This window comes from Paenibacillus brasilensis, assembly GCF_009363115.1.
Lineage (GTDB): Bacteria > Bacillota > Bacilli > Paenibacillales > Paenibacillaceae > Paenibacillus > Paenibacillus brasilensis.
Genome location: NZ_CP045298.1, coordinates 2,585,343 through 2,643,013 on the forward strand (window position 1 = coordinate 2,585,343; position 57,671 = coordinate 2,643,013).

A 57,671-nucleotide genomic window follows, 5' to 3' on the forward strand; every position below is an offset into this window, starting at 1 on the left:
GGAAATAACTATCTCAAATTTATTAAATTTCCTAATACGTGTAACTTTTTGGTATAATATACGTCTGAATATACACAATACTATTAAGGAGACTAAAATTATGAATACATTTACCAAAGCGGCTCTAGCATCTGCAATATCTTTTAGCATGCTTGCCAGCGGTGTTTCTGGGGTTTCTGCGGCAGCTTCCAAGTCAATTATTGTGCAAGTGAATAACAAGCCTGTGTCAGGGGATGTAGAGCCATATATTGAAAATGGTTCCACATTGGTGGCATTGAATATGTTAAGATCGCTCCCTAGTGTAACGATCAACTGGAACAACACTTCTAAAACAGTAACTGTAGATAATAACGGAATAAAATCAACACTGGCAGCTGGTAAAAAGGAGGCGATGGTAAGTGGTAAAAAAGTAACGCTGTCTACCTCTTCTGTAATGAAAAATGGTCGTGTTATGGTACCGTTGCGTTTCATTGCAGATGCATCTGGATCTGAAGTGTACTGGAATGCTCCAGATCGTACGGTTTATGTAGCTAAACCGACAGAAAATATGCTGAAAGAAATCCAATCCAGCGATATTTCTGTAGCTCGTCATGGTGCATATGATCTTCCACGTATTGCGAAAGTTGTTGTACTGCAAGGTGAAGAAGGGGATAGTATGGATTACATTCGCTACTTCCCAAAAAAACAATCCAGCGAATTTTTCGAACAACATATGGACATTGTGAATTACTATCGTATCATTGATACACATGTAGAACTGCTCTGGTCTGCAAGAATGAATCTGCAACAGGAAGCTAAAAATGCAAGTCTGCCGTTCATCACCAACAAAATTATTGAACAAAACGGCAAAATGCCAACGATCCCAAAAGGCGTTGTTTATTATAACTATAGCGTTCCGGGCGGCACCACGTACGGGACTATTGATAAAGCCGGTAAAAAAACTCGTCTGGGTGAAGCGACTGAAGATCAAGCTAAGGAAATGTTTTTCTCTATTCCAGAAGAAGAACAACTATAAAAGAGAAATGTCAGAAAAACTCACAATATGAGTTTTCAATGAGTTCTCAGATTGCCGAGAAACCCACTTTCTTCGAGATGTGGGTTTCTCTTAGCCTCAACCTAACTTCAGCCACGTAAGAGGGGTTTCTTCTGATGGGTCGTAGTGCGGCTTGACCAAGAGGATTAGTTGGTTCGTTCGCATCCTTTTCTTACTGTCTCCCAAAATTTCATGTCGCCGCCTTCCAGTAGTTTGGAGAGTGGGTACATGGGGACGGATAAGGTATGAAGCTTACTGGTATTAACCCTGTAATTGGCCGTTCGGCTTGGCAAAGAAAAATACTGTGAATAGCCCTATTGCGGGACGTCCCTTTATTTTGCATGTGGATTCAAAACCATAAGCAACGGCTTTTAATTAGTGAATTACGAATTAGTTGGAGGTTAGTTAGGTATGAAAAAAATCTTTCTTTCATCTATGCTTACTTTAGGTATGCTCTTAACATTTGCTATTCCGCTTTCTGCTGCACCGTCGATTCAATTAGTTATCAATAGCGAGGTGGTACATTCAGATGCTCCACCCGTTTCTGTCGCAGGGAGAACTATGGTTTCTTTAGCTTCTTTGAAGCCGCTTAAGCTTAATTTAGTCTGGAATGCTGGCCAGAAGACGGTGACTGTCAATGCTCCTGGGGTGAAAGAAAAGCTTGTACTTACGATCGGTCAAAAAGAAGCTTCTTATGGAGAAAAAACGCTTACTTTGGATGTGCCTGCTCAATTGAACAAGAATCGCGTTGTTGTGCCTTTGCGCTTTATCAGCGAAGCCTTTAAAGCAGAGGTGGAGTGGAAAGCGGACAAAAATACTGTCATTATCCGGAGTGCTGATCAAGTAGAAACATATAAGAAGCTGTATCAAGGTACGGATTTGGTGGCGGCACGTAAAATCGCTGTAGACCTTCCTTCGAATGATGAAAATACGCTTAATAATACCGAGGAGGGTGTTTATTATCAGTATATCTTTCCTGAAGGAGAAGCATTGAGATATTATTATGTTGTTGGGAATTTATATACTTACTATGAAATTAAGGATGATGTTAAACATCTAGTTTGGGAAGGTGTAGAAGAAGATTCGAGGAAGAAAATGAAAGAAAAAGGAAAGCGTCCACCGGAAGACAAAACACAATATTATTTTTTACAAGAACGTGTGGATCATAGCGTCACATATGGTAAGGTTGGGGGCGGGAAGCCAGTAACGCAAGCTTTACCTAAAAATAGTACGGGATTATCAGCTATTATTGTACCTATCTCCGGTGAAGTAAGGAAAGATCAAATGAAATAGATTATTCACTTCAATTTGGACGTCCTGAGCAATAGGGACGTCCTTTATTTATGTTTTCCTATTAAGTTTTCTGATCCGTAAGCTTCAGGAGTCGAAAGGCTGAAGAACAAACAGGACAAGAGCGGGGAAACAGGCTCATGCTACTGGCTCTAAGGCGGCAAGAGCGGCCACCTAAGAGCCAGTACGCACCGCTGGGCCGCTACTCACGCCGATAACTAGAGCGCCTACGCCGGGAGAAAGCGCCCGGCCAAGGCGCTCTACGTTCCTGTCGTTCCTTTCACGCAGCCCACGGAGCGAAGGACTTTGAGATCAGGGAGGGCAAAAAAACGGCACGAGGGCTGTTTTTCGCTGCTTCCGCATATGCTAGATTATGTATTAAAATTACATAAAAAGGATTTTATATGGTAAAATATATAAATGGGTCCAATACAATTCTATTTTAGACAGAAAGGAAAGAGGTGACTGATTTTAAAGTAGATTACTTGATTATGTGTTCGATGATTAGTGCTTCACCTTTATTAGATTACGTATCCAGGGGAACGTAGGGATAACGGCACGCTGTATATTAAGGAGGAAATTATGAAATTCGTGAAGATTATGACTGTAGGTGCGATAGTAGCGTTGGCGATTTCAGGGTGTAGTGGTAAGGCAAGTTCAAATCAACAACTGCCTCAGAACGAAGTGAATAATATTGGGGTAAACAACACAAAGGAAGGTGTAAAAAAAGTAGACGGAAAAGCAACTATAGAAACATCTAAAGCAACTGACAAAAAGGTGAATTCCGTAGATTATTCACAGTATTATAATAACCAAGACAAATCTAAGGTTGTAGTTTTGGGAAAACAGATTGTATGGAAAAATAAAGACGTTACTTTTACCGCAAAATTAACCAAGGCTAAGGGGAAAGAAACCGCCGAAGCCAATGAAGTTGTGGATTCCATGAAAATAAAAAGTAAGCGCGGAGAGCAACTCGTTAAGCTCAACCCACGACCTTTGAGAGTTAACTCACTTTCTTTATCCAAAAGCAACCAGGTAGCTCTTGATGTGAGCGATCATGAGGGGAGTAGACTTGTTCTAATTAATTTATCCGATGGGACTCAAACTATTGTAAATATGTTTGAGATGAATAGTGACGGAGCGGGGAGTGAAAAGATTGATGCATATAACTGGTCACCAGATGGGAAAAAGATTGCGTTTGGAATCGGTGATCTAGGTTCAAGTTATATCGGAGTATACGATGTTGAGCATAAGAGCTATACGCATGTGTCCGATAAGGATTTTACACTGATCTCCTCTATAGTTTGGCATAAAGATGGGAAAAGCTTTGACTTTGTGAGTAAAGGTGACGATTCTCCACAAGCAGTACTCTATACTTACTCAGAAATAAAAAAATCTATTTTAAGGAAGGGTTCTTTATCTAAGAATGATGAACAGAAGCTATCTCAATTAACACCGAAATTTTGATTGGGCATACAAGGGAGGGCCTCCCAGGCTTCCCTCTTCGTTTTGCATTATATTTTAGACACATATCCTGTCAAGGAGAAAAAATTTTATCTATAAATGATATTGGGGATATCGCGTCTCTGCTTTCTACATATGATGATAGGGAACAATTTGTAAGCGTTTCAATTCAGGGTGACATATAACTATGTGAGGCTACAGGAGGCGATAGAGATGGACAATTACATGAGCTGGATAAAAATTGGTTTTTTTCTCAGCGTTCTGTTTTTACTTGCAGCAGCATGCAGTAGCTCTCCCAAGCTGGAGAACACGGAAGGTAAAAAAGTGCGGCTGACCATGCAGGTCTGGGGGAATCCGGCGGAGGTGAAGGTGTACCAGCGGGCACTGGACGCATTTGAAAAGGAGAATCCGAATATTGAGGTGAAGCTGGTACCTGTACCGGGAGACCAATATGAGCAAAAGCTGCTGACACAGCTTCAAGGAAGTCGCGGACCGGATGTGTTTTATTCGTATGAACCAACGATTGCACGTTTGACTGGGGCGAAGCAGGTACAGCCTTTGGGTGGATTTTTAAAAAGTGATGCCAGTGATGTAAAAGCCGAGGATTTTCCGGAAGGATTATGGGGCCCGGCCAAGCGTGATGGGGAAATCTACGGGGTCACTCCTGACTCGAATCCGATGGTGATGTATTACAACAAAAAAGTCTTTAAAGAAGCAGGTGTGAAAACACCGCAGGAATATTATGACGAAGGCAAGTGGAACTGGGATGCGTTTGAGGAAGTCACATCAAAGCTGAAGGCTGCCGGAAAGCAAGGCTATATTGCTGAAAACTGGTGGGCTCACTGGTATTCATGGGTGTGGTCGAATGGCGGCCGGATTTTTGATGAACAAGGCAAGTACGTACTGGATCACAATGAAAAGGGCCAGGAAGCCTTCCGCTTCATGTACGATATGGTTCACAAGGGAAATGCGGTATACCTCGGTTCGCTTCCCAAGGGGCAAGGGGCAGATGCGATGTTCATGTCCAATCAGGTCGGTATGCTGGCGGCGGGAAGATGGCTGGAGCCCTTGTTCAGTCAAAATAAAAGCCTCGACTTCGATTATATTTACTGGCCTTCCAACACAGGCAAAAATGAGCCTGTCGCCATTCCGGTTGCCTATGTAGCTGTAAACAAAAATAGCCCGAATGTGCAAGAGGCCATGAAGCTGGCAGCATTCTACGTCTCTGTGAAGGGACAGGAGGCTCGACTCGTTGAAGGCGGGAATGCCATGGGGACGCTTGCCGCCGCAGATGAGAGCATTATGAAAAAGGCGACGATTGAGCATTCCAACTATTTGACCGAAGGACGCAACAAAGGGCATGCGCATGGCTCTGCTCTGGCCTATGATGCCCAGGTACCGGGATTAAACTCGGATATCACAGAAGCGATGGATCTGATGCTCCTCGGGAAGCAAGATGCTGACGCCACGATTGAGAAGCTGAATCAGATCATATCCAAGGCGGTCAAGTAAGCACGGGATACAGCCGTGACCGGGGAGGAAGGTGACCAGATGCAGAAAAAGCATCAAGCGCTGTGGGGCTATCTATTCATTGGCCCCCAGTTTCTGGGTCTGATATGTTTTTCACTGCTGCCCTTGCTGTATGCGTTTTACTTAAGCTTTGTGAATTGGGATGGCTTTGGCGTGCCTGTATTTGTCGGTTTGGATAATTTCAGAGGCCAATTAGCTGATCCTGATTTCTGGAAGGCACTGATTAATACAGTGTACTATATGGTGCTGGTTATCCCGGCGGGGATAGCGCTGGCCCTGCTCGTAGCCATTGTGCTCAATAAAGTGAAGGGCAAAGAGATCTACCGTTTGTTCTTTTTTATGCCTGTGGTAACCAGCTCCGTATCGGTCGGGGTCATCTGGATGTGGATACTGAACGGCGAGTTTGGTATTTTCAATCATCTGCTGCGAGCCATTGGCATTATAGGCCCCATGTGGCTTACCGATACGCATTGGGTGATCCCGTCGATTGCTCTACTTAGAATTTGGTTGGGGCTGGGGTATAATATGGTCATTTTTCTGGCAGGACTCCAGGGCATCTCCAAAAGCTATTACGAGGCAGCAGAGATTGACGGAGCCAGCAAGCTTCAGCAGTTAAGGTACATTACACTGCCGTTATTGTCACCGACCACCTTTTTTGTCACCATCATGATGGTGATTAGCTCCTTTCAGGTGTTCGATCAGGCGTTTGTCATGACGAACGGAGGACCAGCGAAGGCCAGCTATACGCTTGTGTATCACATTTACGATCAGGCTTTTATTGATTTCACGATGGGAGAAAGTGCGGCTGCGGCGATGATTTTGTTCATCATCATTTTTGTATTTACCCTGCTGCAATTTAAGATGCAGAAGAGGTGGGTGCACTATGGAGATTAGTTACAGAGGCAGGGTGATCCTGCGCCATATGTTGCTCGCTGTCGGCTCTCTGATCATGTTTTTTCCATTCCTGTGGACCGTCCTCAGTTCCTTAAAGGATATTTCTCAAATTTTTGTCGTCCCGCCCCAATGGATTCCCGATCCGTTTGTCTGGAGCAATTATCCGGCTTCGCTGGAGGCTATGCCCTTCGTGCAGGCGTACATGAACAGCTTTTATATTACGGTCATTATCGTGACAGCAACGCTGATTAGTGCATCTATGGCGGCATATGCTTTTGCCAAAATCCGTTTTCCGGGTTCCAATATACTGTTTATCTTGTTCCTCGCTACGATGATGGTGCCGAAGCAGGTGACGATGATTCCGCTGTACTTGGTGATGGATCGAATTGGATGGCTGGATACGCATTGGTCGCTGATCGTACCTGGAGCCATGTTTAATGCATTTGCGGTGTTTCTGCTGCGCCAGTTCGTGATGGGGATTCCACGCGATCTGGAGGAAGCAGCGGTCATGGACGGGGCGGGGTATATCCGTATTTATTGGAGCGTCATTCTGCCACTGATTCGTCCGGCATTGGCGGCGATCGGAATTATCACCTTTTTGGGGGCCTGGAACAGCTTCCTCGATCCGCTCATTTATCTCAATACACCGGAGAAATTTACAGTTCCGCTTTTGCTTAACAATTTCAAAGGGCTGTATACGGCAGACTGGTCACTGATGATGGCGGGGACTACCATTTCCGTCGTTCCGGTGCTGATCGTCTATATCATCGCCCAAAAGCAAATTATTGAAGGCATTACCTTAACTGGAATCAAGGGGTAGGGGCGTTTCCCTGCTCCTTTTTGTGTTTTTTTCGATACTGTAACGGGGGATGTCCGGTGAATTGCTTGAATACACGACCAAAGTGAGCGATGCTGTCAAAACCCGTTTTTTCAGCAATGGAAGTCACTTTCCAGTTTGTTTCTCTCAAATACGCACGAGCCTGCTGGACCCGCACATCCTGAAGATATTCTACTAAGGTAAAACCTGTTGTCTGCTTGAAAATACGGCACAAATACGTGCTGCTAATATAAAAATGCCCTGCCAGCTGATCCAGCGACAGTCTCTCGGCATAGTGGGCATGCAGGTATTCAATGATCGAATATACGCGCTGCTGCTTCTCACTGCATTCCGGTGCAATGGTATCGACAGTGGCCGATTGTATGCGCCGGATGCGGATAAGGAGCTGGATTAGCAAGCTCTGGAGATATAGTTGGCGATAGGCATGTTCTTGGTGATATTCATCCAGCATCTGCCGGAACAGATGCTCCAGCTCGCGCTGTTCTTCCGCAGACGAGCGAAGCAAAAAGCTTTTTTCAGGCAAAAGTAGGTGGCTCTGATCGCCGGATGGAGTGACAGACGTGGACGAGGCTACAAACGCTTCACCAAAATTGATCAAAATCCGTTCATGGCTGCCGTTCCCCTTGTTACTCGTACGGTGAAAATCATGTTTGCTGATCCAGACCAGATCGCCCTTCTGTAGCGCGTATACCCGCTGATTAATGTAGTAGTATCGCTCTCCTGCCAGCAGATAGTAGATTTCATGCGCTTGGTGGACATGGTCGGCAGACATGCTAAACGGCATCGTCCGTAGCGCTTGCTCGATGGCAAAACGGGGTGTGGCAATCATATCGACAGTCTCCTTTAATAAAAGAATGCACGAGGATAATATATGTATACTTTACGAGAAAATTAACAATAAACGCAGAGATTTTGCTCTTTCTTATACTATAAAATAAAAGCAATTCATGTAAAGGATGTGAACCTATTGGCTAAAATCAAATATGCACTTGTAGGCACCGGAGGTCGGGCCGAATTTTTCTACGGTGAAGTTGTTACCGTTTTCAAAGATACCTCAGAGTTGATCGCGTTCTGTGACGTCAATCAGACGAGAATGGATTATGCCAATCAGCTGTTGCAGAAGAAATACGAGCATGAGTCGATTCCGACTTATAAAGCTCACGAGTTTGATCGGATGATCGCGGAGACGAAGCCGGATATCGTGATCGTCACGACCATTGACCGGGTACATCATCGGTATATTATCCGGGCGATGGAGCTGGGCTGCGATGTCATTTCCGAGAAGCCGATGACGGTGGACGAGGACAAATGCCAGGATATTCTGGACGCTATAGACCGCACGGGACGGAAGCTGCGCGTCACTTTTAACTACCGTTATGCGCCGCATAATACGAAAATCCGCGAGATTATTATGGACGGGACACTCGGTGATATCTTGTCGGTCAATTTTGAATGGCTGCTGAACACACAGCATGGTGCGGATTATTTCCGCCGGTGGCACCGGGATAAGCGCAATAGCGGTGGTCTGTTGGTGCATAAATCGACGCATCATTTTGACCTGATGAACTTCTGGCTCGGCTCCAAGCCAGAGACGGTATATGCGATGGGCGACCTGAAATTTTACGGCCGGGAAAATGCCGAGCAGCGTGGCGTGACGGAGTTCTACCAACGAGCTTACGGCAGCAAGGCGGCGGAAAATGACCCTTTTGCGTTGCATCTGGACCGCAACGAGCATCTGAAAAGCATGTATCTGGATGCCGAGCATGAGGATGGCTATCTGCGTGATCAAAGCGTATTTGGCGACAATATCAGCATCGAGGATACGCTCAGTGTCATGGTGAAGTACAAGAACAAGGCGGTGATGAACTACTCGCTGAATGCTTACATGCCTTGGGAGGGCTTTATCATCGTGTTTAACGGCACCAAGGGACGAATGGAGGTTCGGGTATCCGAGCAATCCTACGTTAATTCCGGTGGCAGCAAGGCAGACGAGGGGGCGTTAAAAGAGAAGACCATCACGATTTATCCTCACTTTGCAGCATCTTATGAGGTCGAAGTAGAGGAAGGCGTAGGGGGGCATGGCGGAGGTGATCCGGTCATGCTGCGCGATATTTTTGATAAGCCGGCAGAAGATCGTTTTCAACGTGCAGCTTCACATATTGACGGCGCATGGTCCATTTTAACAGGTATTGCCGCCAACCGTTCTATCCGTACAGGTCAGCCGGTGAAGGTGGAAGAGTTGGTGCGCTTGAGTGAGGCAGCAACTTTAATGATCAAGGAGACCCCTCTGTATTTGCAGATCAACAGAGGGGTCTTCTTTTTATTATTTATCCGTAGTCAGTTTACGGGCACCCAGTTGTTGCACAGGGCGATGGTTATCGGGAAAGAGGGCAGCGAACTGACTGATTTGGTCCGCCGACATTTCAATAGGCTGCTCCAGCACGGTCCAGTTCACATGCTCTGTGCATGGCGGGGTGGTCAGGGATCCGTTGTAGCGGACCGAGTGCAGATCCTTCGGCAGAAGAGTAGCGAGATTCAGTTCTCCCTCCAGAGCTTCTTCCTGGGAAACATCTTTTGGCAGCTTGGACCAAATACGGCTGAAAGCTTTATTTTCCTTGCCGCCTTGAATGAGTACGCCTAAGACGGCGGTGCTGCCGTTGTCGCTCTGATGAACAAAATGAAGCTCCATATCGGCATTTTTACCATCTATTTGGTGTTCACTGGGATGATGAAAGTGAAACTGCTTTAAAGTGAACTTGGTACCGTCCAGTACTATATAATTGCTGGGGCTGGCTGCATTGATTTGAACGGTATGCCCATTATTCAGAATGGATACCTTCGTATTGGCATAGTGAACCTGTATCGGTTGCTGCGTTTGCGAAGCTTCCATACGAGTGTGTTCTATGTTGACAGGGGATTGCTCGTGGCCGTTACCACAAGCGGCAAAATCCTTTTCCAGCTCTCCCCAATGTTCGGGTCCCTCATCTCCCTCATAGGACCAGTGCGGAGTTTTCTGAACAACCGCATGTACATTGTTAGCTGCCGGAGTTGGGGTGCTGGTGGAACTAGAAGTCGCGGGCTGAGGATTGCATCCTGTTACCCACACGACTAAGAAAATCGCGAGCGTGCTGGATAAGCACCCTTTCCAGTTTTTTTTCATGGTTCTTTGTCCTTCTTCCAGATAGATTATGTGAAACTTCTTACATTGTAAATTATTGTACAAAGCTCCTACAAGGGTACAAGGACTTAGGAAGGAGATTTTTTCGATTAAATACCTTTGAGTGAAATATGTGTTTGTTATCTTTGGGCAAAAATTACTATAATAATGAAGTGTATATTACAAAAAATACTTCCATATAGCCAAAGGAGAGATCACATGAAAGCAGCAGTTGTTACAAAAGACAAGAGAGTAAGTATTGAAGAGAAACCTTTGCGCCCCCTGAAGCATGGAGAAGCATTAGTCCAAGTGGAATATTGCGGGGTTTGCCACACAGATTTACATGTGAAAAATGCAGATTTCGGTGATGTCACAGGCAGAGTTTTGGGGCACGAAGGCATTGGAAAAGTTATTGAATTAGGTGAAGGAGTAACCAGTCTTAAAATGGGTGATCGCGTTAGTATTGCCTGGATGTTCGAAAGCTGCGGTCACTGCGAATATTGCCTGACCGGGCGGGAAACGCTGTGCCGTGAAGTTAAAAATGCCGGATACACAGTAGACGGTGCAATGGCAGAACAATGTATTGTCACAGCTGACTACGCGGTCAAAGTACCTGATAATCTTGACCCTGCGGCTGCAAGCAGTGTAACTTGCGCAGGCGTTACAACCTATAAAGCAGTAAAAGTAAGTGATATCAGACCAGGGCAATGGATCGGTATCTTCGGCATTGGCGGCTTGGGTAACCTGGCTGTACAATACGCAAAAAATGTATTTAATGCTAAAGTTGTAGCCTTTGACATCAGTGATGAAAAACTTGGGCTGGCCAAAAAAATCGGTGCCGACTATGTCGTTAACAGTCTGAAAGAAGATCCGGTCGCCCGGGCCAAGGAGTTAACGGACGGCGCTGGTCTGGATGCAACTGTGGTTACTGCTGTTGCCAAAACACCTTTCAACCAGGCAATCGACGTTGTGAAGGCTGGCGCGCGCGTGGTAGCTGTAGGCCTTCCAACCGATAAGATGGATCTGGACATTCCGCGTCTGGTTCTGGACGGCATTCAAGTGATCGGCTCCTTGGTCGGCACTCGTGAAGACCTTAAAGAAGCGTTCCAATTCGCTGCAGAAGGTAAAGTCGTCCCTCTTGTACAAAAACGCCCGATTGAAGATATTAATCATATCTTCGAGGAGATGGAGAATGGCAAAATCCAAGGACGTATGGTCATTGATTTCACGAAATAAAATGATGTCAATCATAGCTCCGTAAATACAGATTGGAATGGAGCGTTCCAAGAGCGTAAGCACCTGCTGGTTTATTGTAGGTGCTTTTTTCTATGAACCACTCTTTTATACTTTACAGCTTGTTCAGAATGTTATCCTCCAATACAGCGGATTTATCCCCGTATTCTTTAATAATATGCTTCTCTCCCCAGGCACACAGAGCATCCAAAATGCTTGTCAGACTACACCCGTATTCGCTCAGCTCGTACTCCACTTTAGGAGGGACCTGATTGTAGCTGATTCGATTGACAATGCCGTCCTGTTCCAGCTCCCGAAGCTGCTGAGTCAGCATTTTTTGTGTAATGGAAGGCATCAGCCGCTTCAATTCACTTGTCCGCATTTTTCCATGTGTCAAATGACACAAAATCACGCACTTCCATTTTCCGCCGATCACTTCTAACGTTGCCTCAACTGAGATATTGTATTTTTTCTGTCCCAATGCCGATCCCTCCGTGTACTTCACTCGTGTTATACATAGGGTACTTTTTGGTACCTATATTACTAAAAAGTACGTACTGTTCATACTTGCTTGAGTAATTCATAATAACATCTGCTGGTCGAAGATTTCTATAGATAGGGGTGAAAAACATGTCGTCAGATCAAAAACGAAGTATTTGGCCGCTGCTGGCTTTAGCCATAAGCGCCTTTGCGATAGGAACAACCGAGTTCATCAGCGTGGGACTGCTTCCCCTGATCGCTGAGGACTTGCATATATCCGTAACCATGTCTGCGCTCACTGTAACGCTGTACGCATTGGGGGTGACGATTGGCGCGCCTGTCCTGACCTCACTAACATCAAGTGTTCCCCGGAAAACGCTGCTGCTGTGGATCATGATTGTATTTGTAATAGGCAACAGCCTTGCTGCCGTCTCCAGTGGAATTATCTTGCTGCTGGTTGCACGCGTCATCTCGGCATTTTCTCACGGGGTGTTCATGTCCATCGGCTCCACCATCGCAGCCGACCTTGTGCCGGATGATCGGCGGGCCAGTGCTATTTCTATCATGTTTTCCGGGCTGACCGTAGCCACGGTCACGGGTGTCCCTTTGGGTACCTATGTTGGGCAGCAATGGGGCTGGAGGGCGGCCTTCATGGCGATTGTAGTCGTGGGCATAGTGGCACTTGTCGCCAATCTGATTCTGCTGCCGTCTACTCTGCGCAAAGGGAACAAGACTCCTTTCCGTGAGCAGGTCAAACTGGTTACCAACGGTCGCCTGCTGCTCGCATTTATCATTACAGCCTTGGGGTATGGAGGCACGTTTGTCGTGTTTACTTATTTATCTCCATTACTTCACGACATAACCGGCTTTAAGCCCAATACCGTAACATTTATTCTTTTGCTGTATGGAATTGCGATTGCCATCGGGAATGTTATGGGTGGAAAAGCTGCAAACCGCAAGCCGCTTTCAGCTTTATTTTACATGTTCCTGATTCAGGCTGTTGTCCTGTTCCTTCTGCTGTTTACTGTACCTTTTAAAGCAGCAGGACTGATTACAATTTTTTTTATGGGTTTACTAGCATTTATGAACGTGCCTGGTCTACAGGTATATGTAGTCATGTTGGCCGAACGTTTTGCGCCCAAGGCTGTAGATGTTGCCTCCGCCGTCAATATTGCTGCCTTTAACGCAGGGATTGCGATGGGAGCATATGTAGGCGGACTTGTGACTGACTCGCTGGGTCTCATTCATACGACCTGGATCGGCGCCATTATGGTTTTCATGGCCGTTCTGCTCACAGGCTGGAGTCGGATACTTGAAAAAAGGGATACAACCGCCTTGACAGGCTAAAACTTTTTAAAAATAGAGAGGAAGATATAGAATGACTCAAAACTTGCAAAGCACAACAACCTTGCACAACGGAGTTCATATGCCTTGGTTTGGCATCGGAGTATTTAAAGTAGAGGAAGGCTCGGAGCTGGTCGACGCTATAAAGGCTGCTGTAAAGCATGGCTACCGCAGTATAGATACAGCTGCAATCTATGCGAATGAAAGAAGTGTAGGACAGGCCATTCAGGAATCCCTTCAGGAGAATAGCCTGTCGAGAGAAGAGTTGTTTGTCACATCCAAAGTGTGGAATGCCGATCTGGGCTATGAGGAGACACGGGCGGCCTATGAGGCAAGCCTGGATAAGCTGGGTTTGGATTATCTGGATCTTTATCTGATTCATTGGCCGGTCCAAGGGAAGTATAAGGAGGCCTGGAGAGCTTTGGAGTCCTTGTATAAGGAAGGACGGATCAAGGCGATCGGAGTCAGCAACTTCCAGATTCATCATTTGGAGGACCTTATGAAGGATTCCGAAATAAAGCCTATGGTCAACCAGGTGGAATTCCACCCACAATTAACACAAGCCGAGCTGCTGCAATTCTGTCAAAAAAACAACATTCAAATGGAAGCCTGGTCCCCGCTCATGCAAGGACAACTGCTTGATCATCCGGTGCTGCAAGACATAGCAGGCAAGTATGGCAAATCGGTGGCACAAGTGATTTTACGCTGGGATGTACAGCAGGGAGTTGTCACCATTCCCAAGTCTACCAAGGCACATCGGATTATTGAAAATGCCGACATCTTTGATTTTGAATTAACAAATGAGGATATGGATCGAATTCAGGCGTTAAATGCCAATCTTCGGGTAGGTCCTGATCCAGATAACTTCGACTTTTAAATTCAGTTTTGATAAGACGCCGTTTCTTTCTTCGTTGAAAGGAGCGGCGTTTTTGTCCATGATGAGCATGGAGCCACAGCATTCCAACCCCGCCATATGCTATGATAGGGTTATGGAAAAAGAGACGGTTTGGAAGCTTATGAAAATGAAAACACTCCGGAGGGCCTCATGAATAAGACAATTGCAGATATAGCCCACATGGCCGGTGTGGCCAAAAGCACGGTATCCCGTTATTTGAATGGCGGGTCTGTCAGTGTGGATACGAAGCGTAAAATTGAACAGGTAGTCAAGGCCACGGGTTATGTGCCCAATACCTTTGCCCAGAGCCTGAAGGCGAAGCGGACCAACATCATCGGAACCGTTGTGCCACGCCTGGATTCCTTTGCGACATCTCATACGCTGATGGGGATTGATGAGGAGCTGCGTTCCCGGCATTATCAGATGCTGATCTCCAATACGAGCCAGGATGTAAAGCGTGAAATAGAAGCGCTCTATGACCTGGGGCGACAAAAGATTTCCGGCATCATTTTGCTGGCTGCTCAAATTACGGACGACCATCTGACCGCGATTCGCGACATTCGTATTCCGGTTTTGCTGGTGGGCCAGCAGCACGAGCAGATTCATAGCCTGATCCATGATGACTACCATGCAGGATATGATATCGGTGCTTATGTTCTTTCGCAGGGACACCGTGAAATTGCCTATGTCGGTGTTACGGAAAAGGATGCTGCAGTTGGCGTACAGCGCAAAGAAGGTTTTAAGCAGGCTGTTCGGGATGCATTGCCTGAGGGGTCTCATACGGACGATGCGCTGCAGGCTGCCGGGTATGATATCAGATACTATGAAACCGGATTTAAAATGTCCGATGCACGGATTGCTGCTTCTGCTATTTTAGATCAGTTCAAGCCTTCGTTAATGGTGTGTGCGACGGATAATATTGCGCTTGGCGTGATCAATGCGGCTTACTCCAGAGGGATTGCCATCCCGTCGGATTTATCGGTGACCGGCTTTGGGGGGTACGATATTACGGCGGTCATTCACCCTGCGCTGACAACCGTTCAATATCCGTATATGGAGGCTGGACGTGTAGCGGCACAAAATATTATGCGGCTGGTAGAGCATAAACCGGTAGAGCTAGTGACGGTCATGAATTATTCTCTTATTGAAAGAGAAAGCGTTGACAAACGCTGAATAAGTGGATTATAATTTCTACGAAACCGGTTCCATGATACTCGGGTACAAATGGAATCGGTTGCAAATCCATGGATAAGTTATTTTTTTAATTGAAATGGAACCGGTTTCCTATATATATTTTTCATCATACTGGAACCGGTTCCTGTTACGCAAGTTTCTAATAAGAATGAGGTACATCTATGAAAATGACAAACGAACAGAAGTATCGGCTTATTGAACAGGCAGAACCAGGTGAGATAGCCAGCCTGGAGGAGAAAGTCAAGCAGTGCCATTGGAGGCAAACATTTCACATTCAGCCACCGACAGGCCTGCTCAATGACCCCAATGGCTTTTCCTATTACAAGGGTGAATACCATTTGTTCTATCAGTGGTTCCCTTTGGGAACCGATCATGGAATGAAATACTGGTATCACTTGAAGTCCAAAGATCTGGTTGCATGGGACAGTGCGGGAGTCGGTATTACACCAGGGGATACCTTTGATTCACACGGGGCTTACTCAGGCAGCGCGCTGGAGCATGATGGCAAGTTGTATATGATGTATACGGGAAATACACGGGATGAAAACTGGATCAGACATCCTTATCAATGCATGGCTGTTATGGATGAGAACGGTCTCATTACTAAATGGGAGCAGCCTGTCATTTCAAGTGTACCAGAAGGGTACACAGACCATTATCGTGATCCTAAGCTATGGAAGGATGGCGATAGCTTTTACTGTGTAATTGGTGCCCAGAGAACGAATTCAACAGGCTGCATCGTCCTTTATAGATCAACAGATCTTCACTCGTGGCAGTTTGAGGGAGAGCTCCGCACAGGGCTGGAGTCGTTTGGCTACATGTGGGAATGCCCGGATTATTTTGAACTGGATGGCTCGGGTGTACTGGTCTTTTCTCCTCAAGGCCTGGAGCCTTCCGGGGATGAGTACCACAATATTTATCAATCGGGGTACGTCATCGGCAAGCCGTTGAATATCGAGACAAGGGCATTGGAGCATGGGACGTTCCACGAGCTTGATAGAGGCTTTGACTTCTATGCGCCGCAAACGATGGTTGATCCGCAGGGACGGCGTATTATGGTGGCATGGATGGGAATGCCGGATATTGACTATCCGACAGACCCGAACGGATGGGCTCATTGCCTGACACTGCCGAGGGAGCTTATCCTTCATGAGGGTAAACTGTTGCAGAAGCCGATCCCCGAGCTGACTTCGCTGCGTAGAAAGCGTGAGGATCGGGTAGCAGATACACTATCGTCAGAGAAAAAGACCTATGAGGGCTTCACGGGCACGTCCTACGAGCTGATTTGTGAGGTTGACCTTTTGAGCGCCAAGACGTTTGGTATTGAATTCCGTGCGAGTGCGACTGAGAGAACGGTAATTAAATATGATGCCGTCAGCCGTAAGCTTGTACTGGACCGTTCGCAATCGGGTGAGCCTGTTGCGGCTTCGTATGGTGAGGTACGGCAGTGTGCATGGGATAAAGACCATATCAAGCTTCATTTGTTTGTAGATACGTCTTCGGTTGAGATTTTCGTCAATGATGGGGAAGAGGTGTTCACCAGTCGTATTTTTCCGCACCCAGAGAGTGACGAAATACACTTTTTTGCCGACAAGGGAGAGGCACTCTTCCAAGCGGTGAAATGGGATATTACAGAGTAGGCTAGTCATCAAGTGGATCGTTAATCAGCAATAACATAACGGAATAAACGAGAGGATGAACATCATGGCGGAAAACCGGGAAATTGCCAAAGAAGTGATTCAAGCGATTGGTGGGGAGGAAAATATTGCGTCCTTTGCTCACTGTGCGACACGTCTGCGGATTATGGTGCATGACAAGGATAAGATTGATCAGAAGAAGGTTGAGGAGATCGACAAGGTCAAGGGTGCTTACTTTAATTCAGGTCAATATCAGATTATTTTTGGTACGGGTACGGTCAATCGGATTTTTGAAGAGGTTGAAAAGCTTGGCATGTCTGGATCTTCCAAAGAAGAGGTGAAAAGTCAGGCGACAAAAGAAGGAAACGTCTTCCAACGCTCCATTCGTACCTTTGGCGACGTGTTTGTACCGATTATTCCTGTGCTGGTCGCTACAGGGCTGTTCATGGGACTGCGTGGCTTGCTCACACAGCCGCAAATTCTCGCTCTGCTGGGCATGACCCCACAGGACATTTCACCCAATTTTCTATTGTATACTCAGGTATTAACGGATACAGCCTTTGCTTTTCTGCCTGCGCTGGTCGCCTGGTCAGCCTTTAGAGTATTCGGCGGCAGCCCGGTGCTGGGGATCATTCTCGGTCTGATGCTGGTGAACCCAGCCCTGCCCAACGCTTATAGTGTTGCCGACGGCTCAGCTAAAGCCTTGACGATGTTCGGATTCATTCCTGTGGTAGGCTATCAGGGCTCGGTATTGCCGGCCTTCTTCGTGGGCTTGATCGGAGCCAAGCTGGAGCGGGCACTGCGCAAACGGGTGCCTGAAGCGCTGGATCTGATTCTTACACCATTTTTAACACTGTTGATCATGATTACACTCGGGCTGTTTGCCATCGGTCCGATTTTCCATTCTTTGGAACAATGGGTGCTGCACGGAACAACGTTTGTGCTTGATTTGCCTTTCGGTATTGCAGGGATCGTCATCGGCTTCTTGCATCAAATTATCGTCGTTACGGGTGTGCATCATATATTTAATTTTCTGGAAATTCAACTGCTCGAAAAGAATGGCGTGAACGCATTCAATGCGATCATTACCTGCGCCATGGCTGCCCAAGGTGCGGCTTGTCTGGCAGTTGGACTGAAAACGAAGAATGCCAAGCTCAAAGCGTTGGCACTTCCTTCCTCGCTGTCTGCTTTTCTGGGAATCACTGAGCCGGCTATTTTCGGTGTTAACCTGAGATATATGAAGCCTTTTATTATGGGACTAGTCGGTGGGGCTGTTGGCGGTTTCATCGCCTCTATCTTCCATTTGGCGGCAACAGGTATGGCCATTACGGTCATTCCGGGCACGTTACTCTACATGAACCATCAGCTTCCGCTTTACATTTTGGCGAACCTGGTTGCTATGGCTGTAGCGTTTGTCCTGACCTGGATGTTTGGCTACAACGATAAAATGCTGGAGGAAGTCAAAACAGCAGATTCCTCCAGCTAACACCAACTAGGTGCAGAAATAAGAACGCATACGCGTATGAATGAACTGTAACGGTCGCCCTACTTTGGAGCACTCTTCGGTCCTTGTTGTAAAAGGGCTGCTAGAGAAGGCTTCTCAGGTAGGGTGACCGTTTTTTATGATATATTTGCTCTGTTCCAGTGGTTATTGGGCTAGATGATCGAAGAGCGTTCATCCAGAAATTCGGACGGGCAGCAGCCTGTTAGCCGTTTGAAGATTCGATGAAAATAGGAAACATCACTATAACCGACATACTCTGAAATTTCACGAATCGTCAGCCGGGACTCAGTCAGCATGTAGATGGCCGTTTTAATGCGTTGTGTATGTACATGCTCGCTGATGGTTTGGCGTGTAACCTCACGAAGCAGTGTGGCAGCATAGTTGGGTGTTTTGCGGATGACGTCGCCAAGTTCCTCTTTCGTCACTTTTTCCCGATAATGATTTTGGATATACTGCTTCATATACTCCACAAGCCGTTCTTTATCGCTGGAAATGACGCCTTTATCCCATTCCTGATTGATATAAATCATCGCCTCGGTCAACAGGCAGTCAGCCATCAGCGCATAGTAGCTTGGGCGCTCAGTCCATTGGTAATACACCGACTTGACCCGTTCATGCAGCATATCGTAGCATCCGAGCTTGATCGACAGCGGCTTGTTCGTGTTCAGTATGGGAAGTACGTCATCCGTACATGTTTTGCGGCAGTGTATCACATACTTGGTATGAAAAAGCGTAGGAATACTTTTGCCATAGTAAGGCAGATGTCCGGGCAGAATCAGAGCCTCACCCTTGCCGAGAATAATCTTGCAATCGTTCACCCAATATACACATTTTCCAAAGGTGACCAAAATGAACATGTAGTCCACATTATCGTTATCTGGACCAGCCTTCTCGTACCAGTCCACACCATGGTCCTGTCGCACGTTCGTGATTGTAATCATGAAGTCACTCTCCATGTCTTAAAGATTCACTGTACTGTACTATAATACAGTCATCATACTATAGTTCATAGTCTTGTCGCACCGATATAGATAAAATAAAGTCATAAAAGTTTAAATAGATAGAGCAGCAAAGAGGAGTGGAATAGAACCATACTGGAATTACTACCAAAAAGTAAAGACATTCAGGAGGATGACATTTCTATGCTTAAAACGAAAATTATTTGTACTATGGGACCTGCCTGTGACTCCATTCAGTTATTAAAAGAAATGATTCAGGCCGGTATGACAGTAGCTCGCTTGAACATGGCTCACGGGGAGCTCGAAGATCACGTTAAACGTATTGAAAATGTGCGACAGGCTGCCAAGGAACTGGGAACCTTTATTCCTGTCATGATGGATATCAAGGGACCTGAAATTCGGATCGGCAAGCTGAAAGAAGCATCCTGTCTGCTGAAACCAGGCAGCCAGCTGATTCTGACAACAGAAGAGATTTTGGGGGATGAGCACCGTATTTCGGTGAATTACCCTGATATGCCAAAGGACATCAAACCAGGCGATCGTATTTTGATTGACGACGGTTTGGTTGATCTGACTGTAACTTCTGTTGAGGGTACTGAAATGATTTGTAATATTGTAAGCGGCGGTGTTTTGAAGCCGAGAAAAGGTGTGAATCTGCCAGGGATTCATACGACTCTTCCAGGCGTAACGGAGCGCGATGTGAAGCACATCCAATTTGGGGTGGAGCAGCGTATCGAGCTGATTGCGGCTTCTTTTGTGCGTAAGGGCGACGATATCCGTGAAATCCGTGAGATTTTGAAAGGACATCAAGCTGAGCATGTGCAAATTTATTCCAAGATTGAAAATGCCGAAGGCATGGAAAACCTGGATGATATTATCGAAGCTTCGGATGGTATTATGGTAGCCCGTGGCGATTTGGGTGTAGAAGTGCCGATTCAAGACGTGCCTGTGATGCAAAAAGAAATGATCGACAAGTGTAATCTGGTCGGCAAGCCGGTCATCGTAGCTACACACATGCTGGAATCCATGCAGGTTAACCCGCGTCCGACGAGAGCCGAAGTCAGTGACGTATTTAATGCGGTAATGCAAGGAGCCGATGTAGTGATGCTGTCGGGCGAATCTGCCGCAGGTAAATACCCTGTCGAGTCCGTTCGCACGATGGCTGCGGTAGCTGCCAGAGCGGAATCACAGTTTGATTACCAGGAGCAGTTCGATAAGCGTAGAGCACGCCAAAGCACGAACATCACCGAAGTGATCAGTCAGGGCGCGGTTAGCTCCTCTCTTGAGCTGGATGCCAAGGCGATCATTACCTCGACTGCCAGCGGATTCACGGCGCGAATGGTGTCCAAATATCGTCCGAAGGCTCCGATTATTGCGGTTACCCCGAACAGTACGGTATTCGCCAAAATTTGTCTGTTGTCCGGGGTATTCCCGGTCAAAGGGGATAAAGTAGCGACGACGGATGAAATGTTCGAATCCTCGATCCGCAATGCCCTGAACGCAGGGTATATCCAAAAAGGGGATACCATCGTACTGTCAGCGGGCGTTCCTGTTGCAGAGGTTGGTGCGACGAACCTGATCAGAGTACATCAAGTATAGGCTAAATAGATCACAAAAAGGCGCTGATTCCCCTTGGGTTCAGCGCCTTTTTTTATATCCTGTCGTGTCCCAGACTTCTTACAGCCCGAACACACTTTTAGCAACGACCTGTGTTAATTCTGCCTTATGAGCTTGGTATTGCTCAAGCGTAATGCTCTTATTGGCCAGTCGTTGATCGAGCTGCTCCGTTAGCTGAGCTACCTGCAAGTCAACGACAGCCTGAGCGTCCCGTTGATGGCTCGAGGCAATATCCGCCAAGGTTTGACCGTTATATAGTGCATCATACAGTTGCTCATCCGAGGATAAACCCAGGGTATCCAGCAGTTCGTCATCCTTGGATGCTTCACTATCCTGTACCTGCAGGGCTCTCTCCGGAGCCAATGCAGCAGCATTAGCCCGACTTCCCCATGTAGAGGACTGCCCAATCGACAACGCCAGCAACAGTGTGCAGATGACCATCATTCGTTTTCGATTCATAAGTGTAGATCTCCTTTTGTTCATTAAATTCTGACAGGGTGTGAATGGTATATGGATATCCAACGGGAATCATGTTTATGCCTGTAGACCATCCGGCTTATGTAGTTACCAGATCGGTTAAATACATCATACACGCCCAATCTTAGCGCCAGCTTAATACTCGTTTAAAATAAACTAAATGAGGACGTTATAAACAGGTAACGTCAAAAAAATTCACAGATGACGTATGAAGGGTGCACTTTACTCTTTGGATCCTGTTTTTTCCTTTGACCACATTTTTCGTATTCCATGTATACAGAGCAGTAGCACAGGCAAAAGAAGGCCTACAGATAAGACATAAGTTGTCCATATTTTCGCATCCCAGGATTGCTGGTAAGGTACATTTGGGTATATGATCACTGACATGACGACCAGGATCACCCCGAGAGGGGAAATCAGCGGACGATAGTCTTTCAAATTAAAGATTTGGGTAATGGCTATCATAATGGAGTATAGGTACAGGACTAGCCTGAAAAAGAGGGAAATAAACCACAGGGCGGCCATAACTGCTTCAATACGCTGAAGGAAGTTCCCAATATTGATTTTTTTGGCTAATAAATAGCTCGGGTAAATATTTCTTGCCGTAAATCCAGGGCCAAAAACCAGAATTGCCAATGTAACGAGCACAACCAGAATCAATCCGCCAATCAGGCTTCCTATTAGAAAGGCCTTGCGTGCTTGATCGGGGTGATCTACAAAAGGAAAAATCATTAATAAAACTACATGAGACAGAAATGCAATACTTATGAAGGATAAGACAGCAGGCCAGATGGGCCCCCATCCCATCTCCAGCATGGGTTGAGCGTTCTCCAGCTTAATATTAGATACTACCAAAACGACAAAAGCCGTATAAAGCAGGATGAATAAGGGAAACAACAGCTCGGCCGAACGGGCTAGCGTTTCAAGTCCAAGACGCACCCCCATCAATACAATGAGCGCAAAAAGGATATTGACCGCTTGAACCGGCGTTTCCGGTATCATTTGAGTCGTCAGAAAACTCCCCGAATCATACAACACCGCAGCAGGCCCACTCAGAAAAAATGTAATGACAAACAGAAGAGCAACGGACTTCCCTAACCACTTGCCGAGCAGAGTTTCCATGATTTCAATCAGGGTCATTTGTGGATACAGGATGGTAATTGTATTGTACAGCCATATCAAAAGCAGCCCCGCCCCTACACCGACGAATGACGCTATCCATGCATCCTGTTTGGCTGTGGCAGCCATAACGGAAGGAATGACGAGGATTGCACTGCCGATTGTAAATAAAATCGTTAAGATCAACAATTGACGTGGAGAAATTTTGACTGAATTAGGCATCATCTTCACCTACCTCACTTTTATTGGTCTGACACTGAATTCTTGGCCCACAGCTTTTTTAGATAACCACATGGTAGCCATGATCGCTTCAATACGCTGTAGAAAATGGCCAATACTGATTTTTTTGGCTAACGCGTAGCCTGGATATATGTTTCTTGCTGTTATGTCAGGGCCTAGCACCAACATTATCTCCGCAGAACGGGCCAGCACCTCCAATCCCAGACGAACAGCCATCATTATAATAAGCGCAAAAAGGAAAGCCCGGACCCAACCCCGACAAGCGTGGCAATCCATGCATCCTGTTTGGCTACAAGCGCCATGCCTGAAGGGATGATGAGAATTGTACTTCCTATTGTAAATAGAATTGTTAAGATCAACAGCTGACGTGCAGAGATTTTGATCTGTCCAGGCACCGCTTTCACCTCGTTTTATTTAATTAATCCAATATGGATTAAGAAATCGCTGAATGGTTTATATATGACTGTGATCCAGTCCAAAGGAGTGGGGACTGTCCAGACTAATATCTTGACGCTGCTGATCCCGATTCCAAGTAGAAGGAGGATGGAAAACAACCACAACTCTTTTTTTAACCCCTTTTTCCACATGTAGGGGACCTCTAACAAGCAGATCACAGCAGCAACCAGCAATATTCCCAGCACGCTTACCATACGAGACAGCATTACTCAGCACCTTCTTTTCCGTGATAGTAGTATAGGGGCAGATCCCCGCGCGGGAATCTACTCCTTAACATCATTCAGAAATGAGCTGCCAATTGTACCCAAGCGCCGAAGCTTGAAATCGACCTTGATATTTACGGGCAAATCTGCAAAATGCTCACTGCTCCAATTTTTTTTCAGTGTATTCCACGCCTTTGGGTCAGCACGGTGAATGGCTTCACCGAATCCGAAAATGTCAGCTTTGTACGATTTTTGAGCTTTTCTGATGGCTGATTTCATAGCCTCTTCTATCTTTTCTTCCTCTTTCTTCTCAATGTCATAAATCGTGCTCACATTGGTCAGATCCAGATGAGGACACTCGACTTCTCCCACGTTGGCTTCAACCCGCATTTTAATATTGATTTGGGGCTCTCCCCTGTATACTCTCCCTTCTACAGTAGTTTGGGTCCGAATAATCTCTGAGATAACCTTGCCGCCTTGAGGACAGGCTACAAAACCAACGGAGCTTTTTACTTTACCGGTAATAAAGTTGTAGCCTTTACTTTCATCTTCGTTTAACCAGCCAATTAATTTGTCTTTTTTGAACACAGCCAGTCCTGAATACTCTAATCGGGTGTGGGGGGCGATCTTTTCGACATTGTCTTTTCTCTCCCCCGCTTCTTTATTGCCAATGATCCGAAGTCCTGTCATGACAGGCTCTGTTCCTTCACTGGTAAGAGCCGCAATCAATTCATCCAAGGTTACGGTCATACTGGGTGACCAGTTTTTTTCAGATATATCCAAGGAGGAGAACAAGTCATTCGCCGGGATCGGGTCCAAAGGCGTCAAGATTTTCAGTATATCCTCTGCACTTGCGTCCTTTGACAATACTAAGTAGAAGTCGGTGCGGAAATGATGATCTCTTGACAGAAGATCAAGAGCTTTTGCCATTCCGTCCGTGGCCATAGATTCCCCAATCACACATATGCGAAGGTGGGAAAAATAGATTTTCCGTGGACTTATTTTCGTCATTTTTCGAACGGCCTCAAATATGGTCTCGGCTTTGGCTGTATATAACGTGGTAGGAGCCCGGCCATCTCCTCCACTTTTAGCTGACACCTGACCTGGATCTACGACTTGGACGGAAACCTGAAATTGATCGCCCTGCTTATCAATTCCCATGCCGACGGCGATGGCAAGCTCATTCAATTCCGTGCGATTCCAACAACCAGTGAGAAGCGAGGTCATTGTAAAAATCAGGAGCAGACAGGCGGCCTTCCGTTTCACGATTTTCGACTCCTTTCTATTTGTGCCACCTCTCTATTTCATTCCCGTGATTTTCGGGGCGGGGTACTGTTTCGGCGTTTCACGTTCTTCTGGTTGATTAACCTGGGACGGGAAATCATCATCCAGTGAGGGAGCCGAAATAAGGTATCCTTGGTGTCTGACGGAATTAGAGGCGCAAGAGGGGTCATATATGGAACGCCAAACGAACGAAGGCTGCACATATGCAAAATAAGGGCAATGCATCCGACGATAATTCCGAACAATCCGAATGAGGCGGCAAGCCCCATCAGAGGAAATCGCAGCATACGAAAGGCAATGGACATATTATAGGCAGGGAGAACGAAGCTGGAAATCGCCGTAATGGCTACGACAATGACCATCGCCGCTGATATAATCCCGGCTTGGACAGCTGCTTGTCCGATGACAAGTGTCCCTACGATGGAGACGGCCGCTCCGATATACTTGGGCATGCGGACACCGGCTTCCCGCAATATTTCAAAGGTCAGTTCCATCATGAGCGCTTCAATAAAGGCAGGGAACGGAACGGATTCCCGTTGTGCAGCCAGCCCGATCAGCAATGGAGTTGGTAGCATTTCCTGATGAAACGTAGTGATAGCCACATATAAGGATGGGCCCAGCAGGGAAATAAAGACTCCAATGTAGCGAAGAAACCTTATGAAGGTGCTGATGTCCGCACGTTGATAATAGTCCTCAGCGGCCTGCAGGAAGGAAACAAACAGTGCAGGTACGATAAGCACATAGGGGGTTCCATCCACCAGAATGGCAATTTTCCCTTCCAAAAGCCCGGCGGCGATGACGTCCGGGCGTTCGGAGTTGTACACGGTCGGAAAAGGGGTGAAGGTTTCATCCTGAATCAACTCCTCGATATACCCGCTTTCGAGAATGCCGTCAACATCAATACGATTCAGGCGCTCGTGCACCTCTGTGACCAGCTTATCGTTCGCGATCCCCTTGATGTACATGACTGCCACATCGGTCTTGGTTACGCGGCCGATTTGTTTGGTTTCCAGCCACAAGTTCGGGTCTTTTATTTTTCGCCGGACCAAGGCCGTATTTGTGCGGAGTGTCTCTGAAAATCCCTCCCGCGGCCCGCGAACGACGTTTTCAGAAGCAGGCTCTGTAACCCCTCGATCCTTCCATCCCCGCGCGCTGGCTACGATTCCCTGTGTCTGACCATCAATTAAAATGACTGCATCTCCGGATAATAGCGCGTTATATAGGTTTTCAAAATCGGTGATATCATGGATATCTCCGATAGTCAGTGCGTAATCCTTTAAAATCTGCAGCACATTGGAGGACAGTTGAATTTTGTCGTTCACGTCCACAGGCAGGCTGCTATCCAACATCATCGACTCCATGATGAAATCGGAGACTATATTTTTATCCGCCAACCCGTCGGTATAGAGCATCGCGATAATTTGGTCTCCGTCCTTGCCGATGCGAACTTCTCTGATAATGATATCGGTGCTGTTACCCACGGTTTGTCTGATCTGCTGAAGGTTTTGTCCAAGATTTGCACTGATCGGTTCCCTTGAATGTGCAGGCTGATTTTCTGCGTTCTGAACAGGCAATTTATTGAACTTTTTATGGGTGCTTCTCTTCCGAAAACGCATGAATGTTCTCCCTCTCCTTGAGGATACTTTTTAATCCAGTATGGACGTAGGAGGCTCCTGATAAACTTATTGCTGGAATTTTGAGGGGGAGGAAGGGAAGGAGGGAATATGAAAAAACCTCCTTCACAGGAGTGAAAGAGGTTTACGCATCTACAACCATTACAATTTAGGATTTTTCCCATGTTGGTTGTCGTTAGGCTGACTGTCTTGGCAAGTGAATACAATCAGGATAATCGTACCCACAACCGGAATTAAGGCAATTAAAATCCACCATCCGCTTCTGCCTGTGTCGTGCAGTCTACGGGCCGTAACGGCCAGAGATGGCAACAGGACAGCCAAAGAATAAATGTAAGTCAATATCGGTGTTAGGCCAAAGAGACCGTCGATTAAACCGATTATAAAACTTGCGATTACGTTGAACAGAACAAACATCCAGTATTCTGTACGTCTTGCTCTACCTTGGAATCCCACATAGTTTTGTAATCCTTTTAAATACCATTGCATATATTTTCACCTCCTCAAAAATTTAAAGATTTTCTATAAAGATTTTCAAAATTGTTCTTTTAGATATATCGACAGGAAAGATATAGAATTTTACTTGTAAAATTATAACTATAAAAATTTACATATCACAATACATTTATTAACATTAATAATTAAATAAATAATTTGTAAAAATATAAAATTGCATATTGAATTTCCTATATCCATTACATAATATAAAGGTACGGTTAACCACAAGGTTTGGATGGGCCCTCTTAACAGAAGAGCTTTATTTTTTTGATAAATTTGAAAGCGCTTTTATTAATATTGGAGGTGATTATCAACAATGAATTAAAAGACCGTTTTACTTCATAGCGCCTTAGTTTATCAGGTATGTTCAAAAACGAGAGAGATTAGTTAATGAAAAAGTTACTTTTTTGCAGGGTAACAGCCGCTTCGCTGGCGGGTGCGCTGTTGTTGCCTGCCTCTTTTGCAGGTGCGACCAAACGCTTAATCCAGATACAGCTGGACTTCAAGCTGCGGGGCAGATTACCCTTCAAGATCAAAGCCAGGAGAACATTACAATTCAAAGCAAAAAGCCCGTTTCTTTCAAGGAAACCTCCGTACATGATCCATCTATTCTGAAAGTGAAAGATACATTTTACATCTTTGGCTCCCATCTTGCAGCTGCCAAGTCCAAGGACCTCATGAATTGGGATACGATCGCCACAGGAGTAGTAAATGGTAATGCACTGGTTCCTAATGTCAAAGAGGAATTAAAAGAAGCGCTGGATTGGGCGCAGACAGACACGCTGTGGGCGGCGGATGTTATTCAACTGGCCGATGGCAAGTTTTATATGTACTATAACGCCTGCAAGGGCGACTCCCCGCGTTCAGCAATGGGTTTAGCAAGACGAAAAAGCATTTTCTGATTTTCCACTCCCGTTTCCCGGGCAGGGGCGAGCAGTTTGAGGTGCGGGTGCATGAAATGTTTATGAACGCTGACGGTTGGCCTGTAGTTGCTCCTTACCGTTATTCGGGTGATGAAGACTCACTGAAAAAGTTGTCGGAAAAGGATGTCCTCGGCCAATACTCGTATGTAGATCACGGGAAAGAAATTTCGGCCAATATTAAGCAAGCTGTGACCGTTAGCCTGGACAGTGGTGGCAAGCTGTCTGGAGGAGCGACTGGTACATGGAAGCTTGGCACAGGTAACCAGCTGGAGATTACAGCGGATGGTACGAAGTATAAGGGGGTGTTCCTGCGACATGTTGATCCAGACACGGGCCAAAAGACGCTTGCTTTCACTGCACTATCCTCCAAGGGAGTTGCGGTGTGGGGTACATCAAAGTCTGAACTGAAGGCCAGCAAGATCGTGGCTGCTGTGCAAAAGGATCTGAGTCTGGGCGATTTGGGCAATGTTTTATATAATCTGACGCTGCCTACTCAAGCTGCCCAAGGTACTACCATTTCATGGGAGTCCTCACGTCCTGAAAATATTTCCGTGACAGGTGAAGTGTACCGCCCAGCGGCGGGCTCTCAGCCTGCGACGGTCACATTGACGGCGACCATCAGGAAAGACAAAGCAACGGCCAGGAAAAGCTTTATAGCCACTGTACCTGAGCAGGCTCAAGGTCCGCAGCTCGCGCGCTATTCATGGACTGAGGATCAAGGGACAACTGTCATAGACAGCACATATAACCATTTCGACGGCAATGCCTATGGTGGTGCTGCATGGGACAAGGATGGAAAGCTTGGCGGTGCCCTTGTGCTGAACGGGAAGGATGGCTACGTGCAGCTACCGGCCACGGTCACAGATGCAGACGATTTTACCTTTTCCGCTTGGGTGAACTGGAAGGGCGGTGGAGCCTAGCAACGGATTCTCGACTTTGGGAATGGTCAGTCTCGTCATATGTTTCTGACTCCTTCCCAAGGAAGCGGCGTGCTCCAGTTTACGATTCATGAGGGTGCGGATCAAAGCCTGCTTGCCAAGTCAGCATTGCCTGTAAACCAGTGGACGCACGTAGCGGTTACACTGGAGGGAAATACCGGGAAGCTGTATGTAAACGGTGAGGAAGTGGCTGTTAACGACAGGATTACCTTTAATCCAAAAGAGCTGCTGACGAGCGAAGTTTATCTCGGCAAAAGCCGCTTTGCCGCTGATGCTTACTTTAACGGCAGTCTGGATGAGGTTCAAATATATAACAAAGCGCTGACAGCAGAAGAAATTAGAGCATTGTCTGAGCTGTGATTCCTGATGAAGTAATATGAGCCAAACAAGCGAAGGAGACGGGCATTTTTTTAAAAAAGTTCGTCTTCTGCGAAATGTTTTGTGTATTTATTTTTAGTTCACTGGTATAATTAAAGGCAACAGTGGATATAATGTTTTAGGTAGGCGTTGATGACTGATTTCGTCAACTGAAAAGATAGCTTGAAATTAATAAAGGACAAGGGCACTCTGCATAATTTAATTTCACCAGTGCTTGCGTTTTCAATACACTTATGGTAATATGAGTATATTGAAATTGTGACCTGAGATTCACATATTGTAGAGGGTTATTGTTTTAGGTTGAAATAACCTTGTGCAATATGTGAATTTTTATTTGTAAAAAATAAAGGTCATATAAATATATTTTGGAGGTAATACCATGCAAACAGGTACAGTTAAATGGTTTAACGCAGAAAAAGGTTTCGGTTTCATCGAAGTTGAAGGTGGAAGCGATGTATTCGTACACTTCTCCGCAATCCAAGGCGAAGGTTTCAAATCTTTGGACGAAGGCCAACGCGTAGAATTCAACGTAGTTGAAGGAAACCGTGGACCACAAGCTGAGAACGTTGTAAAACTGTAATTTAAAATTACAGCCTACTTCAGATGCCCCGAACATAGCGTTTGGGGCATTTGTTTTTATCTGTTTACAAGGGCCGTTTTTGAACTGATTACATCTTTTCGCTTTATAAATCATGAAGAAAGAGGGATGTTTATGTACAATTCACGGAAAAAGCCAATGGATGAGATTCCTGAGGAAATTACAGCTGTCTGGAATTGCGCCAGCGATACGTGCAACGGATGGATGCGGGATAACTTCGCTTTTTCTGTCGAGCCGACATGCCCCATTTGCGGTTCTGCCATGGTGAAGGGCGAGAAAAAGCTGGCTGTATTAAATAATACGAGCTTTAATCATACGAAACAATCCTAAGCGGATATATGTTTGTAGTAAAAGATGCCCCATAGCCACTAACGGCGCTGAGGCGTCTTTTTTACTTTATGAAGAATACTCCGGCTGGCGTTGCCTTTACATATGAATGATCAGGTTTTTCAATTATGACCTGGATAAATTGGAGATAGTATGTTCAGCAAGGTGGAATTAAATTCAGGTCGTCCTTCGTAAAATACGCCGTGCCCGCTTCGTTCGAAAGGGATCAGCTTTGATCCGGGGATTCCTTTTTGAGTTTGTATTGCCAGAGGGAAAGGGCAGACTCGATCCAGCTTACCGTGTAAAATCCATGTAGGTACGTGTATACACGGTAAATCAGGACGCAAATCGGAATCACGCAGTGAATATAAAGTGCAGGCCATGCTATGCACAGAGGCAGCAAAGCCCTGATCACGTAGCCAGTCCCGAAAGCTTTGGCTGACGGGATTGGCAAACAACAGTTCGCCAAATGAGGTTACCAGTTGCGGACGATCTGTATAGGCTTGTTTGATGAGTTTATCTACCTCTGTGACAGGAGTGCCATAAGGAAAGTCGCTGGTTGGGGTGAACCGTGGCGTGGCTGCTCCGATCAAAATCAACTGATTGACACCATACCCCCGGTGTCTGCTCATATAGCGTGTAACAACAGCGCCTCCCATGGAAAAACCAATCAGCCGAATATGCCCCAGCTGAAGCGTCTGGATTACGGCCAGCAGATCATCAGCCAGTCGATCATAGTCGTAGCCGTGCCATGGTCGATCCGATTTGCCGAACCCTCTAAGATCTACCTGAATACAGCGGTATCCATAGGCAGGCAAAAGGGCAGCCTGATATTCGTACATTCGATGATCCAGCGGCCAGCCGTGTACCATGAGCACAGGGACGCCCTCTCCTATATCCTCAACATATAGCTTGACGCCACGCTCCACCTCAATATAATATCCCAATCTGTTCACCCCTTTAGAAATCACGAAATTTCGCTCTCTCTCACATATATGTAGTTAGAACTCAGACCATTCGAAAAAGGGATAAGACAGTCGCTAGATGAACATATAATTTGTTAAAAAATGTATGTCATCCTGCATAGGGATAAGATATAATGATGGGATGAGACAGCAACGGGAGAGTGGAACGATGACACCATCAAAAACTTTAAAATGGATTACAGGCGGGCTGGAGCTGTTTCTGGCCATTCCTGTTTTAGGCGGGCTGATCGTCGTAAATTCCGCTTATACCGTATTGTTCTTTATGTTGATTTTCCATATCGTTACATTAGTGCTTTCGGTGACTAACAGGGAGCCCTTTTATGGATCGATCTTGGGGATTGTTACCTCGGTTGTTGGGTGGATTCCGATTGTGGGCTGGCTGATGCATTTGCTTTCAGGCATCTTTTTGATGATTACCGCAGCTCAGCCGCCGCGTGATCAGTATCATCGTCGTAATTATTATGATCATTATCGCTACTAGGTTCAATATGTGATCCAAATAAAAAGATCCTGAAGAGCAGGATCTTTTTTATTTGGGAAATTTTTTTATTTAGGAAATCTACCCATGATAACGGTGTTGTAGTACCTGCTATCCGAAAGAAGTTTATCGTTTTTTAATATACCTTCAACTTCAAATCCATGCTTTTTATAGAGTTCAATGGCTTTGTTATTTGTTTCCAAAACCTGTAGGGTCATTTTCTTGATATGATTGGAGTCAGCCCAGGAAATGGACGTTCTTAAAAGGTTGGTTCCTATTCCATAGTCCCAGTAATCTTTTAATATGCAGACGCCAAATTCTACTTTATGAGCAAATCTTCTGAGAGCATAACCTTCACACCTGGAAAAACCAACAATTTTATCATGAACTACTGCAACTAAAAACAGGTTTCTGCTACTTTGTGTATCCGTTTCAATGAGCTGCTCAAAGCCCGGCGTATCTATGTACGCCTCTCCTTTTTCCCGGTCTAAATTTTCCGTCTCTCCATCAATCAGCAATCGAATTTTGGACAGATTCCTCGCATCCTTATTCGTGGCAGATCTGATCGTATACGTCATGCCTTTCACATTAAATTCCTGTGGACTTATTTTCATTAGGTGCTCCTTGTGGTTGAAACCGGATTCTGGACATACTCCAATCGCTATCCCTTGATCATACTAGTCTATCACATCTGGTCTGATGTACACGAACCCAAAGCCTGTCCCTTGTTGCTGTATGGCAGCAGAGGACAGGCTTTGGGTGTTTCCCGATCCGTACAGGGAAGCCGGATAGAGATTTATTTACATGGAGTGGCAATGTCTAGTTAACAAATGATTCTAATGAATAAGGCTTATCGAGCTACAGCTTTTTGGAAGACGGGAGCATTATCTGCTTGAGCGTGTCTGGCTTCAGCTTTCACTGGAGCCTTGGTTGCTTGGGCTTGTTTGGTTTCGGCTTCCACTGGAACTTTATCTACTTCAGCTTTAGAATGCAACTTCTTTAGCATGATCCTTGGCTGCAACTTCTTTAGCATGATCTTTGAATGCAACTTCTTTAGCATGATCCTTGGCTGCAACTTCTTTAGCATGATCTTTGAATGCAACTTCTTTAGCATGATCTTTGAATGCAACTTCTTTAGCACGATCCTTGAATGCATCTTCTTTAGCGCGATCCTTGAATGCATCTTCTTTAGCATGATCCTTGAATTCATCCGATTTAGCATGATCCTTGAATTCATCCGCTTTATCCCATTCTACCGGTGACTTGGACGGTTTAACGCCGTTCACTATATCTGTTACCCTTTGTTCCAGATTAGAGACACGGTGGTTATATTTGGCGTCTGTAATCTTGCCGTTTTGTTTTTCCTCAGACAGTTTTGCTTTTATATCAGAAACCATCACATCAATAACAGAATTCACGCTCACGCCTTGTGCTTCAGCAATTGCTGCGAGTGTTTTACCTGATTTCAACTGTGCCTTCAACTCGCTAGAGGATAATTTCAATACTTTCAGAAGAGCTTTGTGCTCAGCAAAATTTCCCTCTCTGATGACATGCCCGTTAGCGTCGTAATGGTTGTGTGCAATTGGAGCCTTCTCAGGTGTAAATGAAGCAGCATTGGCTGCGCCAGTGGAGTACAGTGCTCCACCTCCTAAAAATGCCAATGCCATCGTTCCTGCCAAAATCGCTTTCTTAGTGTTCTTCATCTCATTTTCCACCTTTCGGTTATGGTTTGTTTGGTACGAAAACATCATAAGATATCAACATGAATACTATCTTAGCGTAAGCTGAGCATTTGCTGAATGAAATTTGGATGATATGACTAGAAGTTTAAAATATACTTGTATTATGTGTATTAAGTGATATAATACACTACAGGCATGAGAGATTCAGCCGATTTAGGGGGAAACACCCATGGAAGAGCAACGGGTTGGCTCGTTTCGGTTTTTAATTGACTTTAGCCAGCCATTATATGAACAAGTATTGAATCAGGTACGAAGCTCCATCGCCAAAGGGGAGATTGAAATGGGGAGCAAAATGCCGTCTGTTCGTGATCTGGCACAGGAATTGCGCATGAATCCGAATACTGTGATGCGGGCATATCAGGAGTTGGAGCGGGACGGACTGACAGAGAAGCGGCGCGGCCTGGGCACCTATGTCACATCGTCCAGTGAGCGGATTAACAGCTTCCGGGAGCAGCTGGCTAGGACGTATATCGATCAGTTCCTCGGGCAGATGAGCAGTCTGGGACTATCCTGGGAGGATGTACAGCAGTATATAAGCAGCAAGCAGAGCGGGAATGATGAGAAAGGAGGCGGCGAAAGGGCATGACGGAATCTATTGTGGTTGCCAGTCATCTAACGAAGCAATATGACAGTAAAAAAGCGCTGGATCAATTGGATGTCGTCATTCCGTCGGGACGTATCGTAGGAGTGCTTGGGCCCAATGGCTGCGGGAAGTCAAGCTTCTTTCGGGCGATAACAGGATTGATTCAGCCGGACGGGGGCGAGCTTCACGTATTGGGGCAAAAGCCTGGCTGGGAAACCAACCGTGGCATATCCTATCTTCCTGACCGGGCCCGTTGGTATCCCAATCATACAGTTCAGCAGACGCTGGAGTGGGGGGAGACCTTTTTGCCTGGCTTCAATATAAAGGATGCGCATAAGCTTGCTGCTCATATGGATGTCGAGCTGGAGCTAAAAATGACTGGGCTGAGTCGCGGACAGGAGGCACGTGTGCTGCTGATTTTGTGTCTGGCGCGTGAGGTTCCGCTTATGATCCTGGATGAACCGTTTGCGGGAATTGACGTCCTTTCCAGAGAGGCGATTGTAGCCGGAATTATTGATTATTTGGAGGATCGGCAGCAGTCGATACTCATTAGCACGCATGATATTCAGGAAGTGGAAGGCTTATTTGATTACACGGTCATGATGGACCGCGGGCGGGTAATATGGTCTGGTGATTCGGATGATTTGCGTGCAGAGCATGGCTCGCTGAATCAGGTGTTCCGCAATTTGTACAAAAAGGAGTGGAAGGCGTGAATTCATCCGGGCTGTTCAAAGATTTGGTACGCCATGAATTTCGAAATAAAGGAAGCTGGAGAAAGCAGAGCCGCAATCGCCTGCCCAGATCGTGGAGACTTGTGTATTTCTCACTATTTTTACTTGCGGCGTTCGCTATTTCCTTATACTTCGCGCTTCACAACCAACTCGAATTGACAAGGCTGTGGTATGTCACCCTGGGCTTGCCATACATGATCATTTTCATGGGTGTGGGAAGTCTGAGAAGAGAATGGGAAAATGACACCTACGGGTGGTGGCTGACCCTTCCCTATCCGCGCATGTGGCTGATCAGCGCCAAATGGATTGCCGCTATTTTACAAACCATTGTCGTGATATTGTTCCTGTTTGTGGCGGGTTCTTTGTTCGCGCTGTTCATCTCATCAACCATAGAGCCTTATACGTTTGCGGATGCAGCGTCCTTTATCATAGCCGGATTGAACTGGTTTGTGATGATTATCGTTTTCACACCGTTTGTTATTGCGCTGGGTCTACTGACGGCCAGTACCAAATACAGTACTTTGCGGCCGATTAACCCGATACTGTGGATTCTTTTGATGGGTGGCGGGAGTGTCTTTTATTGGTCAAACGATCAATGGATTCAATGGATTCATGGGCAGTTTGATCATGTTAAGACAGGACAATGGTTTCCTTTTACCTGGCATTTCCCGGTTGCGGTGTTGATCAGTTGGGTTGCTGCATATGTATTAATTCGCTTGAACGCATATTTGTTGGAGAAAAAACTGTCGATTTAGCATAGACAAATTACTATATATTAGAAAGGAATTTCACCATGACGACGATATTCATATATGTATTGATGGCTGTTTTGGTGGGGCTGATGATCTGGCTCAGAACCAAAAGAAGAGGGGGGCCGGTAAAAGGAAACGGAGTCCGCCTTTTGCTTCCCTTGTTTATCGCATGCCCGGTTATGATGGTATCTGTATATCAATTACTGCATATTCCCGGTCAGACGCATGCGCTTCCCGCCTTTTGGGAGCTGCTGGTCGCCGGGCTGCTAGGGGCTTTGTTTGGTTATGTCATTTTGCTGCATACGGCGTATGAAAGACGGGATGACGGTCTTATTTATCCCAAGCCGAATCAATATTTTAAATACATTATTATCGCCATTATTTTGATTCGCGTCGTTTTGACCCAGTACCTCAGCAGTTTGGGTACGAGCGAAATTAGCCTGCTGGCGATTACGATGGCGCTGGTATATATCTCAATCTGGCGGATTGGGAGCTTCATCAAGTTTCGGAGAACGTTATCGGTATAACGGTATAACGGTATAACGGTATAACGCAATAACGATATAACTATGTAAAGAAGCGGGATTCCTGTTCACAAGCATACCTTTGCTTGGCGATCGGACCCGCTTTTGCACAGCTTCATCATAAATTCATTTGTCAGCAAGTTATCATACATTGTTATTGCTCCCCATATCCTTTATTCTAAGGTTGTGGCTTGCTGTTTAACGACCACACGTATAAAAGTTTGAAGGGAGGGATATTAAGGTTTCAAAAGATTTAAACGGGGTTTAAAGATAAGGTAGGCGGGAAGAGTTGCTTTTTGTGACTAGCTGTAACTATAATAGTTACATAAAATTACTTTTTCAATGTTTTATTTTACAAGATGAGAGGGGCTTACATTCATGAAAAAACATACAGTTACTGCCGCGCTCGCTGGGCTGCTCGTGCTATCTTCTGCTGTACCTGCCTTGGCAGCCGAGGTAAAACCGGCTACAGGTATCCAGGTTTGGGTAGATGGCAAAAAAGAGGCTTATAAAATTGCGCCTATCGTGAGAAATCAGCAGGTTTTGATTCCTTTGAGACAATTGGCTACCAGTTTGGGCATTCCGCTGGATTCCAAGCATATTACGTTTAATACTGCGCGTCAAAGTACGACCATTCGTTATGACCAGGCGACGGTTGTGCTGGTGTCAGGCAGTCCGGAAGCGCAAATCAACGGAATTAAGGTACCACTGTCAACCTCGACTATATTGACTAAACAAGGGATAACTTATGTTCCGGTGGATGTCGTCAAAGAAGCGTGGGGCAAGCAAGTGACTTGGGACCCGGCCAGCCAAACGGTGCAAATCGGGGTGAGCAATAAGGATAAGGTCGTTGAAATCCTGAAAAGCTTTGAAACCGGAGATACGAAAGCGGCCGAGACCTGGATCAGCAAGGATCAGTACATTCAACACAATCTGAGCGTTCCCAACGGGAGAGATGGCTTGCTGCAATTGATTAGCCAACTCAAGGGGGCTAATGCACAGGTTGAAATCCAAAGGGTCCTTCAGGATGGCAACTACGTAGCGGTTCACTATAAAGAGTCCATTGCAGGAAAATCAAGCATCGTCTTTGATATTTTCCGTTTCGACAGCAATGGCAAAATCGTTGAGCATTGGGACAATATTCAGGACTCCGCCCCAGCTAATCCAAGCGGACATACCATGATTGACGGAACAACACAAATTACAGATCGCAATCAAACCGAGACAAACAAAACGTTAATCCGCAAATTTGTGGATGATGTGCTGGTTGGCAAAAATCGTGCTGCATTGGAAAGCTATTATAATGGTGATCAATACATTCAGCATAACCCTCTTTTTGGTGACGGAGTATCCAATCTGAAGCAAGCATTCTCCGCAGTGGGAAGCCAGGGAGCTTCCTTTGGATATGATCAGGTTCATATGGTCATTGGAGAAGGCAACTTCGTGCTGGTTGTGAGTGAAATCAAACCGCCAAACGGAAGCTCGGCTGGTGTCTACGATCTATTCCGTGTAGAGAATGGCAAAGTCGCAGAGCATTGGGATGTAGTTCAGGATGTTCCAGCTAAAGCAGAGTGGAAAAATACGAACGGAAAGTTTTAAACATACGCTTGTAGTAGAGCGTGCAAGAGCATAACCCAAAGAACTTCCCACCCGCATTCTGGGGCTGTGGAAGTTCTTTTCATTACATATTTTGCTGACCTTGGGGGATACATACTGCACCTGCGGATTCTCTTTGGACAAGCGTAACATACAAACGTTCATGGTCCACTTCTTCCCCTGCAATGATTTTGAGAACCTGCTCGGCAGCTACAGCGCCCCATTTGCGCTTGGAGTAATCAATAGTAGTCAGGCGGGGCTGAATATATTGTGTCAGCTCAATATTATCAAAGCCGACGATATGAATATCCTTGCCGATCGTCAGCTCTGACTGAGCCATTCGATTGTAAAAGCCTACGGCCATTTCATCATTGAGGCAAAAGACGGCTACAGGTCCCGAATCCGGACTGACATGCTGCTGCAAAATCATCTCGGCCGCCTGCTCGCCGCCCGATTTCTCAAAATTGCCACGGATCTCGATCAATTCGGCGATGCCACTCCGTTCAATGGTTTGCTTGACCGCCTGCATCCGTTGCCATGAATCGTAAGAACCGTCTGGTCCAGTGACAACATACAGCTTGCGGTGTCCCAATTCCAATAGATGCTCTACCGCGAGTGCGGCACCCGCTTTGTTATCCAGCAGCACCTGATTAATGTTAGGGTGACTCAGTTCACGGTCCAGTACGACAATTTTATGTCCTCGCTCGGCGTAGCTTAGCAGTTCCTCACTATCAAACGTCTGATCCAGCACGATGGCGCCGTCGATCATGCGCTCCGGCAGCATACGGTGTGATTGCTTGCCGCTGCATACGATGAGGTCATATTCTTTACGGTTCAAAATTTCCTTGATGCCGTACAGTAAATCTCCATAAACGTCTCCACGAAAATCAGTCAGGAAAACGCCAATAATTTTGGTTTGCCTTTTCTTGAGATTACGTGCGGCGGCATTTGGCACATAGTTAAGCTCTTTGGCAATCGCCAAGATGCGTGCGCAAGTCTCTTCCGTTACCTTATCGCTGCCGTTCAAAGCATATGAAACAGTGGATATGGAAACGCCCGCCTGTTTGGCGATGTCTTTAATGCTGACCACATCGTCCCCTCCTGTTCGTTTGTCTCTATTTTTTCGTTATTAACCACAAATCTATTTGAAAAATCGTAGCCCTACAGGTAAGCAGCAAAGGGCGATCCCGCAAGATCGCCATCACTTTGTTGCCTATGCCTGATTTATAAAACAATCTCCAGACGATGTACACCATCATGATCTGTCAGCGCCTGCTCGAAGGTGTCACGCTTGATGCGCATGCCACCGGAGCGGTAGCGATTACCGTCGGCGGGCTCACTCTCCAGTGGCCTTCCGTTCAATACTGCACGTCCTTGCTCACCGCTATGATGCTCTTGCAGCAGGCGGTAAACAAAGGTGATCGGTTTCCCGGCAAAGGAAAATTCAAATTCCAATCCGTCAAGATCGTCCGGCAGTACAGGGTCCAAAATCAGGTCCTCACCCGACTGGCGAATACCCAGAACATTCGAAATGAGCTGATTCATGTAGATTCCCGGGCCGCTGGAGTAAATTCTCCAGCCGCCTTTGACAGGTACGGCTCCTGCACGCAGTTCATCAAACCGTTCCTGTGCTTCATAACGGTTATTGCATTTGCCGTCGGAGCTGCTGAAATAGGCATTGCTCTGACGCCATTCAGCGTTCGGTACGGACATGCGGATGCCAACCGGATTGATGAGCTTCAGGCTGTGCCAGGCGTCATCTTTGCGACCCAGCTTGGCCATCGCCTCCACGAAGCGGATATGGGCATGCACATATTGCAGCCCAACCTCACGGCCGAAGTTGGCCGCTTGCTCTGCGCGCTTGAAATGCGAGCTAACACCGCCATCGTATTGCGCTGGGCGGTTCATCAGGCGCACGCCATCCGGGCAGAGGAACTGCTCGCGGATGAGCTGTTCGTGAGCCAATGCTTGCTCGGGCGTGAGCAGCTGGCTGGTCATGCTGCGTGTCATCGGCAGCAAGCGGTAGTGAATGCCCGTCTCGGTGTCGGACGGATGAAGCATCAGCTTGGGCTGGCCAGGCTCCTCCATATATACAAAGCCTGGGATAATACCGCTTTCCAGCATATAGCGGTTAAAATCCTTCCGGATGCCTTCGGCCATTTGGTGCAGATCGTGGGCAATTGTATCTGCTTCGTTGACGACACCTGCTGGCGCCTCTTCCAAAGCAGTAGCAAAGTTGCTAATCACCTGATAGGTGAGGGCAACCGTCCAACTGCTCGCCATGTATTGCTTCAACTGGGCGTTGGCTGGCTGGAGCGTGTCATCCCAATCGCCGTCGCCGTAGGCCGACAGATGCGTGTCATGAAGGAAATTCACCCGAATATACTCGATTTCCTTCTTTGCATGCTCCATGAGGGTCGCGGTCTGCTTGGAAAAATCGAAAGAATGCCGATGGGTGTAGGGTACATTTTCTTCCAGAATACTGTAATCCCGGGTCGCGGTCAAATAATCACCGAGTACCTTGAGCGGCCAGACGATAATATCGCCATGGCTTTCTTCCTGCTGTACGCGAGTATAGTTGTCGAACATAAACCATTGCGGCCAGTTACCGCTATCCTCGTACTGATGGCTGAATACAGTCAACAAAATGGAACGGACCTCATCATACTTTTGTACGGCTGAGAAATATTCTACAGGTCCCTGACATACGTCACGTGTTCCCCATGCTGCACCGCCATATTGCTCCAGACCATGAGGCACGGAGTAGTGGACGAGCATATTGTGGGTATACCACCAGGCCACCGCATTCACACGGAATAGCTCGCTGGTTTCCTGACCGCCCTGTGTCAGATGGAAGCCGTTAATAAGCTCGGCAAAGTATTGCCGATAGCGCTCACGCTCGTCTTCAAAGGACACGTGGCGCTTCCTGCGCGCCTGGTCTTTCCCGGTCGAGCGGCCATGCAACCAGCCCTGCACGGTGCAGGTCCATTCACTGCTGTCGCCCAGCTTCAGCACGACCAGAGATGGATCGGGGCAGACAGCACCCTGCAGCAGTGCGCGAGCGTCGCTCACTTGTTGTAGCGGAGCACCTTCTACCTGCATACAGTACAGCAGGTCCGGATAGGCTTTGGCGCTCGGTGAAGCGGAATCTGCCCGGAAGAGCAGGGCGTCACCTTCGCGTTTCATATGAAATGGAAGCTCATATTCGTTCATATGCATAGATAGCTGCTGAGTCACGAGGAACGGATAGGCTTTGCCGCTTGCAGAGCGCACGTGCAGCCGTACTTCCAGCGTATCGGCGTTCGTATGGTTTGTAATGATGAGCGTATCGTCAGCGGTCTTGTAATACCAGCGTACATAGTTAAAGCCAATTTCGAACAGGGAAGGCATCGTGAGCAGACGGTATTTCCCTTCGATTCCGACATAGATACGCTGCCCGGATGTTTTGGGAATGTTAAGCGCATTACGCGCGTTTGTGATCATTTTGTTGAAATTCGTGTTCCCGATCACGAGCTGCGAATTGAACACTCCATACATATAGGAGGTGGTGGTAATTGTTTCTTCCTTGTCTCCCGTGTAGTGTCCGCCCATTAAAATATGTCCGTGGGAACGTTCTACACGAAGCTCTTTGGATTTGAGTACGACATGCTCATAGCTGTCCGTGAAAAAGGAAAGTAGTGCATTGCCATCCCGTTCTTCCTCCTGCCGCTTCGGGAAAAGCTGTTTCACTTCGGCATCGGTCATGTCCAGTGTGTAGAGCGGCTCACCGATGGCTTGGTCTGGAGCTACACGCCCAGCCTGTAAATCATCTGCGGCATGTACCGGAATGATAGGATCGGAAGCGGTGGCCAGAATGGCAGCGACTTCTTCGCGTGCTTTTGTCACCAGCTCCTCATACTCCGGCTTCGTCACCGCCGTGGGATGATTCGGCTGGAACAGACCGTAAAAGGTAAAGCGAGCTTCCCCGGCAAGCTTCACCCGCTCGGATTGCAATGCTGTATAGGCAAATTCGTATTGGTACACTTCATTGGCGAGCGAGTCGCGATGCAGGGCTTCCGGCTCGTTCGTTTCTTTGTACGAAAGTCCAAAGAACTGAAATCCGTCCGTCGAGTAGCCGACGGTGCGGGTTAGCGAGCCTTGCTGGATGTAAGGGAATGCCTGACTTTGCGGCTGATTTTGACGCGAGCAAACTGTGTAGCCTCTTTGTTCGTCATGGTAGACGGTATGGTCAATATATTGAGACAAATAAGCTTCATTACTGCGTACAGCAGCGGTATCCGCAATCCCGATATCCTGACCGTACACGATATCTGCTTCAACATCATCGCCCTGTAAAATTACATCCCAGAACCATACTCCAAGACTGCTTAGTGTGAAAGCTACCTGATAGCCTACACCAGCAGTGAAACCTTCCCAAATAATTTGCCGATCCGTCTGGCGGATTACTCCGGGTGAACGAACTCCAAGCAGGGGAGTGATAGTCACGCCGGATGGACGGCACAGTCTCAAGTACAGATTGTTCAGGGAGCCGTCGACTGAATTGGTCAGCAACTGGTTGATCATGGTTGAGCCGTGAGCGATTTTGTACACATCACCACTGCTCAAAAAGGTAAAGGACAGGTCGCCTGCCCGCAGCAGAATATTTTGATCCAGATTTGTAGTCATCAAAGGGGTCCACCTCACTTTCCTGTTTATTTGACTAACCGAAATCGTCCTTCAGTAGTATCTCGGCTGTTAGGTCCTGTAAAGACGGCAAATTCACCGCTGTCGCTGCCAAAGCTCAGGTCTGCATGATGATAGCGCAATTGAGGCTCGGTCAATGCAAATTCCACTTCCCGGCTTTCGCCTGGGGCAAGCAGAACTTTGCGGAAATCCTTCAGTTCCTTCATCGGACGAACCGTATCTCCGCTGATGTCACGGACATAGAACTGAACGGTTTCTTCGACTGGACGAGTCCCTGTGTTTGTTACCCGCACCTTAACCGTCAGCTCCTGACCGGGTACAAGGGTTTCGCCGGATAGCTGTACGCTGTCATAGGCTACTTTGGTGTAGCTCAGGCCATAGCCGAACGGGAATAAAGGTTCGTTCGGTACGTCCAGGTATTGGGACACGTAGCGTTCCTTTGTATTTGGATCTAGCTGAGGACGACCCGTATTAAAATGATTGTAATACACAGGTACTTGTCCGACCGATTGCGGGAAGGACATCGTCAGACGGCCCGTAGGCTCTGCATCGCCGTACAGCAAGTCGGCAATAGCTGCGCCGCCCTCGCCACCGGGGAACCAGGCCTCCAGTACGGCGTCTGCTTCTTCAATGACACCGTGCAGGTCCAATGGGCGACCATTGAAAAGGACGGCTACGATAGGCTTATTCAGCGTTTTCAGGCGCTTTACCAGCTCCAGCTGGGCTTGTGGCAGGCGAATATTCGAACGACTGCCTGCTTCACCGCTCATATCCGAGCGCTCACCAAGCGCCAGCACGATAACCTCTGCTTGACTGGCGGCTTGCAGAGCTTCTGCATATTGCTCCTCGGTCATGTCTTCTATGGAGCAGCCTGTCGCTACTGTGAGCAGCGAGGAAGCTATTTTCGCTTGAAATCCGTCAACAACACGAATCGCTTCGTCCTGCGAGCCGCTCCAGGACCAAGAGCCGAGGATATCACCGCTCTGTGCAAACGGTCCGATCAACGCAATATGCTGACTGCGCTTCAATGGAAGAGCGGAATCATTTTTGATCAGCACGCACGACTTGATCGCCAGCTCCTTGGCAACCGCACGGTGAGCATCGCAGAACACAACCTCACGTTCCCGCTCAGGGTCCGCGCCGCGCAGCGGATTGTCGAACAAGCCCAGCTTGTGCTTGAGCTTCAACACGCGCATCACCGCTTCATCGACGAGTGCTTCGTCCAGCTGTCCGCTGCGAACCAGCTCGGGGAGATGCCCGTTATAGCAGGAGGTCATCATTTCGATATCCACGCCTGCCAGCAATGCTTTCTGTGCTGCCTCGCGCTCATCCTCGGCGATGCCGTGGGGGATAAGCTCCTTGATAGCAGCCCAATCCGAGATGAGTACACCATCAAAGCCCCATTCGTCGCGGAGCAAATCGTGCATCAGGCGCTTATTGCCCGTTGCGGCCACGCCCTCTACGGTATTAAAGGATGTCATCACCATTTCGCAGCCTTCATCCAGCGCGGCTTTGTAGGAGGGGAGATAATACTCTCGCAGCTGCCATGCGGATAGATCGACAGTATTGTAATCCCGTCCGCCTTCACCTGCTCCATATGCGGCAAAATGCTTGACACACGCGGCTACCCGGTCCGTATCGTTCGTCAGATCCTTGCCCTGGAAGCCACGCACAAGCGCGCGGGCAAATTCGCTGTTAAGGTATGGATCTTCTCCTGTAGATTCCATGACACGGCCCCAGCGCGGGTCGCGCACCAAATCGACCATCGGTGCAAAAGTAACGTGTATCCCCGACACAGCTGCCTCTTTCGCAGCAATGGTAGCGCTCTCTTCTGTAAGTCGCATATCCCATGAGCAACCCATAGCCAGTGGTATCGGAAAAATCGTTTTGAAGCCGTGTACAATGTCTGCCATAATTAGAAGTGGAATGCTCAGCCGATTCTTACTCAAATGGGCCTGCTGAACACGAATCACTTCCTTGGCTCCTGCGAGGCCAAGCACGGAACCGACGTTGTGGACGGTTTCCTCGGTGATACCAAGAGAAGCCATAGGCCCGGTAATTTGGCCTTCAGTTCCAGCATCTTCAAAAAAGGCGCCCACAAGCTGAAGCAACTGGTCGACTTTTTCTTCAAGCGTCATGCTTTGCAAATAGGAATTTAGGTGTTGTTCCATCATAATCCTCCGTAAGCTGCGTTGGTAGACAGCTTTCTTTTTCAGATTCATGAGATTTTTTGGCGAAAATGGTTTCATAAAAGTGCTGAACAGACTAATAGCTTAGTGTATATGCATAATATTCGGTTGTATTATTAATAGAAACGTTTCTATTGTGGGATTCAGTTGGATTATATACGCTTTCAATTCGAGAGTCAAATCCACATTGGAGGTTGTCTTATGAGAAAAGCAACGTGTTTAAGATAAAATAAGGGCGCGATTTTAGCTGAATAAAAAATAATATTCTTATTGAATACGGTTTCAATTTGTTTTATAATGACTATCGAAACGTTTCTATTGATGAGTATGGTCCTTGGATTTTGGAACATTATTGCTATAACGGTATGATGTAACCACTGCATGTACTTACTTCTATTTAATCCGTTATCATATTGCGTGATCGGTAAACCGGTCATCTCGGGAGGAATTCGTATGATGAAAAGAACGTTGGGGATCATTTTGACAAGCACTTTGTTACTGGGAGGCGCACTGGCTGGCTGTTCTTCCAAGGATGAGTCATCTGGCAAGGACGCGAACGGAAAAACAACCATCACCCTGTGGGGTATGGGGGCAGAAGGAAAGCTGCTGCCTGAGATTGTGAAGGATTTTGAAAAAGGAAATCCCGATATTCATGTAGAGGTGCAGGCACTGCCTTGGGATAACGCTCACGATAAGCTGCTGACGGCAGTTGCTTCCAAATCCGGTCCGGATGTGGTCCAGCTGGGCACATCATGGGTTCCTGAGCTTGCGTCTGCGGGTGCATTGACGGACATCACCCCTTATATCAGCAAATACCCCGAGCTGGAATCGAAGAATTTCTTCCCGGGTGCTGTGGATACGACAAAATTTGAAGGAAAACCTGTAGGTGTTCCTTGGTATACCGAAACGAAAATTTTGTTCTACCGTTCAGATCTATTGAAGCAAGCCGGATATAATGAAGCACCTAAAACGTGGGAAGAGCTTTCGGACGCTGCTCAAAAACTGGCAGCGCGTGGCAAAGGGAAATATGGTATTGCCATTAATGCGAAGGAGCAGTCTCTGGGCTTTATGTTCGCCCTCCAGAACGGCTCCAAGCTGATTGATGAGCAGGGCAATCCGCTATTTAACCAGCCACCGTTTGTAGAGGCTGTGAAGTATTTGAACACCTTTTTCCAAAATGGCTCTAATGCCCTCGATCTTGGGATAGATTCCGTTCAGGGATTGCAAGGTGATGGTATCGTTCCGATGTTTATCAGCGGTCCTTTTATGATTAGAGAAATCAAGAGCAAAGCACCAGAGCTGGATGGCAAATGGAATGTAGCCGAGCTGCCGGGAAAAGTAAACAACCTGTCTGTTTTGGGCGGGTCGAACCTTTCGATTATGCAGTTTAGCAAGCACCCGGAGGAATCGGCCAAATTCCTGGCTTTCATGAGCAAACCGGAAACCCAGCTGAAATGGATGGAGCTGTCCAGTACCCTGCCTGCTGCTACCAAGTCATGGGACGATGCCAAGCTGAAGAGTGACCCGATGCTGCAAACGATTCGCAAACAGCTCGATCATTCCGCATCATTACCGCAACTGGCAGCATGGGAAGAGGTTTCGCAGCAGTTCATCAAGAGCTTCGAACGCATTTACCGTGGTCAAGCCGACGTGCAGAAGGAAATGGATGACTTTAATCAGCAAGCTGCAAGTATTATGAAAAAATAATGATCCGTATCCGTCATTGTCAAAGGGAGTGAAGGCATGAAAGGAAGCTCGCAGAAGCTTGCGCCATACTTGTTTATCGGTCCCTCCATCATCCTGCTGGCGCTGTTTTCGCTGTTGCCGATTTTACTGGCGCTCGTGATCAGCTTTACCGATATGGATCTGTCAGGACTGGTTAATTATGATAGTATTCGCTTTACAGGACTGGAAAATTATAAGAATGTACTACTAGACCCTTCTTTTTTAAAGTCTATGGGTAATACCCTGTTCTTCGTCATTATCGGTGTTCCGTTGGTACTGATATTTTCCCTGAGCATTGCGATCCTGATTAATATGGGAAAATCACGTGCTTTCAAAATATTCCGCGTCGTGTTCTATCTGCCGTCCGTAACGAATGTGGTTGCGGTCGCGGTCGTTTGGAGCTATCTGTATAATCCAACGCTCGGATTATTCAACTATGTGCTTGGCCTGGTGAATCTGGGCCCTGTTCCATGGTTGACCGATCCGACCGTGGCGAAAATTTCGCTGATTGTGCTGGCGGTTTGGCGGGGCATAGGCTTGAATATGATTATTTTTATTGCGGCCATTAAAGGGATTCCGGGCTCTTACTATGAGACAGCTCAGCTTGACGGAGCCAGCACATGGCAGCAAATTCGTTATATTACCCTTCCGCAGCTCCGTTACGCTATTTTCTTCGTGTCCATTACGACGATGATCGGCTGGCTGCAATTTTTCGAGGAACCGTTCGTCATGACCAAAGGGAAGCCGCTTGACGGCACACTGACAGCATCCCTGTTCATTTACAATAACGGCTTCCAATTTAGTAAATTCGGTTATGCCGCGGCGGGATCGTTTATTCTGTTCTTTGCGATCATCGCGGTGACGCTGATTCAGTTCCGTTTGCAAAATAAAGCGGAGTCCTGATAGAGAGAGGTGATGAACGTGAAAACAGCTGTTCAGCAAGTCCGCGCCAATTCGGGCAGTGGTGAAAAAACATTTCAATGGTTCGTGGCGATTCTCCTGACCGTGGGAGGTCTGTTGATGGTGCTGCCTTTTGCGTGGATGATTTTATCCTCCTTTAAGACTGAAGGCGAGGTAACCAAGATTCCTCCGACCATTTGGCCAGAGCATTTCACATTGGAGAATTTTAAAATACTATTTGATAGCATGGCTTTTGGCACTTATTTGACCAATACGCTGGTGATTGTATTAGCTTCCTTTTTTGGATTATTCCTCAACGCCATGGCAGGCTACGGGTTTGCCAAATTCAAATTTAAGGGCAGAGGTTTTCTATTCTATCTGGTGCTGGCCACGATGATGATTCCAGGGCAGGTAACGATGATTCCGGTGTATTTGATTTTGAACCAGATGGGGTTGACCAATACGATGATGGGGATCGTCCTTCCTGGTTTGGTAGGAGCATTCGCCATCTTCCTGTTCCGGCAGTTCATGTCGGATATTCCCGAAGAGTTGCTGGAGGCGACGCGTCTGGACGGAGCAGGCGAGTTCCGCACTTTTCTGCAAATTGTACTGCCGATCTCGACACCGATCTTGGCAGTGCAGGCCATCCTGACCTTCATTGGTGGTTGGAACAGCTTTCTATGGCCGCTTATTATTGCGAACGATGAGAAGCTGTACACTTTGTCCGTCGGTCTGTCACTGCTCAAGGGACAGAACGAGAGTCAATTCGCGCTCCAGATGGCAGGCTCGACCTTTATGGTGCTACCGATCATGATTATCTTCATTGTTTTTCAAAAGTATATTATCGAGAATTATACAATTTCGGGTATTAAGTAGTAGTGTTTAGCGGCGGGGTTTCCCTTTTAATTGGGGGACTCCGCCGTTTTGTTGTTTTATCATAAAAAAAGAGTATGGCTTTTTCCAGTCCTGGCTCGTTCATTTTCAAAACCTCCCATTTGGATGGATCTATGTCTTTTGGAGGCAATATCCAGTTGACGAATCCTCCTTGTTCAAAGGATGCAGTTTGCTCATCCAGCTTTGGTAGTTCCAGAAAGTGTACTTCAATATCATCAATATGTGATATCCCCGTGCGGTCTTAGCATAGACATCAAAATGGTTGAGCTTCTTTTTGGATGACTGTTTCGGGGCTTCATAACATATCTTTAGGGTAAAAACGAACCTGGGATGTGTGTATATGAACAATAGCTCATTTTTACCCAGATTCCTTGAACGGCCCAATTTTCTTGTGCTCCTTGTGGATGAGGAACGGTATCCCGTGGTTTATGAAAACCCGGAAATCAAAGAATGGAGCAGACAGAATCTTATTACACAAGGACTTTTGCGATCTCACGGACTGGAGTTTCACAGGCACTATATTGGAAGCGCTGCGTGTAGCCCTAGCAGGACAACCTTGTTCACAGGCCATTATCCCTCACTCCACGGTGTCACTCAGACAGATGGAGTTGCCAAGGAGGCATTCGACTCCGATATGTTCTGGCTGGATAGAAACACGGTGCCGACCATGGGAGATTATTTTCGCGCAGCTGGATACCAAACCTATTACAAAGGAAAATGGCATATATCCGACGAGGATATTATCATCCCGGGTACACACCAGGCGCTCCCTAGCTATCATCCGCTGACAGGGGAACCTGATAGAAAACGGGAAGACCTATATGAGCAAACTGACCGCTTGGATAAATTCGGCTTTTCCGGGTGGATCGGTCCGGAGCCGCATGGGAGAAATCCGCGAAATTCCGGTTCCTCTGCCGCTTTCGGTTTAAGTGGGAGAGACGAGGTGTATGCTGCGGATACCGCCCAGCTTATCGAGGTCCTTGACCGTCAGAAGGAGTATGATAACTATGCCAAGCCCTGGTTGATCGTAGCTTCATTTGTGAACCCGCATGACATTGTTTTATACGGTGCGATTACTGCACAATTGCCCATGTTTCGGTTTGAGGTGGAACCAATGCCGGCAGTCACTCCTCCTCCGACAATCAACGAATGGCTGGACACCAAGCCACGCTGTCAGGCAAGCTATCGGGATATTTACCCTAAAGCGTTACAGCCCATTTTGGATCAGCCTTTTTACCACAAGCTATACTACCAATTGCAAAAAAATGCGGATCGACAAATGTTTAAGGTATTTGAAGCGCTGACCCGTTCTTCTTTTTACGATAATACAATTGTTATTTTTACATCTGATCATGGAGATTTGCTAGGCGCTCACGGCAGTCTTCATCAAAAATTTTACTCTGCCTACGAAGAGACTGTGCACGTGCCTTTGGTTATCCATAACAGGCATCTGTTTCCACAGTATAAAAGCGAGCATATCCTGACAAACCACGTGGATCTCCTGCCTACCATGCTTGGACTGGCGAATGTTGACATCACTGCAATCCAGAGCCGCCTGCAAAACAGCTTTACCGAAGCCCGGCCCTTGGTAGGGCGTGACCTTAGTCTTGTTATCCGAGGACAAAACCAAGGTGAAATAGCTGACCAGCCGATTTATTTTATGACCGATGATGATATTACCCGAGGCCAGCGGCAGATCAATGTACTGGGAGAGCCGTATCCGTCTGTTATTCAGCCCAATCATATCGAGACGGTCATTTCGCCCCTGCAAAGAGATGGCGTGCAAGAGCTGTGGAAGTTAAGCCGCTATTTTGACAGTACCCAATTCTGGAGCCAACCGGGAGTGCGGGATGTGACTATGCGACCCATGGGTGATCATACATGCGGACCATACTCTCAATGGGTTATACAGGTCAAAACACAACCGGCTTGTGATGAATATGAATTGTATAACCTGACCATCGACCCTTTGGAAACATGTAACCTGGCCCATCCCGCCTTTGCAACGCAGCAAACCAGAAGTGTTCAGCAACAGATGATGCATTTGCTGGAGGAACAACGCAAACAAAAGCGTCTATACCCCGCTCAATCAGGCATGTGCTGAAAAACACAGCGGAGCTTCTCTTTGAAAGAGAGGCTCCGCTTTTTTGGCTTCACATGGACATATTTATATATGAGTCAGGCAATATTGATGAGATAACGTCCGAATTTTTCTTTTCAATCTGTAGATGCGGGTCGTTGTAGCCGTAACGGAGATATTATATTTGATAGCAAGGAAGGGCACAGGTATATGTTGACAAAAGTAGTCTTGATAGAGCATATATTCATTTTTTGAAAGCTGCGTCAGTATGTTAACGATAACCGTATCCACATCTCCCAGCCTTCGATTCTCCCACTCCTCTTCCACCGAATTTGAAAAGCTGTATATCTGTTCGTATTGAAGCGCAGCTTCATGCTTTTTTTGTGTATAGTAGCTCCTGAATGATTTACATACAAGATTTTTAGCCGTAAGGTACAACCAACCTTTGACATTGGGGTGCTGTTTTAGCTTGGCCAGTTGCTGTCTTGCTGCGACAAAAGTATCCTGCGTACATTCTTCCGCCATAAATTTGAAGCAGGACTGATTCTTGATCAAATGCAGGCAAAAACGATAGACTTCACCTAGATAAAGCTCACAAATCTTCCTGTAAAAGCATCTAGAACTTCTGCGACATTGATCCTCTTCACAGCAGTCGATAACCATCTTGGTTGGCATGTTCAAGCCCCCTTTGGACGGATAAAAAGGATAAAAGAGATTCATATATCCCAATCATATACATTAATTCCAATTTAGAAGGATGACATAAATCATACTTTAATCTCGTTAATATGGAATTACTAGAACAGTTAGGAGATTTTTTAAGGTGATTTTGATGCAGAGACGGAATTAGTAAATAGGAGGGGAGGATGCATGAGCTGGAAGGGGGGAAAGGATGAAAGAATCAATCGTATACAAACGGTTGGCGGCAACATTTAGACCTCATCTGAAGACGGTGGCTATCATTTTGGCATGTTTAATCGTATCAGCGGGCTTGAATATATTATTGCCTTTGACAAGCAAGATTATTGTGGATCAAGGTCTCCTGAAGGGGGATATGCAGGCTGTAATCCTGTACACTTCTGCTGCGTTTTTAATCGTTTGCTTGGACAAGCTGCTGAACGTGTGTAAAGAAAACTTTCGTGCAGGCTTAAGCGCACAGGTTACCTTCTCTTTATTTGAAAAGGCGTATCTGCATCTGACAAGAATCCGAATGAGTTATTTTAACCGAACCAATGAAGCTGAACTGCTAAACCAAATTAGTACAGATGTAGGCAATGTATCGAGGATCACGGATAGCGGAATATTTTTTATCATTATGCAGGCGTTCAGCATGATTGGTGGTTTATGCGGATTGCTGCTCATTAACTGGAAGATGACTGTAATTGTGCTGTGCTTTTTGCCCATCAAATATGTCGTTGTGAAGTATTTTGTGAAGCGCAGAAAAAGACTGGTGGGGGATTTAATTGAAGGCAGTAGTGACTTTGCCCAGTGGTTTGGGGAATCTATCGGAGGCATGAAGGAACAGCGAATGTTTGGTCTTATTCCACATAGGCACCAGCAGTTCTCATCCAGGCAGCGTCGAATTGTAGATTCGGAACGGAAGTTATCACTTCTGGACGCGTGGAATATCGCTTCGGAATCAATTTTAGTTCAACTCCTCATGATGCTTCTGTATGTTGTTGGAGCTAATCTTATTTTTCGTTTACAGCTCAGTGTAGGCGGTATTTTTGCCTTTGTTTCTTACAGTGCCTATGTTACCACACCTGTTTTCGCTATTTTAAATATTGGTTACATTCTGGCTGAAGTGGTTCCTTCCTCCATTCGATATTATCAGTTTTTGGATTGGGCGGAGGAAGAGACATCTAATTCGGTCACTCCAGCGTCTGTCCTTTCAGATCCGCCCCTCGAAAATCATATTGCATTTCATAATGTTTCTTTTTCCTATGCCAAGGATGAACCCGTCCTGTCCCGCTTGAATTTTAGGATTGCCCGGGGGGAAAAGGTAGCGATCATTGGGGCAAATGGAGCAGGGAAGTCTACGCTGCTGGATTTGATGATGAGATTCACCCAGCCTGATCAGGGGATGATCACTTATGACGGCATTGACATTCAAAGCTATGAAATAGATGCGTATCGAAGTCAAATCGCTTTGGTAAGCCAGCAGGTGTATTTATTTGATACGACTATTCTTGACAATATCTGCTTGGGCGCAGAAGTCTCTGAAGATACAATGAAGGCTATTATCGCTGAGGTGGGACTGGAAGAATTGGTCCACAGCTTGGCGTATGACTTCCACATAGGCTCCAATGGCTCCAGGCTATCGGGTGGACAAAGACAGAAAATTGCCATGGCTCGGGCCTTGGTCAGGGAAGCGCCATTGTTTATTTTTGATGAGGTGACCTCCAATTTGGATACGGCAGCCAGGCTAAATGTCCAGCAATTGTTGAAGACCCGTTTACGTGACAAGACCGTAATGATCGTTACACATCGGAGCGAGGTATTAGCACATGTCGATAAAGTCATTTTGCTGGAGAAAGGCGAGCCTGCTCAAATAGGGTCACATTCCTATTTTATGAACGGTCATGCCGGTTACAGAGAATGGGTATTCGAGCATGAAGAGGCTGCAATAAAATAATGAAAAAAACAAACGCTTTCATAGTGTGATTTAACACCATGCAAGGAATTAGTATAGGTGAACACCCTTTTACATCATATTATGAATGGGAGGAGTAGTTTAACATGCGTAAGCTTGTGAAAAGAAGTGCAAATGCAGGCGACACGATTGAGGCATTTGGCTGTGGTTGTTCCTGTTATTGTCCTTGCTCCTGTTATTGCGCAGGCAGTCTGACTCGAAGCTCCAATACTCAGCGAGAAAGTGACGGCTCTTATCGCAGAGATAATGGAACTGGAATTGGCAATTATTAAGCTTGTATCTGTATGGAGGGGCCTGGGAATTCCAGGCTCTTCTGTCCACATCAAAACAGAGTAGGTGTGAATTATGAACATTTGCCAACCCTTTATATACACATTTCAGACGAGACTCCACCATTATGTATATGATGTCAATACCAACTTGATCCTGCGGATTAAAGAGGAGGCTTATCATTTTCTGAATTCGCATTCCAGCTTCGACCTGGATCAGATGGAGGCTGCACCGGAATTGCAGCAGTATATCCGTGATTTGTTGGATAACGGATTTTTATCTTCACAGCGTCCGCAGATTGTGATTCATCCCAAGACGAAGCATTTGGAGCATATGCTGCAGCATCAGCTTAAGACCCTCACCTTGCAGGTAACTCAAAATTGCAATCTTAGATGTTCTTATTGCGTGTATTCAGGAGGATATGAAAATCGAGGTCATACCAGTCTGATGATGGATTTTGAGACAGCACGCAAGTGTATTGATTTTGTCATTGATCGGTCAGTAGACAGTGACCGTTTGGATTTTGGGTTTTATGGGGGAGAGCCGCTCATTAATTTTCCGTTGATCAAGCAATGTGTGGAATATATCAAGGAGCAGGTAGTGTATAGAGATGTAGGCTTTCATTTGACGACTAATGGTACGTTGCTTAATGACGATATTTTAGCCTTTCTGGATGAACATCGTTTTGTGCTTACCATCAGTCTGGACGGAGATCAGGAGAATCATGACAGAAACAGACGGTTTGCTGTTAACGGGCGGGGCTCCTTCGATACGATCATTGCCAATGTGGACAAAATTAAAAGGAATTACCCGGCCCTTTTTGAATGGATTAATTTTAATGTGGTGCTGGATACCCGCAATGATTTTGGTTGTATCAATGATTTTTATACGAATTATGAAACATTCGAAAGTCTGTACAGTGTAAGGTCGTCCTACATTAACGATGCTTATGTGAAGGATGAAATTTTATACAGGAATGCATTTATTGAGCAGAGAGGCTATGAGGTTTTTAAAATGATGCTCTCCAAGTTTGGAAGAGTGGATGAAAGTCATGTCTCCAAGCTGATTAAGGACTATTATATTCAGTTATATTTCCGAATGTTTCATTATAGAAAGCCTTCTGCGGGGATGCCGATAGAAGCACATCATGGCGGACCCTGTGTGCCTGGTGTTCAGCGTTTGTTTGCAGATGTACATGGAAATCTGTTTCCATGTGAACGGGTGAGTGAGCAGTCGGAGGTGGTACAGATTGGAAAGGTGGACACTGGCTTTGAGGTGGATAAAATCAGCCGAATTTTAAATGTAGGAACCATCACGGAGGATGCATGTAAAAACTGCTGGAATTTTCGTTTTTGTACGCTATGTGTTGCTGTAGCAGATGATTTGCATACCTTGTCCAAGGAAAAGAAGATGAGTCATTGTTCCTCAGTCAAAAACGATATCAGACATACTTTGCTTGATTTTTGCATGATGAATGAGCTGGGATATGATTTCTCTGAGGATACGATCCTTGACTTTGAAAAAGCATGAGGGGTGTCTCCATGACGAATAAATTAATCATTTTTCCGTTTGATTATGAAACGATAGCCCTGGTTAGGAATTTGAACTTATTAGGAAGTTATGGGGAAGTTGTACTTATTTCTTTTCAAGGATCGGGTATGATCGGGAAAGACGCCTGTGTAGCGGACAAGGGTGAAGTAACAGGATTCATAGTGAAGCCGGAGTCTTGTCTGGGGCAAGAAATAGAGCACTGTGATGCCATATTACTGGTACAATCCAATTTCAAGCTGGATATCGCAGAGGTTTATCTGCCGGTGATCATGAAGGCTGGACAACTTGGCAAAAAAGTCATGTGCAATTTTACTTTGCCAGACCCGTGTATGGAGTTCATCCAGTCCTGTGAGGATCATGATCACAAGCTGATTTTAAAAAATACATTTGATGTACGCGCGGAACATATTTCGCCGCCAGATCCAAGCTCTGCTATCCATGATTTTTTTACACCCGTTTTGTTTGTACTAGGTCTGAACGAGCGAACCCACAAGCTTAATTTGCAGCTTAACATTCGGCAGAAGCTTGAAGCGCAAGGATACCGGGTATCGCAAATCACATCTAATGGATGCGGAGAGCTGATAGGCGCACATTCATTTCCACAGTTTATGTTTGAGGGCGGTATGACCGAAGCGCAGAAGATTATCATGTTTAATCGCTATTTGAAAAAAATAGAGCAGAGCGAAAAACCTGACCTGATACTCGTAGGTATCCCTGGCGGGATTGTCCCCTTTAATAATACGTTCACGAATTATTTTGGAGTAACTTCATTTTTGGTATCCCGTGCTGTCAGACCGGACGGTCTAATCTGTTGTCTCCATTACGATAGCTACAATTTAAAATATTTGGAGCATGTGCAACAGTATATGGAAAACCGTTTTTCCTCTTCATTGTTGGGATACGCCTTGTGTAATAATGTATTCGATAGTTACTCTTCTTCCACGGTGAACATGCAATATGCTTCTGTTGATAATCGTTTCGTGGAAGAGAAAAAACAAGAGTTTTCTAATTATTCTGTGCCAATACTCAATCCGTCTAACGATGAAGATATGAGCAAGCTGGCGAACGATATTTTACACTATTTTTCGGTTGAGCATCATGTAGTTCAGTTGTAATGGAGGGGAGAACATGAACTTTACACAGGATGTAACAGGAACAGGAATAAAACTGGAAAATATATTTTGGAAGCTTTTTAACATAAAAGTAGGGGAGATCAATAAAGAGGCTACTTTACTGGGTCCCGATATGAAGTTGTTTCCCAGAGATCTGGTGTATCTATTATTTGAGGTCGAGCAAAGCTTCGCTATCCGAATTCCGGAAGAGCGTATATTGGGAGGGGGGTTGCTTACATATAACAGCTTGTATGAGACGATAAAGAGCTGCTTAACAGTGGAAAAGGAATGAAGGATTTGTGAAAATGATGATAAAACATACAAAAAAATCCGATATACCTCTAGAATCACTTATTAGAAGAGAATTGGAGGTTTTAGGATGAATGTATCGTTTACATCATCTCACCAATCGCCGTTCCGCACCACAGATAACAACCGACTTGAACAACGGCACCCCGTTTCCGCTCAGGCTGAAAGAAAGGGTATAGGCAAGCCGCAAAACAAGATTATTCAACAATTGACAGAGCAAAAGCAAAATTTGATGGAGAGGCGTTCGGACTATGTAAGTAATGCTCTCAAGCGTGGTCTCGGTCCTGAGGCTGTAAAGGCTGAAATGGAGGAGATAGATAAGCAGATTCAGCAAATTGACGAGAACATTCAAAAGCAGACACTGGAAGAACAAAAAAAAGCTTTAGGCATGGATGAGGAAAGCAAAAAGGAGGCTCAGACAGGTCAACAGGAACAATATACGCCCAAGACTGCAGAGGAGCAGAGGCAAGGGCAGATCACCTATACAATGCATAGTATTGTATCTGCAAACAATGAGCTGAAGAATGCCAAAGTAACCAAAATGGCACAAATCACATTGGCAAGCGAGGCTAAGGGCTGGGAAAGCACGAACTCTGCAAAATCAGCGGCTTTGCGTGAGAAGGCAGAAGGGCTTGATGGAAATATCATGAAAATCGCTGCGAAAATTAATGAGCGTATCAGTGAAGCAGTGAACAACGAGCCGACAATTACAGATCGGGATAAACCAAAGGATGAGAAGGAAGCAAGTATAGAGACTGGCAGGGTGTGGACTGAACAAGAGCTTCATGCCTATCTGGACTCAGCTAAAGACGGGGCGAAGACTGCAGGTACGAAGGTAAATATTGCAGTTTAATCCGGCTATTATGTATATGGTTTGCTGAATTAGGAGGGTGCTTTCAGACGAACGCTATCGTTCGCAGAAGCACCCTTTGCTTACTCTAACCAGAACGAATAGAGCCGTGAGATTCATTCGCGATCCGAAGGGACAGGGGGAGAAAAAATGAATGCCAAGATCCATGTAGCCATTATTGACGACGGGGTTAATACTGGCTTTTTAAACACCCGTTTATTATATAACGTCGAGATAGCTCATGAAGGCGTAGAAGATGGACGTATCCTAAATCACGGCACGCTATGTGCGGCTATTGTACAAGCGTATTTTCCAGATGCGGTCATCAGCAGTGTGAAAATAATGAACCATAGAAAAGGAAATGCAGTGCAGCTATGTGCCGCGTTGGATTGGTGTGTACAGCACGGTGTGCAGGTAGCTAATATCAGCCTGGGAAGTATAAATTATCGCGATCGAGGCATGCTGCGGGAAGCTGTAAATGATGCAGCTATGGCGGGATTAATTATGGTATGTGCTGCACAAAATGGAGGACTTCTTACTTATCCGGCCTCTTTTGCTAATGTGATTGGAGTACGCTGCGATCGTAGCGGCATACTCGCAGCAGGCCAATATACATATAATGCTGATACAGCATTCTCAAGCGGTATTGAATTTACCGCTTTTGCCAGACACGAGCTGGTGGGTGCAACTGGAGAGGTTGTACAATGTCCCAACAGCAACAGCTATGCCACTCCATTCGTTACAGCACAGGTGTGCAGATTCTTGCAGCAGTCCAAGCGTATTCCTTCCATAGAAAAGCTAAAACATAGTTTACTTAAGAAAAGTTACCGTCAGAATAGTTATCACCCAATACAGGATACGGTATTACCTGTAATGCACTACAAGCATCCGGATTGGATACGAAGCGCATATGTGTTTAAAC

At 46.3% G+C, this 57,671-nt stretch carries 47 protein-coding genes and 5 pseudogenes (1 of these 52 only partly in view); 34 read left to right on the plus strand and 18 right to left on the minus strand.

Annotated elements, in window-relative coordinates; all coding sequences use genetic code 11:
* Window positions 1-100: 100 nt before the first annotated feature.
* From GCU48_RS12095 to GCU48_RS12120, 6 genes are all read left to right on the plus strand, one after another.
* Window positions 101-1,015: a copper amine oxidase N-terminal domain-containing protein gene (locus GCU48_RS12095; protein WP_152380154.1), complete on the plus strand. Its 915-nt coding sequence runs from the start codon at window positions 101-103 to the stop codon at window positions 1,013-1,015.
* Between the two features lie 429 nt (window positions 1,016-1,444).
* Window positions 1,445-2,326 (plus strand): copper amine oxidase N-terminal domain-containing protein, encoded by an 882-nt coding sequence (locus GCU48_RS12100; protein WP_152380155.1) that lies wholly within the window; start codon window positions 1,445-1,447, stop codon window positions 2,324-2,326.
* A 579-nt stretch (window positions 2,327-2,905) separates the two neighbouring features.
* Window positions 2,906-3,790, plus strand: coding sequence for a PD40 domain-containing protein (locus GCU48_RS12105; protein ID WP_152380156.1), 885 nt, complete (start codon window positions 2,906-2,908; stop codon window positions 3,788-3,790).
* Between the two features lie 210 nt (window positions 3,791-4,000).
* Complete coding sequence (locus GCU48_RS12110) at window positions 4,001-5,299, plus strand: ABC transporter substrate-binding protein (protein ID WP_152380157.1); 1,299 nt, start codon at window positions 4,001-4,003, stop codon at window positions 5,297-5,299.
* 39 nt (window positions 5,300-5,338) lie between these two features.
* The gene (locus GCU48_RS12115; protein ID WP_152380158.1) at window positions 5,339-6,211 is read left to right on the plus strand and encodes a carbohydrate ABC transporter permease; all 873 of its coding nucleotides are present in this window, start codon (window positions 5,339-5,341) and stop codon (window positions 6,209-6,211) included.
* Window positions 6,201-7,031: a carbohydrate ABC transporter permease gene (locus tag GCU48_RS12120; protein ID WP_152380159.1), complete on the plus strand. Its 831-nt coding sequence runs from the start codon at window positions 6,201-6,203 to the stop codon at window positions 7,029-7,031. Before GCU48_RS12115 ends, GCU48_RS12120 begins: the two co-directional genes overlap by 11 nt.
* On the opposite strand, the gene GCU48_RS12125 is transcribed toward GCU48_RS12120, so the two are convergent.
* Window positions 7,021-7,878, minus strand: coding sequence for a helix-turn-helix transcriptional regulator (locus GCU48_RS12125; RefSeq protein ID WP_152380160.1), 858 nt, complete (start codon window positions 7,876-7,878; stop codon window positions 7,021-7,023). The two genes, GCU48_RS12120 and GCU48_RS12125, sit on opposite strands and share 11 nt — an antisense overlap.
* Window positions 7,879-8,016: 138 nt before the next feature.
* Here GCU48_RS12125 and GCU48_RS12130 point away from each other — a divergent pair.
* A pseudogene (locus GCU48_RS12130) lies at window positions 8,017-9,300 on the plus strand (Gfo/Idh/MocA family oxidoreductase); the annotation flags it as partial.
* Window positions 9,301-9,372: 72 nt separating this feature from the next.
* Here GCU48_RS12130 and GCU48_RS12135 read toward each other — a convergent pair.
* Entirely contained in the window at window positions 9,373-10,209 is an 837-nt protein-coding gene (locus tag GCU48_RS12135) for a carbonic anhydrase (protein WP_152380161.1), read from the minus strand.
* 216 nt (window positions 10,210-10,425) lie between these two features.
* Between GCU48_RS12135 and adhP the strand changes: the two genes are divergently transcribed.
* A complete protein-coding gene (gene adhP / locus GCU48_RS12140) occupies window positions 10,426-11,442 on the plus strand; it encodes an alcohol dehydrogenase AdhP (RefSeq protein WP_152380162.1) in 1,017 nt (338 codons plus the stop codon).
* A 112-nt stretch (window positions 11,443-11,554) separates the two neighbouring features.
* Here the strand turns inward: adhP and GCU48_RS12145 are convergent, their stop codons facing one another.
* Window positions 11,555-11,920, minus strand: a complete 366-nt coding sequence (locus GCU48_RS12145) for a winged helix-turn-helix transcriptional regulator (protein WP_152380163.1) — start codon at window positions 11,918-11,920, stop codon at window positions 11,555-11,557.
* A gap of 149 nt (window positions 11,921-12,069) precedes the next feature.
* On the opposite strand from GCU48_RS12145, the gene GCU48_RS12150 reads away from it, so the two are divergent.
* From GCU48_RS12150 to GCU48_RS12170, 5 genes are all read left to right on the plus strand, one after another.
* Entirely contained in the window at window positions 12,070-13,266 is a 1,197-nt protein-coding gene (locus GCU48_RS12150) for an MFS transporter (protein WP_152380164.1), read from the plus strand.
* A gap of 31 nt (window positions 13,267-13,297) precedes the next feature.
* Complete coding sequence (locus GCU48_RS12155) at window positions 13,298-14,140, plus strand: aldo/keto reductase (protein ID WP_152380165.1); 843 nt, start codon at window positions 13,298-13,300, stop codon at window positions 14,138-14,140.
* A 168-nt stretch (window positions 14,141-14,308) separates the two neighbouring features.
* The gene (locus GCU48_RS12160; protein WP_025719640.1) at window positions 14,309-15,331 is read left to right on the plus strand and encodes a LacI family DNA-binding transcriptional regulator; all 1,023 of its coding nucleotides are present in this window, start codon (window positions 14,309-14,311) and stop codon (window positions 15,329-15,331) included.
* Window positions 15,332-15,513: 182 nt separating this feature from the next.
* Window positions 15,514-16,992, plus strand: coding sequence for a glycoside hydrolase family 32 protein (locus GCU48_RS12165; protein WP_152380166.1), 1,479 nt, complete (start codon window positions 15,514-15,516; stop codon window positions 16,990-16,992).
* A gap of 64 nt (window positions 16,993-17,056) precedes the next feature.
* Window positions 17,057-18,475 (plus strand): sucrose-specific PTS transporter subunit IIBC, encoded by a 1,419-nt coding sequence (locus GCU48_RS12170; RefSeq protein ID WP_152380167.1) that lies wholly within the window; start codon window positions 17,057-17,059, stop codon window positions 18,473-18,475.
* A 170-nt stretch (window positions 18,476-18,645) separates the two neighbouring features.
* Here the strand turns inward: GCU48_RS12170 and GCU48_RS12175 are convergent, their stop codons facing one another.
* Window positions 18,646-19,434 (minus strand): helix-turn-helix domain-containing protein, encoded by a 789-nt coding sequence (locus tag GCU48_RS12175; RefSeq protein ID WP_152380168.1) that lies wholly within the window; start codon window positions 19,432-19,434, stop codon window positions 18,646-18,648.
* A gap of 201 nt (window positions 19,435-19,635) precedes the next feature.
* On the opposite strand from GCU48_RS12175, the gene pyk reads away from it, so the two are divergent.
* Window positions 19,636-21,051 (plus strand): pyruvate kinase, encoded by a 1,416-nt coding sequence (gene pyk / locus GCU48_RS12180; protein WP_025719631.1) that lies wholly within the window; start codon window positions 19,636-19,638, stop codon window positions 21,049-21,051.
* Between the two features lie 78 nt (window positions 21,052-21,129).
* On the opposite strand, the gene GCU48_RS12185 is transcribed toward pyk, so the two are convergent.
* The 6 genes and pseudogenes from GCU48_RS12185 to GCU48_RS12215 form a co-directional block, all read right to left on the minus strand.
* Window positions 21,130-21,528: a hypothetical protein gene (locus GCU48_RS12185; protein WP_025719629.1), complete on the minus strand. Its 399-nt coding sequence runs from the start codon at window positions 21,526-21,528 to the stop codon at window positions 21,130-21,132.
* A gap of 240 nt (window positions 21,529-21,768) precedes the next feature.
* Window positions 21,769-22,890 (minus strand): GerAB/ArcD/ProY family transporter, encoded by a 1,122-nt coding sequence (locus GCU48_RS12190; RefSeq protein WP_307499440.1) that lies wholly within the window; start codon window positions 22,888-22,890, stop codon window positions 21,769-21,771.
* Between the two features lie 63 nt (window positions 22,891-22,953).
* Window positions 22,954-23,300, minus strand: a pseudogene (locus GCU48_RS29145) (hypothetical protein); the annotation flags it as partial.
* A gap of 324 nt (window positions 23,301-23,624) precedes the next feature.
* The gene (locus GCU48_RS12205) at window positions 23,625-24,830 is read right to left on the minus strand and encodes a Ger(x)C family spore germination protein (protein WP_152380170.1); all 1,206 of its coding nucleotides are present in this window, start codon (window positions 24,828-24,830) and stop codon (window positions 23,625-23,627) included.
* Window positions 24,831-24,868: 38 nt separating this feature from the next.
* On the minus strand, window positions 24,869-26,464 hold the full coding sequence (locus GCU48_RS12210; protein WP_152380171.1) for a spore germination protein: 1,596 nt from the start codon (window positions 26,462-26,464) through the stop codon (window positions 24,869-24,871).
* A 159-nt stretch (window positions 26,465-26,623) separates the two neighbouring features.
* Window positions 26,624-26,968: a DUF805 domain-containing protein gene (locus GCU48_RS12215; protein WP_152380172.1), complete on the minus strand. Its 345-nt coding sequence runs from the start codon at window positions 26,966-26,968 to the stop codon at window positions 26,624-26,626.
* Window positions 26,969-27,367: 399 nt separating this feature from the next.
* Here GCU48_RS12215 and GCU48_RS28850 point away from each other — a divergent pair.
* From GCU48_RS28850 to GCU48_RS12230, 3 genes and pseudogenes are all read left to right on the plus strand, one after another.
* A pseudogene (locus GCU48_RS28850) lies at window positions 27,368-29,198 on the plus strand (LamG-like jellyroll fold domain-containing protein).
* A 397-nt stretch (window positions 29,199-29,595) separates the two neighbouring features.
* The gene (locus GCU48_RS12225; RefSeq protein WP_007428290.1) at window positions 29,596-29,796 is read left to right on the plus strand and encodes a cold-shock protein; all 201 of its coding nucleotides are present in this window, start codon (window positions 29,596-29,598) and stop codon (window positions 29,794-29,796) included.
* A 132-nt stretch (window positions 29,797-29,928) separates the two neighbouring features.
* Window positions 29,929-30,144, plus strand: a complete 216-nt coding sequence (locus tag GCU48_RS12230) for a cold-shock protein (protein WP_007428291.1) — start codon at window positions 29,929-29,931, stop codon at window positions 30,142-30,144.
* Window positions 30,145-30,263: 119 nt separating this feature from the next.
* Here the strand turns inward: GCU48_RS12230 and GCU48_RS12235 are convergent, their stop codons facing one another.
* Entirely contained in the window at window positions 30,264-31,088 is an 825-nt protein-coding gene (locus GCU48_RS12235) for an alpha/beta fold hydrolase (protein WP_152380173.1), read from the minus strand.
* Between the two features lie 187 nt (window positions 31,089-31,275).
* Here GCU48_RS12235 and GCU48_RS12240 point away from each other — a divergent pair, with 187 nt between their 5' ends.
* Window positions 31,276-31,608 (plus strand): hypothetical protein, encoded by a 333-nt coding sequence (locus GCU48_RS12240; RefSeq protein ID WP_152380174.1) that lies wholly within the window; start codon window positions 31,276-31,278, stop codon window positions 31,606-31,608.
* Between the two features lie 65 nt (window positions 31,609-31,673).
* Here the strand turns inward: GCU48_RS12240 and GCU48_RS12245 are convergent, their stop codons facing one another.
* Complete coding sequence (locus tag GCU48_RS12245; protein WP_152380175.1) at window positions 31,674-32,219, minus strand: GNAT family N-acetyltransferase; 546 nt, start codon at window positions 32,217-32,219, stop codon at window positions 31,674-31,676.
* A gap of 540 nt (window positions 32,220-32,759) precedes the next feature.
* Window positions 32,760-33,308: pseudogene (locus GCU48_RS12250) on the minus strand (hypothetical protein); the annotation flags it as partial.
* Between the two features lie 208 nt (window positions 33,309-33,516).
* Here GCU48_RS12250 and GCU48_RS12255 point away from each other — a divergent pair.
* From GCU48_RS12255 to GCU48_RS12275, 5 genes are all read left to right on the plus strand, one after another.
* Complete coding sequence (locus GCU48_RS12255) at window positions 33,517-33,933, plus strand: GntR family transcriptional regulator (RefSeq protein ID WP_152380176.1); 417 nt, start codon at window positions 33,517-33,519, stop codon at window positions 33,931-33,933.
* The gene (locus tag GCU48_RS12260) at window positions 33,930-34,643 is read left to right on the plus strand and encodes an ABC transporter ATP-binding protein (protein WP_152380177.1); all 714 of its coding nucleotides are present in this window, start codon (window positions 33,930-33,932) and stop codon (window positions 34,641-34,643) included. The genes GCU48_RS12255 and GCU48_RS12260 overlap by 4 nt, the downstream gene beginning before the upstream one ends.
* Entirely contained in the window at window positions 34,640-35,416 is a 777-nt protein-coding gene (locus tag GCU48_RS12265; protein ID WP_152380178.1) for an ABC transporter permease subunit, read from the plus strand. The genes GCU48_RS12260 and GCU48_RS12265 overlap by 4 nt, the downstream gene beginning before the upstream one ends.
* 38 nt (window positions 35,417-35,454) lie before the next feature.
* Window positions 35,455-35,940, plus strand: coding sequence for a CcdC protein domain-containing protein (locus tag GCU48_RS12270; protein ID WP_152380179.1), 486 nt, complete (start codon window positions 35,455-35,457; stop codon window positions 35,938-35,940).
* Between the two features lie 375 nt (window positions 35,941-36,315).
* On the plus strand, window positions 36,316-37,536 hold the full coding sequence (locus GCU48_RS12275; RefSeq protein ID WP_152380180.1) for a stalk domain-containing protein: 1,221 nt from the start codon (window positions 36,316-36,318) through the stop codon (window positions 37,534-37,536).
* A gap of 82 nt (window positions 37,537-37,618) precedes the next feature.
* On the opposite strand, the gene GCU48_RS12280 is transcribed toward GCU48_RS12275, so the two are convergent.
* The 3 genes from GCU48_RS12280 to bglX form a co-directional block, all read right to left on the minus strand.
* Window positions 37,619-38,623, minus strand: a complete 1,005-nt coding sequence (locus GCU48_RS12280; protein ID WP_025717863.1) for a LacI family DNA-binding transcriptional regulator — start codon at window positions 38,621-38,623, stop codon at window positions 37,619-37,621.
* A 134-nt stretch (window positions 38,624-38,757) separates the two neighbouring features.
* The gene (locus tag GCU48_RS12285) at window positions 38,758-42,198 is read right to left on the minus strand and encodes a GH36-type glycosyl hydrolase domain-containing protein (protein WP_152380181.1); all 3,441 of its coding nucleotides are present in this window, start codon (window positions 42,196-42,198) and stop codon (window positions 38,758-38,760) included.
* Between the two features lie 26 nt (window positions 42,199-42,224).
* On the minus strand, window positions 42,225-44,387 hold the full coding sequence (bglX, locus tag GCU48_RS12290; RefSeq protein WP_152382146.1) for a beta-glucosidase BglX: 2,163 nt from the start codon (window positions 44,385-44,387) through the stop codon (window positions 42,225-42,227).
* Window positions 44,388-44,858: 471 nt separating this feature from the next.
* Between bglX and GCU48_RS12295 the strand changes: the two genes are divergently transcribed.
* The 3 genes from GCU48_RS12295 to GCU48_RS12305 are packed head-to-tail and all read left to right on the plus strand — an operon-like array spanning window position 44,859 to window position 47,906.
* Window positions 44,859-46,112 (plus strand): sugar ABC transporter substrate-binding protein, encoded by a 1,254-nt coding sequence (locus tag GCU48_RS12295; RefSeq protein ID WP_152380182.1) that lies wholly within the window; start codon window positions 44,859-44,861, stop codon window positions 46,110-46,112.
* A gap of 36 nt (window positions 46,113-46,148) precedes the next feature.
* Complete coding sequence (locus GCU48_RS12300) at window positions 46,149-47,033, plus strand: carbohydrate ABC transporter permease (RefSeq protein ID WP_152380183.1); 885 nt, start codon at window positions 46,149-46,151, stop codon at window positions 47,031-47,033.
* Between the two features lie 18 nt (window positions 47,034-47,051).
* Window positions 47,052-47,906 carry a carbohydrate ABC transporter permease gene (locus GCU48_RS12305; RefSeq protein ID WP_152380184.1) on the plus strand — a complete coding sequence of 285 codons (855 nt, stop codon included), beginning with the start codon at window positions 47,052-47,054 and terminating at the stop codon, window positions 47,904-47,906.
* Window positions 47,907-47,979: 73 nt separating this feature from the next.
* Here the strand turns inward: GCU48_RS12305 and GCU48_RS29150 are convergent.
* Window positions 47,980-48,165: pseudogene (locus GCU48_RS29150) on the minus strand (Rpn family recombination-promoting nuclease/putative transposase); the annotation flags it as partial.
* Between the two features lie 99 nt (window positions 48,166-48,264).
* On the opposite strand from GCU48_RS29150, the gene GCU48_RS12310 reads away from it, so the two are divergent.
* The gene (locus tag GCU48_RS12310) at window positions 48,265-50,028 is read left to right on the plus strand and encodes a sulfatase family protein (protein ID WP_152380185.1); all 1,764 of its coding nucleotides are present in this window, start codon (window positions 48,265-48,267) and stop codon (window positions 50,026-50,028) included.
* Window positions 50,029-50,091: 63 nt separating this feature from the next.
* On the opposite strand, the gene GCU48_RS12315 is transcribed toward GCU48_RS12310, so the two are convergent.
* Entirely contained in the window at window positions 50,092-50,679 is a 588-nt protein-coding gene (locus tag GCU48_RS12315; protein ID WP_152380186.1) for an RNA polymerase sigma factor, read from the minus strand.
* Window positions 50,680-50,896: 217 nt separating this feature from the next.
* Between GCU48_RS12315 and GCU48_RS12320 the strand changes: the two genes are divergently transcribed.
* From GCU48_RS12320 to GCU48_RS12350, 7 genes are all read left to right on the plus strand, one after another.
* Entirely contained in the window at window positions 50,897-52,639 is a 1,743-nt protein-coding gene (locus tag GCU48_RS12320; RefSeq protein WP_152380187.1) for an ABC transporter ATP-binding protein, read from the plus strand.
* 104 nt (window positions 52,640-52,743) lie between these two features.
* Window positions 52,744-52,929 (plus strand): CLI_3235 family bacteriocin precursor, encoded by a 186-nt coding sequence (locus GCU48_RS12325; RefSeq protein WP_152380188.1) that lies wholly within the window; start codon window positions 52,744-52,746, stop codon window positions 52,927-52,929.
* Between the two features lie 73 nt (window positions 52,930-53,002).
* On the plus strand, window positions 53,003-54,457 hold the full coding sequence (gene ccpM / locus GCU48_RS12330) for a Cys-rich peptide radical SAM maturase CcpM (protein WP_244316213.1): 1,455 nt from the start codon (window positions 53,003-53,005) through the stop codon (window positions 54,455-54,457).
* Window positions 54,458-54,468: 11 nt separating this feature from the next.
* Window positions 54,469-55,593 (plus strand): TIGR04066 family peptide maturation system protein, encoded by a 1,125-nt coding sequence (locus GCU48_RS12335; protein ID WP_152380189.1) that lies wholly within the window; start codon window positions 54,469-54,471, stop codon window positions 55,591-55,593.
* A 13-nt stretch (window positions 55,594-55,606) separates the two neighbouring features.
* On the plus strand, window positions 55,607-55,882 hold the full coding sequence (locus tag GCU48_RS12340) for a peptide maturation system acyl carrier-related protein (protein WP_152380190.1): 276 nt from the start codon (window positions 55,607-55,609) through the stop codon (window positions 55,880-55,882).
* 87 nt (window positions 55,883-55,969) lie between these two features.
* Window positions 55,970-56,752, plus strand: coding sequence for a muscle M-line assembly protein unc-89 Uncoordinated protein 89 (locus tag GCU48_RS12345; RefSeq protein ID WP_152380191.1), 783 nt, complete (start codon window positions 55,970-55,972; stop codon window positions 56,750-56,752).
* A 147-nt stretch (window positions 56,753-56,899) separates the two neighbouring features.
* A protein-coding gene (locus GCU48_RS12350) for a S8 family serine peptidase (protein ID WP_152380192.1) crosses the window boundary here: on the plus strand, window positions 56,900-57,671 show its beginning. The gene runs 830 nt beyond the window's last position; the window shows 772 of its 1,602 coding nt (coding positions 1-772); the start codon lies at window positions 56,900-56,902; its stop codon lies beyond the right edge, outside the window.

What these genes read in the sequence shown, in the direction of transcription:
- GCU48_RS12215 (WP_152380172.1), bottom strand. Translation starts at nt 26,968, where the DNA reads ATGCAATGGTATTTAAAAGGATTACAAAACTATGTGGGATTCCAAGGT.
- GCU48_RS12320 (WP_152380187.1), top strand. Translation starts at nt 50,897, where the DNA reads ATGAAAGAATCAATCGTATACAAACGGTTGGCGGCAACATTTAGACCT.
- GCU48_RS12295 (WP_152380182.1), top strand. Translation starts at nt 44,859, where the DNA reads ATGATGAAAAGAACGTTGGGGATCATTTTGACAAGCACTTTGTTACTG.
- GCU48_RS12225 (WP_007428290.1), top strand. Translation starts at nt 29,596, where the DNA reads ATGCAAACAGGTACAGTTAAATGGTTTAACGCAGAAAAAGGTTTCGGT.
- GCU48_RS12325 (WP_152380188.1), top strand. Translation starts at nt 52,744, where the DNA reads ATGCGTAAGCTTGTGAAAAGAAGTGCAAATGCAGGCGACACGATTGAG.
- GCU48_RS12160 (WP_025719640.1), top strand. Translation starts at nt 14,309, where the DNA reads ATGAATAAGACAATTGCAGATATAGCCCACATGGCCGGTGTGGCCAAA.
- GCU48_RS12340 (WP_152380190.1), top strand. Translation starts at nt 55,607, where the DNA reads ATGAACTTTACACAGGATGTAACAGGAACAGGAATAAAACTGGAAAAT.
- GCU48_RS12230 (WP_007428291.1), top strand. Translation starts at nt 29,929, where the DNA reads ATGTACAATTCACGGAAAAAGCCAATGGATGAGATTCCTGAGGAAATT.
- GCU48_RS12310 (WP_152380185.1), top strand. Translation starts at nt 48,265, where the DNA reads ATGAACAATAGCTCATTTTTACCCAGATTCCTTGAACGGCCCAATTTT.
- GCU48_RS12110 (WP_152380157.1), top strand. Translation starts at nt 4,001, where the DNA reads ATGGACAATTACATGAGCTGGATAAAAATTGGTTTTTTTCTCAGCGTT.
- GCU48_RS12260 (WP_152380177.1), top strand. Translation starts at nt 33,930, where the DNA reads ATGACGGAATCTATTGTGGTTGCCAGTCATCTAACGAAGCAATATGAC.
- GCU48_RS12165 (WP_152380166.1), top strand. Translation starts at nt 15,514, where the DNA reads ATGAAAATGACAAACGAACAGAAGTATCGGCTTATTGAACAGGCAGAA.
- GCU48_RS12240 (WP_152380174.1), top strand. Translation starts at nt 31,276, where the DNA reads ATGACACCATCAAAAACTTTAAAATGGATTACAGGCGGGCTGGAGCTG.
- GCU48_RS12100 (WP_152380155.1), top strand. Translation starts at nt 1,445, where the DNA reads ATGAAAAAAATCTTTCTTTCATCTATGCTTACTTTAGGTATGCTCTTA.
- GCU48_RS12275 (WP_152380180.1), top strand. Translation starts at nt 36,316, where the DNA reads ATGAAAAAACATACAGTTACTGCCGCGCTCGCTGGGCTGCTCGTGCTA.
- GCU48_RS12150 (WP_152380164.1), top strand. Translation starts at nt 12,070, where the DNA reads ATGTCGTCAGATCAAAAACGAAGTATTTGGCCGCTGCTGGCTTTAGCC.
- GCU48_RS12315 (WP_152380186.1), bottom strand. Translation starts at nt 50,679, where the DNA reads ATGCCAACCAAGATGGTTATCGACTGCTGTGAAGAGGATCAATGTCGC.
- GCU48_RS12245 (WP_152380175.1), bottom strand. Translation starts at nt 32,219, where the DNA reads ATGAAAATAAGTCCACAGGAATTTAATGTGAAAGGCATGACGTATACG.
- GCU48_RS12170 (WP_152380167.1), top strand. Translation starts at nt 17,057, where the DNA reads ATGGCGGAAAACCGGGAAATTGCCAAAGAAGTGATTCAAGCGATTGGT.
- GCU48_RS12190 (WP_307499440.1), bottom strand. Translation starts at nt 22,890, where the DNA reads ATGATGCCTAATTCAGTCAAAATTTCTCCACGTCAATTGTTGATCTTA.
- GCU48_RS12115 (WP_152380158.1), top strand. Translation starts at nt 5,339, where the DNA reads ATGCAGAAAAAGCATCAAGCGCTGTGGGGCTATCTATTCATTGGCCCC.
- GCU48_RS12270 (WP_152380179.1), top strand. Translation starts at nt 35,455, where the DNA reads ATGACGACGATATTCATATATGTATTGATGGCTGTTTTGGTGGGGCTG.
- pyk (WP_025719631.1), top strand. Translation starts at nt 19,636, where the DNA reads ATGCTTAAAACGAAAATTATTTGTACTATGGGACCTGCCTGTGACTCC.
- GCU48_RS12175 (WP_152380168.1), bottom strand. Translation starts at nt 19,434, where the DNA reads ATGATTACAATCACGAACGTGCGACAGGACCATGGTGTGGACTGGTAC.
- GCU48_RS12135 (WP_152380161.1), bottom strand. Translation starts at nt 10,209, where the DNA reads ATGAAAAAAAACTGGAAAGGGTGCTTATCCAGCACGCTCGCGATTTTC.
- GCU48_RS12120 (WP_152380159.1), top strand. Translation starts at nt 6,201, where the DNA reads ATGGAGATTAGTTACAGAGGCAGGGTGATCCTGCGCCATATGTTGCTC.
- GCU48_RS12185 (WP_025719629.1), bottom strand. Translation starts at nt 21,528, where the DNA reads ATGAATCGAAAACGAATGATGGTCATCTGCACACTGTTGCTGGCGTTG.
- GCU48_RS12125 (WP_152380160.1), bottom strand. Translation starts at nt 7,878, where the DNA reads ATGATTGCCACACCCCGTTTTGCCATCGAGCAAGCGCTACGGACGATG.
- GCU48_RS12095 (WP_152380154.1), top strand. Translation starts at nt 101, where the DNA reads ATGAATACATTTACCAAAGCGGCTCTAGCATCTGCAATATCTTTTAGC.
- bglX (WP_152382146.1), bottom strand. Translation starts at nt 44,387, where the DNA reads ATGGAACAACACCTAAATTCCTATTTGCAAAGCATGACGCTTGAAGAA.
- adhP (WP_152380162.1), top strand. Translation starts at nt 10,426, where the DNA reads ATGAAAGCAGCAGTTGTTACAAAAGACAAGAGAGTAAGTATTGAAGAG.
- GCU48_RS12105 (WP_152380156.1), top strand. Translation starts at nt 2,906, where the DNA reads ATGAAATTCGTGAAGATTATGACTGTAGGTGCGATAGTAGCGTTGGCG.
- GCU48_RS12155 (WP_152380165.1), top strand. Translation starts at nt 13,298, where the DNA reads ATGACTCAAAACTTGCAAAGCACAACAACCTTGCACAACGGAGTTCAT.
- ccpM (WP_244316213.1), top strand. Translation starts at nt 53,003, where the DNA reads ATGAACATTTGCCAACCCTTTATATACACATTTCAGACGAGACTCCAC.
- GCU48_RS12345 (WP_152380191.1), top strand. Translation starts at nt 55,970, where the DNA reads ATGAATGTATCGTTTACATCATCTCACCAATCGCCGTTCCGCACCACA.
- GCU48_RS12335 (WP_152380189.1), top strand. Translation starts at nt 54,469, where the DNA reads ATGACGAATAAATTAATCATTTTTCCGTTTGATTATGAAACGATAGCC.
- GCU48_RS12285 (WP_152380181.1), bottom strand. Translation starts at nt 42,198, where the DNA reads ATGACTACAAATCTGGATCAAAATATTCTGCTGCGGGCAGGCGACCTG.
- GCU48_RS12210 (WP_152380171.1), bottom strand. Translation starts at nt 26,464, where the DNA reads ATGCGTTTTCGGAAGAGAAGCACCCATAAAAAGTTCAATAAATTGCCT.
- GCU48_RS12300 (WP_152380183.1), top strand. Translation starts at nt 46,149, where the DNA reads ATGAAAGGAAGCTCGCAGAAGCTTGCGCCATACTTGTTTATCGGTCCC.
- GCU48_RS12255 (WP_152380176.1), top strand. Translation starts at nt 33,517, where the DNA reads ATGGAAGAGCAACGGGTTGGCTCGTTTCGGTTTTTAATTGACTTTAGC.